The following is a 53,903-nucleotide window of genomic DNA, read 5'->3' as shown; positions in this document are numbered from 1 at the left end:
TATGACCTGGTCCAAGTACGAGATCTTCTCGGTCCTCTCCGGATTCGTCCTGATCGGCGCCGCGTTCATGCCGGGGATGTCCGTGAAGGACCGCATGCGGATGGGGGCCGCCGGCGTGCTGTTCGCCGGTTACGGTTTCTTCGTCGCCGCCCAGACGAGCGGCACCTGGGAGTTTCCGTGGATGATCTTCGTCATCCCGTTCATCGGGCTCGGCTACGCGGGCGTCAGGGCGTACGAGTGGTGGACGAAGGAGACGCGGGAGGAGAGCCGCCGCTGACCGTGAGCTGTTCCGGAGCCTGCACGGTCACCCCAGGTCGTGCGGGCTCCGGCCGAGCATCCGCGCGGCTCACCGGCGGCGGCTGACCGGTCAAAGCGCCGACAGGATCCGCTCGACGGCGTCCGCCCAGGTCCAGCGGGCGGCGAGGTGCCGCCGGAGGGCGGCGGCCCTCGCGAACGACGCCGGACGGTCGCGCAGCTCCGCGGCGATGCGGTGACCCCACACGGCGGCGTCCTTGGGCGTGTCGCGGACCGGCACCACGATGCTCCTGCTCTCGCGGGGTGCCAGCTCGGTCAGAAGCATGCCCAGGCCGCTGTGCTCGCTGACAAGGGCAGGGGTCCCCATGGTGATCGCCTCGTGACCGACCAGCCCGTACCCTTCGACGAGCGACGGCATGAGCAACAGGCTCGCCCGGCGCAGGTCCCGCCGGACCGCGTCGATGCCCGGATCGAACGCCTGGACCATCACGCGCGCCGTACGGTGGCCGATCCAGCCGACGACCTTCTTGCGCGTCTCGGCCTCGGTCTCGGCAGGGGTACCGCGCACGAGAAGCTCCCAGTCGCCGGCGTCCGGAGCGTATCGGCGGGCGTGCCCGACCGCCCTGGCGGCGAGCTCGACGCCCTTGAGACGGACGTCGCCCATCCGCCCCATGATCATGATCAGCGGTCGCCGGTCGCCTTTCGGCACCGCGCGTTCGTCCGGGCCGACCTGGTCGAAGCCGGGGTCGAGCGGGACGACCGGGGTGCCGCCGTCGTCCAGGTCGCGCACGATCCACTCGTACAGGCGCGGTCCGACCGGAACCGCCGCGGCCGCACCGGCGGCGAGTCCGAGTTCGACGGCCGTCCGCTCCGCGGCCCTGGTGCCCGCCTCGCTGTCGCCGTCGAGCTTGTGCCACTCGATCTCCTCGGGAGACATATGGACGAGATGGATGCGCGGGGCTCCTCCGAAGAGGTCCTCGGCGAGCGCCTTCGCAACGGGCCCGGTCACCCGGCCGTGGCCCACGACCAAGTCGGGCTTGACGCCGTCCGGCAGCACCGGCCTGCGGACCAGCGCCTCGCGCTCCGTCATGCCAGGCGCCCGCAGCGCGATGATCGGACGCACCCCAGCGTCCTCCATATCGCGGCGTTCGTCGTCGGTCAGGGCAGGGACCAGGCAGAACACGTCGACACTGGCGTCGGCCAGGGCCCGGCACAGGTAGCGGTTCAGGGCGCTGAGGCCACCGCGTGCCGGGAACCATTCGTCGGCGACGACCAGCACGGTACGGATACGGCGACCCGGCGTCCGAACAGGCTTCGGGAGGGCCGGCTGCGGTGAAAGGGGCGCCGAAGAACCAGATATCTGGGAATCAGTCGCCGGGGAGTCGTCGTATTCGAGGTTCTTCCAGCCATCCTCGATCCGTCCGGTGTTCGCGTCCTTCATTCACTCCCCCGCTCTGTTCGCGTGTGCGTGCCATCATCACCGGGCGGCACCCGCGTTCCCACCCGGGCTAGGAGCGCGCACACCGTGTCCGAGCAGGAGCCCGGCTGCGGACCTGCGGGTTGTCGGCCTCGACCGTGCCCGCGCGATTCCTCCTCAGGTTCCGACTGTGGCTCAGGTGAGCCACAGGGCGGTTGATTCCGTTCGCCCGATGCACCCCGGTCCTGCCTGCGACCTGCGAAAGTCCGGAAGAGGCGAGTCCGGGGCCGGACGGGCCGTTGCGGCTTCCGTCCGCGTTGTCCAAAGTCGTGCTTCTCCGACGGGGAATTGGGGGCACACATGGACGACAACTCACGGCACGTCCCGCCGCAGATGTCGGCGCATATCGAGTCGGGACAGGACAGGGACCTGGCCGACGTCGACATCGCGGGGAGGGACGACCGGTGAAGAGCATGCGCGTGCTCACAGCGGCCGCCGTTCTCCTGCCGGCGGCGCTGGTGGCGGGGTGCGCCGACACGGGACCGACCGACCTGGACGACCTGTGCTCGGCCTACAAGCACTTCCGGTCGGAGTACACGCGGCCGCATCCGTTCTCGAACAAGGGCATGTTCGATTCGCTGAAGGATCTGGGCGACGTCGCGTCCCGCTATACCGGTGACGACGCGGTGAAATCGGCGGGGCCGCGCCTGAAGAAGATGGGCGAGTCGGACGAGTTCAACATGCTCGAGGTCGAGATGGCCATGGCTCCGATCAGCGCGGAGTGCCACGAATCCTGAGCGCGAAGGGACGGTCAGGCAGGCCCCGCCGAACGCCGGGTCGACGCCGCGGTCCGGGGCAGAAGCTCAAGCCACCTGGGGCATCAGCACACTTGAAACGCTGGCTCTGTTGCCACCGGCTGTGTTAGTCAGAATGAAAGGATGGCAGAACCTCGGGAGGACACGTGGCCGGGCGAAGCGATCCATACCACTGCGGTGTCGCACCCGAGAGCTCGTCCGGCACAGGATGTGTGCTCCTGGTCCTGGTGATAAGCGGCGTGCTCGCCTACTTCATCGTCAACTCCGACCCGACCGAGGGACTGGACTACGCGTCTGGCGATGCACCCGAAGAAATGAAGCAGTCAATCTGCTTCAGTGACTCCGGTCCCTGTCCGCCGACCGGCTTCAAATGGAGCCTCCCCGCGTCAGGTGTCATCCAGACGCGGTTCGAGCGGGAGGACATCGACGACCGCACAGAGTTTCGAGGGGGGTTCCGCCTGGAGGCGGCGGAGTTCATCCAGGAAGAGGTTCGGGATTGCTCGGCCGCAGTGGACTGGTCGCTGCTGGCCGACAACAGGCCCATCGCGCACGGCACGATCACAGCGGGGAGCAAAGACCAAGAAGTCACCGGCGCTCCGCCACATGAGGCCCGGTTCATCCAGCTCACCGCGCAGCGCACCGACTCCTTGGCCTGTCACTCCACCTTCCAGTGGGTCTACGCGGGCCTCGACTGACCGCACGGCGGCGTGGCGGGCGCCGGCCCCGGAGGCGGTCAGCCCTCGTTGCGGACAAGGGCTTGGGCGACGATGACCCGGTCGCCGTTGAATGTGAGGGATGGGGCACCGTGCAACGCGTACCCGAGATCGAGTGCTTCGCTGACCCGCCAGCAGAAAGAATCGTCGTCGGGGCCGGTGAGAACGCGGTATCGGGGGAGTTGTTGATCCTCAGCCATGCGGCGATCCTATGTCGGGGTTCCTGGCGGCGACGCGACCCGTGACCGCCTGTAGTGGCGGGGCAATCCTCAAGGAGTCCGGCGTCTCAGCCGAGTTGGGACCCGGCGTCGGATTCGGGGGTCCTCAGCCCGCGCAGCAGAGCGAAGATCACCGTCTCGACGTCGCGCGAAGTGGCCGCGGCGTCGGAATCATCCGCCGCGATGAACAGGACGGCGTTGCAGTACAGCGAGAAAAGGATCTCCGTAGCGGCATCGAGCGAGAGTTCAAGGGCCGCGCCGGTCCGCATGAGGTCTTCAAGAGCCGTGCGCAGGAGCGGCAGTGAGGTCTCCTCGTCGATGGCGCGAACGCGGTTCCAGCCCAGGACTTCGACGGCCTGGCGGAGCAGGGCACGAGCCTGACGGTCGACGGCGTAGCCGCGCAGGAACGCGCGGGTCGCCTCCTCCACCTGGTCCCACGGGCTGTCGGAGTCCGCGACCGATCCGATCGCGGCCCGTATGACCGCCGTCTGAGTGGTCCTGAAAACCTCGGCGAAGATCTCGCGCTTGTCGCTGAAGTGGTGGTAGACAGCGCCCTTGCTGGTCTCGGACCGCCGCGCGATGTCGTCCACCGAGGTGGCTTCGAACCCCTCGGCGGCGAAGAGCTCCTTGGCCGCCTCCAGCACCGCCGCTCTCGTGAGGGCGGCGTATCTCTCTCGTCTTCCAGACTTGACATCGCTCACAGACCGTAAGCATAGTGAGAGACTCTTAGTCTTTTACAGACTCAGAGTCTGAGCTGAGGTGATGGACGGTGATCGAAGGCGACCCACGATCCGTCGGGGCCGACGCCGACGAGCGCGGACGGAGATTCGTGGAGGCGTTCGCCGAGAGCCGGCGAGCACCGGCCGACGCCGACGGGGTGACCGACCAGCCCGAGCCGTGGCTACAGCCGGACCACGCTTTCGCCCAACCGCTGTCCCGCGCCGTGGGCGTCGGGCCGGTCGCGTTCCGGGAGACCTTCGCCCGGCCGCTGTCCGCCGTCCTCTCCGAGGTGCGCGGGACCGTCGAGCCGTGGGCGCGAAGCGGCGACACGCTGTTCATCGCGCTGCGCCTAGAGGCCAGGCGGCGCGCCGGCGTCCGAGCGGCGCGGAGGCCGAGATGAGCGCTTTCGAGGACGCCCCATACCGGGAGTTGCGGCTCGACGACGTCACCATCGGCTACCGGGAACTGGGGCAGGGCCCTCCCATCGTGTTCATCCATGGTCTGCTGACCAACGGCACTCTGTGGCGCAATGTCGCGGACGGGCTTCATGGCTCGTACCGCTGCCTCGTCCCGGACTGGCCGCTCGGCGGGCATACCGCCCCGGTCGGTGCGAACGTCGATCTCAGCCCGCGGGGCGTTGCGCGGATCGTCGCCGCATTCATCGACGCGCTCGGGCTTCGCGACGTCACTCTGGTGGCCAACGACACCGGCGGGGCGATCGCGCAGATGATCGCCGTCGAACACCCCGCACGGCTCGGGCGGCTCGTCCTGACGCCGTGTGACGCGTTCGAGAACTTCCTGCCGCCGTGGTTCCGCCCGTTGCAGTACGCCGCGTGGATGCCGGGCACCGTGTACCTCGCCGTCCAGGCGCTCCGGCTACGGTCGGCGCGGCGCCTGCCGGTGGCCTTGGGACTGCTGGCCAAGCGGCCGATCCCGGATCACATCGTCGACGGCTGGTTGCGGCCGGCGCAGCACAGCCGCGCGATCCGGCGCGATACGGCGCGCTTCCTGCGCGCGGTCGACACGGCCGACACGCTGCGCGCGGCCGCGCGCCTGCGCTCCTTCGATCGGCCCGTGCTCCTCGCCTGGGCCACGGAGGACCGCGTGTTCCCCTTCGAGCACGCCCGGCGGCTGGCCGCGATCCTGCCGCATGCCACGCTCGCCCCGATCGACGACAGCTACGGCTTCGTCCCCGAAGACCAGCCCTGGCACCTGGCTGAACTCGTCGACGGCTTCGTCCGTGGGCTGACGGCCTCGGGTGTCACAGGCTCGTGATCTGGGCGGGCCGGCGCCGGTCGGTCAGCCGGTCGCCGAGAGAGCTGCGGCGGTACAGGACGTGCCGTCCGTCGCGAGCCCGGGTGACCAGGCCCGTGGCGTACAGCACCCGCAGGTGCTGGGACACCGCACTCGGGGTCACCCGGAGACGGCGGGCGATCTCCACCGTTGGGAGCGGCTCGGCGAGGAGATGGAGCAGCCCGGCTCTGGGTGCGCCGATGAGCGAGGCGAGAGCGGTCGCGTCAGCGGCCGGACTCGGCGCCCAGAGCGTCGCGACCGCACGGCTGGGGTAGGCGAGCATCGGTGGTTCGTCCGGGCTGACCGGAGGTGCGGGCTTGTGCGCGAACACCGACGGCACCAGCAGCAGCCCTCGGCCGGCCGCCGTGACGCGGTGCCTGCCGATCATCTTGTCGATGTGCAGCACTCCGTCGTGCCATCGCAGGTTCGGATGCATGTCGGCGAAGAGCAGGCGGGCGCCGCCGACGGCCAGTTGCCGCGCACGGTAGGTCATGTCGGCTTCCAGCACGAGTCGCATCTGCGGCCAGGCCGGCTCGATGGCGAGTTCCCAGTACCGGCGCAAGAGCTCACAGACCGTATCGCGGAGCCTGACGACGGGCTCGTCATCGGGATCGACGGCGTCCCGCAGAGCTTCGGGAAGCGGGTCCGGTGCGTGTGCGGCCAGCAGGTCGCGGCGAACCAGGCCGGGCGATGCACGGCGGGCGGCGGCCAGTTCATCGTCGAACGCCGGGGCGAAGCTCATGGGCCGCGGGGTCAGGAAGTCGGGAAGGGTGTGACGCCGTCCGACCAGGGACATCAGCAGGCCGGGGTCGAGCGCGCCGAGCCGCGGGAGAACGGACCTGCGCCATGGCAGGTGCAACGCGGACAGGCCAGGATCGCGCAGCACCCGCAAGCTGAGCACGGTCTCGTGCAGGGGCGAGACGGCGAACCGGGTGTCGGCGAGGTCCTCGACGCCCAGGACAAAGCTGATCATTAAGCCATATGCTACATCGATTGGCAGGGCATTTGCCGTGCCGTGGACTTCACCACATGACGCACACTGCCCATGGGCAACGTACGGCGGCCGCCACGGGCACGGCACGCAGAACCGGCGCCGCGGCCGGGCTCGTCTCCGGCCAGGTCGTCCACGTCGCCGGCGGACCGAACACGCCCGGTGACCTGGACACGCCCAAGCCCCACGTGGGCCGCGGGGTGATCCTGCTCCTGGCCCTCACGTGCGGGGTGGCCGTGGGCAACGTCTACTTTCCGCAGGCCATCAGCCCCTCGGTCGCCTCCGGCCTGCACATCACCCCCGACTCGGCGGCTCTGGTGGTGACCGCGACACAGTTCGGCTACGCGGCCGGGATCTTCCTGCTCGTGCCGCTCGGCGACCGGCTTCCGCACCGCCGCTTGATCGTCGCCCTGCTCGGCCTCACCGGGCTCGGGCTGCTCACCGCGAGCGCCGCGCCCGGGCTCATGCCGCTGGTCGGCGCGAATGCCCTCGTCGGTGTCACGACCGTGGTCGCCCCGATCATCGGTCCGATGGCGGCCGGCCTGGTGGCCGAAAACCGTCGCGGGGTGGTCAGCGGAACCCTGCTGAGCGGTTCGATCGGCGGCATGCTGCTCTCGCGCACCGTGGGCGGGACCCTCGGTGAGCAGCTGGGATGGAGGGCGCCGTATCTGACGGCCGCGGCACTCGCCCTGATCCTCGCCGTGTTCTTGGCCCGCGCGTTGCCGGCGACGTCCCCATCGTCGCGGCAGCGGTATCCGGCGCTGCTGGCCCAGCCGCTGAGCCTGCTGCGCTCCGAGCCGGAGCTCCGGCGCTCGTGCTTCTACCAGGGCACGATCTTCGCCGGATTCTCGGCGGCCTGGACGGGCGTCGCGCTCCTGCTGACCGGTCCCGCGTACGACCTGAGCACCCGAGCGGTCGGGGCGCTCGCCCTGGTCAACGCCGGGACCATGCTCTGCACGCCGGTCGCGGGACGCCAGGCGGACCGGCGGGGGCCCGACGCGGTCAACCTCGTCTGCATGCTCGGCGTCATCGCCTCGGCGGTCATTCTCGCGGCCGGCGGTCTGGGCGGGGCCCCGGGCATGGCGGCCCTGGTGCTGGGTTCGCTGCTGCTCGACGTCGCCATGCAGTCCGGGATGGTCGCCAACCAGGTGCGAAACTACGCCCTGCGTCCGGAGGCCCGGAGCAGGGTCAACACCGCCTACATGACCTGCGCCTACCTCGGCGGCAGCGCCGGCTCCTGGCTCGGGGCATGTGCCTACGGACGGGTCGGATGGTGGGGCGTGTGCGCGCTCGTGGCGTTGCTCGGCGCACTCGCCCTGGCCCGCCACCTGACGGCGCTGTACGGCCGAAGGGCTCGGCTGGGCGAGGACACGGTCATGAGCCGGTGTTGAGAACCGATCCATGGAGGGCGTCCGGACGTGGGCAGATCGTCGGTGCGGGGGCGCTCGTGCTGGGCACTGTCGCCGGTCCAGCGGCCGGGCAGACGTCGGCTGCCGTGGGGGCGCGTGCTCAGTGCAGGACGGTGAGCAGGCCCTCGACGCCGCGTTGGAACGCGGCGCCGACGCTCTCGACGCCATCGAGGTGGGCGCCGGTCATGGCGCCGTCGCGCATCATGACGAAGTGCCTTGCGGCGTGCTGTGGTTTGCCGCGGCGGGGTGAGTCCCCGAAGACCTGCGCGAACAGTTCCGTGAGCGTCGTCATGTACCAGGCTCGGTGATCGAGGACCACCTGCCGCACCGCGTCGTTGGGGTCGGGGTACTCGTTCGCGGCATTGAGGAAGGCACATCCGCGGAACTCTGGTCTGGCCAGGTCGTCGGCGACGGCGGTGCCGATCGTGCGCAGCGCGTCGGCCGGCGACGGCGCGGCTTCGATGGCGGCCTGCGTGTGGGAGCGGATGTGGGCGTCAACGCCGCGCAGGTAGGCGAGTACGAGATCTTCCTTCGAGGGGAAGTGCCGGTAGAACGTCGCTCGCGTGGCCGGGGCCTCGGCGAGGATCCGCTCGACCCCGACCGCACGGATCCCCTCGCGGTAGAACAGCGCGCTGGCCGTGGCCAACAGTCGTTCTCGGGCCTCGGACCGCCCCTGCCTCCCCGAGCCGTTGTTCTGGCCGTCGTGCGCGGGGCGGATCGGTGTCGCCATGAGTCGACCGTAGCAGAAAGAACGATCGGTCTTGCAATCAGCGACGACGTCTGCCAAGCTCGGCCCTACAAGAGAGAACGGTCTTTCTGTTTGACGATGCCATGCAGGGCCGAGACGCCACCAGCCGGTGGCAGCGCGACCTGCTGCTGCGTGGCAAGGGCGCCGTGAGCTCGGGCTCGTCGAGGAGATCGTCGCAAATGAAGGGAATCTGTCATGACCACCACCGCCCCGGCTGCGACCGGAGTCGCGGCGACACTTCGGCGGCTCTACTTTGTGCGTTTCGGGTTCGCCCTCGTCTGGGCGGCCCTGCTGTTCCCGACCGCGTCGAGCATCAACCTGCCGACCGCGGTACTGATCGTGCTGTACCCGGCGTTCGACGTGGCCGCCGCCGTCGTCGATGCCCGCTCCGCGCGGGTCGACGCGGCGGGCGGATCCGCGAACGGGTCCGCCCCAGGTCTCTACGTCAACATCGCGATCAGCACCCTCACCGCCGTCGGACTCGCCGCCGCCCTCACCTCCGGAATCCCGGCCGTCCTGCGAGTCTGGGGGGCGTGGGCCGTCGTGGCCGGCATCGTGCAGCTCGTCGTGGCCACCCGGCGGCGCCGATTGGGGGGTCAGTGGGCGATGATCGCCAGCGGCGCGATCTCCGTGCTGGCCGGCGCCTCGTTCTTCGTCATGGCGTCGAGCGCAGGAGCTTCTTTGGCCAATGTGGCCGGCTACGCCCTGCTCGGCGGCGTCTTCTTCCTCGTCTCCGCGCTGCGCCTCGGACGGAACGTCAGCCAGAGCACCAGTGGGCGGCAGGCCCCTTGAGCGCGGCCGCCGCCGCGCTCCTGTGCACACGTACGACAGAACGGGACCGGCTAGGCGATGGGACGGCGCCTGTGGGCGCGCTGGCGGCAGGTGGGACCGCAGTAGCGGGCTGGACGCCCAGTGGCACGGACACGCAGCCGTGCGCCGCATTCCGCGCAGTACCTCAGGACGGTGGTTTCGTGACGTGGAGAAGTGGTGTCACGGAATATGTGGTCTTCCGTGACAGTCCGGGGTCGCAATCCGTCCAGCAGAAGCCGCACCAGACCTGTACCGCGTGCCCGGTCCCGGTGTGCCGAACGCAGTGCAGCACCACCGACGGCCAGCGCGGACAGATCGTCGGACCGAACGTCGGCGCGTATCGCGCCGGCCTGCTTCGCGTCGCAGAGCAGGCGCTCCAGAGCCTCGCGGAACCGCTGCGCCGCGGCGGCCAGCACGGCGCGCGGCCAGCCTCGGTCGGCGGTGAGCGCATCGCAGACGTGCTGGCGGCCCGCCGACTTCTCGATCACTTCGAGCAGGAATCCGAACAAGGCCTCACCGGGTGCGGCGCGGGCGGCCCAACGGTCGGCGGCGGCCACCAACCCTTCGACGTGTCGGGCGAGAACCGCTTCGACCAGGATCTCCTTGCTCGGGAAATGCCGGTAGACGGTCCCTGCGCCGACCCCGGCGCGTTGCGCGATCCGGCCAAGTGACACCTCCAGCCCCTCTTCGGCGAACACCCGCGTCGCCGTGCGGAGCACGATCTCTCGGTTACGGCGGGCATCGGCGCGCCCGGCAGGCGCCGCATCCGGTGTCGCTGTCATGTCACGAAATCCTTGTCCGCGATGTTGAAACGGGTGGAACATTCCGGAACACGTCAGTATCCACGATCTCCGGAAAGGGCACCATGACCTCCGCGAAACCGGCCGACCCCGAGTCCCCGATCCTCGTCACCGGCGCCACCGGCAAACAGGGCGGCGCCACCGCGCGGCGGCTCCTTGCCGGAGGGCGGCAGGTCCGAGCTCTGGTGCGCGACCTGAAGGCACCCGCCGCGGCAGAGCTTGCCGCCGCAGGCGCCCAGCTCGTGCGCGGCGACTTCGACGATCCGGCGAGTCTGCCGCCCGCGCTCGACGGAGCCGCAGCCGTGTTCGGCATACCGCCCGTCGCCTTCGGACCGGCCGGACCCGAAACAGATCTCGAAGTGGCCCGCGGCCGGGTGCTGATCGACGCCGCGGCCAAAGCCGAGGTCGAGCAGATCGTGTTCAGCACCGTCGCCTCGGCATCGACCGCGTCACGGGGTTCGCGGGGGAAAGCACTGATCGAGGAATATCTGCGCGACCACATCGCGCTTCCCACCGTCCTGCGCCCGGTCCGGTTCATGACCAACTATCTCGGCGCCGGCGTGACCCGCATCGACGGCATCTCGCACGGCGTGCACCGGCACCTGTTCCCGCCGCACGAGCCAATGCAGATCATCGCGCTGGAAGACGTCGCCGAGTTCGCCGCGCTGGCGTTCGCCGACTCGGCCCGGTTCGCCGGACGAACCCTGGAACTGGCCGGCGACGAACCGACCCCGGTCGAGGCCGCCGCCGCGATCACCGAGGCCACCGGCATCACGATCAGGTACCGGCAGCTCACCGACGACGAGGCCGCCGCGCTCAGCCCGGAGATCGCCGAGACCAGAAAGCGCTGGCAGGCCGGTCACCGCTGGCACGCCGACATCGAGGCACTGCGCGTCATCCACCCTGGACTGCGCACCCTCACCGACTGGCTCACCGAATCCGGCGCCGCCGCCCTCCGCGCCCACCTCACCGACTCCTGACCCACACGCGTGCCTCTCCGGCATCAAGCTGCTGGACCGTCGCCGCGACAACCAGCGGTCCTACTCCGAGCCGCTAGAGGAGGACGAGTTCGGCCCGCGGTGGCAGGAGTCAACCTGGGATAGATCATTCGATCAAGGACCGTAGGTAGGCCATGAGGGCCATGCCGCGCGGGGAGAGGCGGTAACCGGTCTCCAGGCTTTCGGTGAGGCCGAGGGCTTTGAGGCGGCGGACGTCGGCCTTGAAAGGGAGTTTGTCGCGGTCCAGGTGTTCGGCCAGGTCCAGGGCGCGCAGGCCGGGGTGTTCTTCGATGAGGCGGAGTACCTCACGGGTCCAGGGGGCGCGGCGGCTGCGGGTGTCGATGGTGTCCAGGGCGGCTTTGAGGTCGGCCAGTTCCTGGTCGGTCAGGTCGGCGTTCCCGGCCAGCTCCGACCGGGGGTCGGGGCCGCCCAGATGGAGCATGACGCGGTGATATCCGCCTTCCTTGGTGCTCTTGGACAGGGCGGTGAGCAGCGCCGCGCGGCCTTTGAAGCCCGAACGCAGGGCGTCCTCCTCGGTGATCTCCTCGGGGGTGACGGCCGTGACCGAGTCGATGACGATGATCCCCGCCCAGGTGCGCTGGGTGCTCCCCGCGCGGACCCGGGGCTCGGCCCACACCCGGAACACCCGGTCGATCCGCCCGTCCGCGATCCCCTCAAGGACCTCCCGCCTGAACAGCATCGTTCCCTCCCAGGTGATATGCCTCTCCTCCTGCAATCTTCTTCGATCAGCGGCGCCTGAAGCAGATCGGCACCCCATGGCCGTCGCCCTCATGCCCGGGGAGCGGGCACCACTGCGTCACCTTGTGGCAAGGGGCTTGATGCTGGCAGGAGTCGTTGAGGGCCCATCTCGTCAACGGTTCGTTCGCTTTATAGCGCATGCAGGGTGCGGTACAGGAGAGCAGTGAGCAGTAACTGCTGCTTGGTTCTATGGTTGCCACGCCACCGCCTGAAACGAGCCTGGTCGAAGGACCGCTTCGGCTGGATAGCCGGCCGGTCAAGCTCCGACGAGCAACTGCGACGAGCGGTAGCAGGGTTCCGGCCTGGTGGTGCCTCAACTCACCGACACGCTCCGGGTGGCCGGACGCGGGGCCGCGGAGCCCCCCGAACGCCGCCGCCCATGGAGAACCTTGCACTCCAACTCGACGGACACCCGGCGGCCTCGTCGGACACCGTGAGTCTGTTCGACCGCGGCCGCAGGTCCTACAGCGTTAGCCGACCTTGAAGCCGAGAACGATCGATGAATTGGGCTCCGACAAGTATTGGGTGTAGATGCTGACTTCGCTGATCTTCGGCGGACCATTTGTCAGGACCGTGAAACTGCAGCCAGGGTTCTCGTCGCATTTGGTCTCGGAATCGTTAAGGGCCGCGGAGCGTACGTTAGGCTGTGTCCGTAGCCAGTTGATGACGGCGGTGACCATGCCGTCCACGTCGCATTCGTGGTTGGAGAAGGTGGCGTCAGCGCACAGTTCTGACTCCGCATAAGCTTTGTCGTCCTCATCGTAGGATCTTCTGAGAGTCACTAGTTTGCCCGGGATTGACGTCAGGCTTTCAACCGTTTTCCTGTTCGCCTCGTAGCGCGCGTCATCCTGCTTTTCCCGGGCCTTCTGCTGCCTGTCATCGACGAACGCCGCCCCGGCCGCCACGAGGATGAGTGTCAAGACGGTGGCCGCCGAGGCCAGGATGAGGCCGACGACTTTCCTTTTACGTGAGCGGGCCGGGCGCGGGAGCGGCACGGGCCGTTGGAGGGCGGTTGATGGCGCGGGTGGCCGACTCTGGGCGAGCGAGGTGAGCTGGACGTGCAGGTGATCGGCGGTCGGGCGTTGCGCCGGATCACGGAGCAGCAGCGCCCGCAGTACCGGTTCGAGGAAACCAGCGTGCACAGGCGGAGCGGGATCCTGAGTGGCGATGGCTACGAAAACTGCGCCGGCACTTGCACCCTCGAACGGGGGGCGCCCCTCCACCGCAGTGTAGAGCGTGGCACCCAGCGACCATAGGTCGGAGGCAGCCGTGGTCTCCTCGCCGCGTACCTGCTCCGGTGACATGAACGCGGGGGTGCCCAGGACCGCGCCCGTTGCGGTCAGGGTCGCATCGCCCTCGACGGCCGCGATGCCGAAGTCGGTCAGCACAACGCGGTCTTCCTCCAGCAGGACGTTCGCGGGCTTGATATCGCGGTGGGTGATGCCGGCCCGATGCGCCGCGTGGAGGGCCTCCAGCATCTGCAGCCCGATCTGCGCGACCCGGCCGGGTGGTAGCGGCCCCTCGGCCGCCAACAGGTCGCCCAAAGAACGCCCGCGCACCAGTTCCATGACGATCCAGGGGCGCCCGTCCTCATCGATGACGCGGTCGTGCACGGTCACGATCCCCGGATGCCTGAGCCGAGCGGCCGCGCGCGCCTCCCGGTGCAGCCGGGCCATCCAGGTCTGCCGGCCGGCGTCGTCCAGCTGCTCGGGCAGGCGCAGTTCCTTGACCGCCACATCACGGCCGAGCTGCTCGTCGTGGGCCCGCCAGACCATGCCCATGCCGCCCCGCCCCAACAGCTCCGTCAACCGGTACCGGCCCGCAAGCACCTGCCCGTCCGCGTCCGTCACCTGGCGCGGACCGTCCTGCCGCAGCGGCTCCAAAGGCGACACTCCTCACACAGACATTCATGTCTGATCGACATTTGAGATCATCTCAAAAGCCGACCACCCATGCCTCATCGGCCGGCAACGCATTCGCCTTGGCGACATCGACGCCGTCGGCGGGGTGACGTGACCGCGGGACGCGGTGGCCGACCACCTCGTCGACCGCGACGAACTCCGGCTGGTCGAGAAACCGCACCCCTGGCCGGAAGGGAAGGTGCGCCGGCAGGATTCGAAGCCGCGACCGTCGGGTTAGAAGCCCTACGTAAGCGCTGTCCCCTTGTCATTCCAGGTGCCGGACACTTGTACGTGCGGGTCGTGATGGGAGATCGAGACCCCGCCGGGTGCACATCGTGGGCGTTACCGCCGATCCGACCCGTGCCCGGACTACCCGAGCAGGCCCGCAGCCTGCTCACGGACTTTGGAGAGCGGGCTGATCGGTTCTGGTTCCTGCTCCGCGCCCGCGATGCCGGCTCAACGCGCGTCGAAGGGGTTCGAGCGGCGCCGACACGGGGTTGACGGTGCCGATGGGTCATCCTACGCTCCAGAAAGCGCTCTCTGGAAGCGCTTTCTGAAGAAGGGTGATGAAGGGCTCCGTCGGCCGTCGGTGCTTGCTCACCTGCGGCTTTAGAGGAAGCCATCGAAGGCCGCCGTCGTGGCGACGCGTTTCGGAGGTGTCCGTATGGTCTCGACCAGTCCATCCCACCTTCGGAGGGACCCGTTCGACGCCACTCCCGTGCCAGGTTCCGCCTCACCACGGCCACCACCGCCCTCGCACGCCTGGCCACCGTGGCCGGCCTGTCGGCGTCCTCCGCCAACGCCCGGCCGCCGGTGGTCTTGGACCACTGCGTCGACGCCGGTTCTTCGGACCCAGCGGCCTGGCGCCTGAACACCTCGGACAGCCCTTGCCGACGGCGAGGTCCCAACGCCTCTGTCCGGCAAGCCGATGGCCCTGCCGCTCGGCGGCGATCGAGGTGGTCGGCTCGATGCCGGACCGGCTCGGCACCCCGGATGAGGATCCGGACCAAATGACCTGCACCACAGACCGGTGATCGGGCAGCGAAGGAGCGAGGACATGGAGACAGGACGGCGCGCGTTTCTCGCGGGGACGCTGGGGGCGGCACTGGCAGGCTCGGTGCCGGGCTGGGCGGCGCCCGGATGGGCCGCGCAAGGACCGACGGCCGGGACGCTCCGTCTGGACTTCGGCGGCGCGACGCCAGTACCGGCGCCGGGTTACGCGCGGATGGGAACTGAGGCCTACACCGAGGCGCGGGGATACGGCTGGGTCTCGACGGCCGGACTCAGCATCCGTGACCGGGGCGGTGATGCTCCGCAGCGCGACTTCGTGTTCGGCACCGCTGCACGCGCGTTCCGGATCGGAAGCCTGGCGCCGGGCCGCTACCGCCTGCGCGTCCTGTCCGGCGACCTGACGTTCGCCGACCATTTCACCCGGCTGCAGGTGCCAGGGGTGGACGGCGGCGAGCCGCTGCCGGTGTTGCATCCGAGCCACGCGCAGTTCGCCGAGCTCACCGCGACGCTCGTCGTACCGGAGGGCGGCACGAGGATCGACGTCACCGTGGACTCGCCCGCGAACAACTGGGTCGTCAATGCGCTGGTCCTCGAGCCGGCGGCGGATCCGGAGCCGGTCCGGGTCACCTTCACCGATGCCCCGATCTCGAGCACCTGGGGGCCGATCCTGGTCTCGCCGGACCCGACGGCGCTGCTACTCGACGGCCACCGGTCGCGGTCCGCGGGCGAGCGGATCCGGCCCACCGGTCTCCGACGGGGCGACTACCTGCGGCTGATCGCGAGCGAGGTGGATTTCTGGAAGACCAAGCAGGACGCCGACGGCGCGATCATCGATCCCTACCGGAACCGTGAGTTCCAGTACAGCACGCCCGCCTTCGCCCACGCCGCCGCGACTCTGGTCGCGCACGCCGGACGGAAGGACCTCCTGAAAGCAGCCGCGCTCGCGCTGGACTGGTCGGCCTGGGAACTCGCCGAGCGCACTGCCGCGGATTCCCACGAGGACTTCTACGCGCCGATGCTCGCCCATGCGATCCGGCTGCTGGAGCCGCATGTACCCGCGGCGCGCTCGGCGTCCTGGAAGCACGACATCGGCCGGTTCGAGCCGTTCCTCACCTACCGTTCGGCCGTCGGGAGCAATAACTGGAACATCGTCGCCGCGAGTGGCGAGGCGCTTTTCCAGAAGATGGGTCTGCGGGTGGCGTCCGATCGCTACCCCGAGGCGAGTTTCGCCGCGCAGGGCGCGCACTTCGACACCTCCTACGGGCTCTATCTGGAAGGCCCGATGCCCTACGACCACTTCCCCCGCCTCTGGCTCGGAGACCTCATCGGACGGGGCTACACCGGGCCGTACCGGGCCGAGCTGACCGAGGCCCTGCGTCGCGCGGCCATCAGCAGCCTGTTCATGCAGTCGCCGACCGGCGAGCTGCCCGCCGGTGGCCGGTCGGCACACCACCAGTGGAACGAGGCGGAGCAGTGCGTGACCTACGAGGTCTTCGCGGCACGCGCGCTCGCCACCGGCGACAGAGAGCTCGCGGCGTACTTCAAGCGGGGTGCGCACCTCGCGTTGCGTTCTATGTTCCGCTGGGTGCGTCCGAGCGGGGAGATGCAGGTCGTCAAGAACTGGATGGACCCGGCGCAGAGTTTCGGATACGAGTCCTACTCCAGCCACTCCCAGTACAACCTGCTGCCGATGTCGATGCTCGCCATCGCCTACGAACACGCCGCCACGACCGAGGACGTCAGGGAGCGGCCCGCCCCCGCGGACACCGGTGGCTACGTGCTGCACATCGAGCCGCTGCACAAGGTCTTCGCGAACGCCGGTGGCAGCTTTGTGGAGATCGACACCGCCGGCGACCACCACTACGACGCGACCGGGTTCATCCGGGCGCACTTCTCAGGTCACTCACCGCAGCTCGGGTCGAGCGACTCGTTGCTGGCCTCGCCGAGTTATCGAGTGCCGGACGGCCCCAAACCGCCGACGACCGGGATGGGCGTGGCGTGGGAGGTCGGACCCGGCCGGTGGCGCCACTTCGGCGAGCTCGAACCGAGCCTGACCCAGGACGTCGTCGTACTTCCGACACGGCTGCGCGGCGACGACGTCAGGTTCACGGTCCGCTACAACGGCGACTTCGGTGGTGGCGTCACCACGGTCGAGGAGCGCTTCGCCGTCATGCCGCGGGAAACCCGGGTCACCACGATCCTCCGCGGCTACGGCGGTCCGGTGCGGCGCGTGGTCCCAGTGCTCTCCCACGACGGACGCACCCCCGGCACGATCCAAGTCCAAGGGGACGAGGTGCGCGTCTGGCAGCAGGGCGAGCACGGCACCTCCAAGCTCACCTACGACATGCCCGGCGCCACGTCGGTGCTGGTCGGCAGCGAAGAATACGGCAACCACAACGGTCTGATGCGACTCGCCGTCGGCGAGTACGCCGAAGGCGCGGGCGCCGCAGGCGTCACCCTCGTCATCGCCCCGCAGGGCGACGGGCGGATCTAGTGCCTCGTTCCGGGTCGAGTTGCCGGTCGTTCGGACGGCCGTCGGCGGCGGATTCGCCGTGGCGGCTTCACCAGGCGGAAGGCGGCGGCCACCATGTCCGCCGTTGTCCGGCCCCCTTTCTAGGTCGGATCGTGGCTGGTGGAGTTGTCGGTGGCGCGGCTGCCGTGGGTGGTGGTGTGGGCCACCGCCCGGATGGAGCATTGGCGGTGGACGGGGGGCCGCGGGTGGCGGTGTGGACGCCTGCGCAGACCGCCGAATTCCTGCATGCGATCCGAGAGCACTGGCTGTATGCGGGGCTGTTCAGGTGGTTGAGCAGGCGTCGTAGTCGGTTGCGCACGGTGATGTCTGCGTTCAGCTGGTGAGTCTGGCGAAGCTGTCGAGCATCGCGGTGAGGCCGAGGTCGAAGTGGTCGTCGGGACACGCGTCGTCGGCGCTTTTGGCGAGAAGGTTGTAATCCGGTGCGTCCGGTGGCGGCTTTCTGCTGCGCCGCTCGCCGCCGAGCCGGAGCACGGCGAGGGTGAGTGCGTGGCCCATGGTGAATTCCCGCAGGCAGCGCAGGATCTGCAGGGCGGTTCCCGGGGTGAATCCGGACTTGGCCATGAGCTCGATCATGCGGTTGCCGGTGTCGATGGCCGCTGGTGAGCGGACCGGGCGGGTGGCGAAGATGGTGACCGCGTGCGGGTGTGCGAGCAGTGTGTCCCGCATGCGGCGGGCGTACTGCTCGGCCAGCTCGCGCCAGGACCCATGCCAGGGCAGGGTGTCTACGTCGAGCTCGCCGAACAGCGTCTCGGCGATGCCGTCGAAGAGTGCCTCCTGGTCGGTGAAGTACCGGTAGACGGCCATCGGGTCCACACCGAGTTCGGCGCCGAGTTTGCGCATGGAGAACTTGTCCCGGCCGATGTCGTCCACGAGGGCTAGGGCCATGGCGGCGATGTACTCGCGACTCAGCGTCGGTTTCATCGGCGCCGCCGGCCGCGGTCGGCGGGCTTGATCGTCGTTTGTCATGGGTGGAGTTGGTCCAGAATCTCGGTCAACCGGTGGGCGAATGCCTGCGGGTGTTGCTGGTATGCCGTATGTCCTCCGGGAAATTCCACGCAGGATATGCCGAGTGTTTCACTGAGGACGTGAGCAGGCCGGTGGTAGAGGCGGCCGACGCTGTCCTGGCCGGTGGCCAACCGCCACGGCACCCGCACCGAGCGGAGTGCCGCCAGGTCCGGTTCGTAGTCGTAACAGAATGCGGGCAGCTCACGGCGGAAGAGGATGCCGGTGTTGCCGAGCAGGCGTTGCATCCCGCCCGGCTCGCGTCCGGTCATCCGCCGCGACATCCGGCCGACGGCCAGCATGACCCGCATCATCGACGCCAGCACGACCCGTCCTGGGCGAGTCTGGAGTGACCGGGGCGGCGTGGGCATGGTCATGGCCGCGAAGGCGGCGAATGCCGGCAACGGCCCTTCCGTGTCCGCGATCCGGCGTAGCTCGTCCAACTGCCGCTGTTCGGCGCCGCCGGGAAGGATCTGCACCAGCGGGGGCTCGTGGACGACGGCGCCGAGCAGGCGGCCCTCATGCGCGGCGAGCAGTTCCAGGGTGATGATCGCGCTGGAACTGTTGCCGAAGACGAAAGCCCGATCGATCCCATAGTGGTCCAGCACGGCGACGACGTCGGCCGCCTGCTCCGCGACGCCGACGGAGCCGGACTCGTCGTCGAGCGGGCTGCGCGAGTTCCCCCGCCGGTCGAACGTGATCACGGTGAACCGCTTTGCCAGCAGCCGGACGACATCGCCGTACATCGCCGTGTCGCCGCCGCCCCCGGGAATGAGCACCAGTGCGGGTCCCTGCCCCGTCCTTTCCGTGTGCAGCCTGGCGCCGGGACTCCGGACCAGATCCGCGGCTGCTGCAGATGTCACGCCATGCCCTCCGTGCCGCTCATACAAATGTGGTCTACGGTGTAGCTGTAATCTACACTGTAGACATGCGATCTGGAGGACTCGTCGTGTCGATGCCAGTTTCGATGCCGTTGCCTGCGCGTACTCGGTTCTCGATGCTTGCCGGCCCACCCGCGCCCTGCCGCAGATAGACAGAATCATCGGTGAGGCACGAGGCCAAGGCGTCGGGCGGGAAGAGCGTCGCCCAGAAATCGCCCAACCAGGTCTGAGGCCTCGCTCGTCAACAACTCAAGTAAGACCTCTGACCTGCGCTTACGCGTGGTGGGCGCTTTCCTGGCGCGCGATGGCCGATCAGTGCCTCACCCGAATCCCGCCTGTCGCGGCGTAGTTGTACAGGCTCCAGGCATGTCCGATTCGCCGTCCATGGCAGGTCCTCGCCCCTCGAAGCGGGGCGGTGGACGTCCGTCCCGTGCACCAGGCTCAGTGCCCCAGGCCCCTGCCGCGATGACCACGACCTGTCCCCAGGTCGAGGCGTATCACCACGGCACCGAACCGCCGGCCAAGAGCACGGAACAAGTCGTGGACCCGGTGTGGGGCATGTCCGTGACGCTGGGCGACCGACCCCCCACTGATAGACAGCCGTGCCCGAGAGGAGCCGGCGCTGACTAGCATCCGGCGCGGCGCTGGGTACAGCGCTGGTACGCGACGCGCTGCTGCTCCAGCTCGGCGGCCCGCTACGGCGTCGCCCCCGGGCGCTGGAGATCGGCTGTGGGCCGGGATCGGGCTGCCCACCGCGACAACCCCCACGAGGCCGCCCAGCGGGTGACACCCGAGTTACCCGCGCAACCCAGAGTAGATCGCGTGCTACGGCGTGAGCCCATCACAGGCTGGCCGCGCCGTATGGACGTCCTACGATCCTGCCGGTCCCGGCTGCGGGCTGTTGTTCGATGCTCAGCCGGGGCAGGGTTCTCTGATGGCGCGGAACGTACGGCGCCCTTCAACTACGGTGCCCAGACTGCGTGTCTGCCGTAGTGTTCAGTCGATTCCGTTGGGAATCCTTGCGACGGCGGAGGGCGACTCGGCCGAGGATGACGGCTTTCATCAGGGCTGCGACGATGGCGATGCCGATGGCTCCGTTCGTCCAGCGTTGATCAGCGAGCAGTGCTCCACCCAGGCTGAGGTGCAGCGCGATGACCAGGACGATGGCGGCCGCCAGCAGGGCGGTGGTGAAGTGTCGTCGGAGTGGTTCTTGACGGGGCGGCGCGCTGGTCTGGCTGGACGTGAGCGGCGGGGGTGTTTCCTGGTGCCAGGTCACGGTCAGTTGGTCGCGGCGGCCGATGCGTTCCAGGCGGGCGGCGATGCCGTTCTGGATCTGCTGGAGGCGTTCCTGGTCGGTGGCCTCCGCGCGAAGGATCAGCTCGGTGGCGGTGGCGCGGAGTGTGCAGCGTCCCCAGCCGAAGTCGATCATCGCGTCGGTGTCGGACCATTCCGCGTTCTGGACTTTCGGCGGGGTGCCCGGACGGTGGGGCTTGTGGAAGGTCCGCAGGCTCATCTGATGGCTGTGTTTGCCTAGTTGGGTCAGGTATCGGCCGGCCCGCTGGGTCTGGACGTGGGCCTGCGCGCTCAGCACGGTCATCGCTGGTCCTTGGGGTGGGTGGCCGGCGTGCGGGTGAGGGAGACCAGCCAGGCTGCGATGCCATCGGGATGCTGATCGGACGCGCAGACGGTCGGCTGAAGAGCGTCGATCTGCCAGCCGGTGAAGGACGCCGTGATCTGTCCGCGGCTGAGCTGGTGGGGCACGCCCACCCTGCCGCGCTGGCGGTCGCTGAAGCACAGCACGAACAGGCGTCCGCCGGGTGGCAGGACGCAGGTCAGGCCGTTGAGGTAGGCGGCGCGGTCGGCTCCGTTCAGGGAGTGGAAGACCAGCGAGTCCAGGACGGTGTCGAAGGTCTCGTCCAGTTCGTCCAGGTGCCGTAGGTCGTGGTGGAGGAACCGGGCGGTGAGCCTGCGTTGCCGGGCCTTGTCGCGTGCGGTGTCCAGCGCGTTGGCGGCCAGGTCGATGCCTGTGGCGTCCAGACCGAGCGCGGCGGCCATCAGGGTGTGCTCGCCGGGCCCGCAGCCGACGTCCAGGACCCGGCCGCCGATGGCGCCGGTCTCGGCAAGGGCGAGGAAGGCGGGCTGTGGCCGGCCGATGTCCCAGGGCGGTGAGCCGTCGTAGAGGTCTTCCAGCCGGCCGGGGGCCGGGTGTCCAGATGGGTTGGGCATGGATTCTTCCCTTCAGTGTGAGTCCCTGCGAATTTATCGATACAAAGTGTATATGATGATAGACGAGTGTCTACATGATGGCGAGGTGTATTCTTGCGAGGTGCCGAAGCTGTGGGACGAGTCGATCGAATCGCACCGGCGGGCCGTCCGGGATGCGACAGTGCAGGCCACAGCTGCGCTGGTCGCCGAGCAGGGACTGGCGTCGGTCACGATGTCGCAGATCGCCAAGCGAGCGGGCATTGGCCGCGCGACGCTGTACAAGTACTTCCCGGACGTCGAGTCGATCCTGCTGGCCTGGCACGAACGCCACATCACCGAGCACCTGCATCGGCTCACCCAGGTCGCGGAACAGACCGACGGTGCCATGGGCCGGCTGGAGGCCGTCCTTGAGGCGTTCGCCCGGCTCACCCATCACCGCCACGACGGTGACCTGGCCGCGCTCCTGCATCGCGGCGAGCATGCAGTCCAAGCCCATCGGCAGTTGCACGCCTTCGTCCAAGAACTGGTGACCGGTGCCGCGGCAACCGGTGCCTTGCGCGACGACGTGCCCGCCGATGAGTTGACGATCTACTGTCTGCAGGCCCTCGGCGCGGCCGGCAGGCTGCCGACGCCGGCCGCAGTGGAAAGACTCGTCCAGGTCACCCTCGCGGGGATGCGCCCCGTGGCAAGACTGCAGTAACAACGGGCTATTAGACCGGCGTTGATGTAGTCGTTTCGATGGCCGCCCCCTGGGAGCTGCACCTCTGCGGGGGCGTGGCCTCCCGGCCCGGACGGAAGCGATGTGCAGTCGAGTGATTACTCACCGTGATATATAGTTGATGTTGTGATCTCTTAGCGTGTCTTCAGGGGGTGGGGACGATCACTCCCGGCCGCCATGGGAGGCATGCTCGCTGTCAGTACCTTGGCGTACTCGCTCTTTTGTCCGCTTGATGACGTTGCCGCTGGTCACGAGGGCCTCACACACGTGGTGCACGAAGCGCACATTGGCGTGGATGGCGGCGGAACGGCTCCTGGATTCAAGCAGCCCACGACGCCTGCTCCGAGTCATTCGGGCTGGCTGCACGCCGCCGTGCGAGGCGAGGACGCGCCCCAAGCTGCAGCGCAGCAAGTGGCTGGGCCCGCGGTGCAGATTCGCCGCAGGAGCCCGGCGTTCTTGCGCTCGAAGCGTCCGATGCGCTCGTGTGCAGTGTCGGCACCGGCGGTCACAGCGCGGGCATCTCCCGTGTCCTATGTCGGTTGTTCCCCGAGCTGCGGCTGGCCGTGTGGGCGTGTGGGCGTGCAGGCGCCTGGCCACCGAGCGATGCGCGACGGGCGGCTGGGGCGTGGGCGCCGTCACGCTGTGCGCATCTTGGCTCGCCCGTACCCAGCCGCGGCATGCCCGGATCGTCGCCATCTTCCCGGACGGGCCGCAGCGCTACTTCGACACGGTCTACAACGACTCGTACTGCGCCGAGTACGGGCTGCTCGACGTAGTGCCGGCCGGGGAACCGGATGAAATCGTCCATCCGGCCGCGAGGGAAGTCCTGCGCTGGACGCGGTGCACGACGATCGTCGTCCCCTTGAGCGAAGACCCGCCAGCAGGGCCTGCTCCCCGTCGGCGGCAGTCTGGCCGACCGGGTCGGGTACAAGCCGGTGATCCTCGCAGGGCTCGCCCTGCGGACAGTCGGGTTCGCCTTGCTCGGGATGGCGTCCAGCCTGCCGTGGCTCATCGGGGCGTCGGCGCTCACCGGCTTGGCCGGCGCATCGTTCAACCCGGCCGTCCGTACCTATCTGGCGCAGGAAGCCGGGGACCGGAAGGTCGAGGCGTTCGCGGTGTTCAACGTCTTCTACCAGCTGGGGATCCTCATCGGACCGCTGACCGGGTTGCTGCTCGGCGGCGTGACTTTCCGAGTGACCTGCTTGGTCGCGGCAGCCGTCTTCGCCGTCCTGGGCTGCGCACAGGCACGCTGCCTGCCGGCTCGGCGTGGCAGCTGCTCGGATGCCGAGGGCGGGTTGTTCCAGGACTGGCGGCTCGCCTTCAGCGATCGAGCCTTCCTGCTCTTCTCCGTAGCGATGACCGGTTCGTACGTCCTGAACTTCCAGGCCTACCTGGGGCTGCCCATCGAAATGAGGCGCCTTACCGGAGGTGAACTCGGGGTCACGCTCATGTTCGCACTCTCGGGCATCGTGGCGCCCGCCGACGCGATGCCGTTTTCGGGGGCCGGCGATTCCCTGTACGCGGCTACAGCTTCCCGCTGTGACGTCCGGTCAATAGGCGTCGGTGAGCAGAAGTTCCTGGTCGATCACAATGGCGGCGCGTGCGCCTTCAGCGGCGGTGATCACGATCTGGCTGAAGGGGGCGGGCATGCCCGCGGTACGGCACAGGTCGCCTGCGGCGTAAACGCCGGGCACGGTGGTCTGTCCCAGCTCGTGGACCTGGAGGGCGCCGTCCTCGAAGAGGGCACATCCCAACTGGGCGTGCATGTCGCCACTCAGGTGCTGCTTTGGAGTGACGAAAGCGGCGCAGTAGGCGAGTTTCCGGCCGGATGCCTGCTGCACTGCGAGGCCCTGGCCGTCCAGTCGGTCGATCTTCGTGACGGGGTCCTCGTCGACGCTGATGCGCGCCTCGCGCAGTGCCGCCCAGACCTGCTCGGACTCGTCCAGCTCTCCTCTTGGGCAGATCGTGACCTCGCAGCCCAGGTGGGCCAGTTCGATCGCCAGATGTGTGGCGTGGTCGTCACCTCCCAGCACGACCACGGTCTGGTCGCGCACCTCCCAGCCATGGCAGTACGGGCAGTGGTAGACGCCGTGTCCCCAGAGTCCGGCCACACCCGGGATCGGGGGAAGCTCGTCGGTCACACCGGTGGCCAAGAGCAGCCGCCGAGCCGATGCGGAGGTGCCGTCGGAGAGTTCTACCTCGAAACCGGCATCGGCGGCGCGAGCCTGAAGGACGGCGCCTTCGTGGAGTCGGACGCTCGGATACTCCGCCAGGTCGTCGCGGGCGATGCGCCGGAGTTCAGCAGGAGGGATCCCGTCCCGCGAAAGCAGCCCGTGAGCCGCGCCGGATGCGCTGTTGCGCGGCTCGCCGGCGTCGACAAGGAGCGTGTCCCGGCGGACCCGTCCCAGCACCAGTGCCGCGTTCATTCCGGTGGAGCCGCCACCGATGATGATCACTTCGCGCATGGTGTCTCCCTCCCTGTAAGTAAACTACACATTTGTAGTAGATACTACATTTGCATAGTAGGTGGTGGTCGCCGGGGCTGACTGACGGGGGCGGTCGGAGGCCTGTGAAGGTATCGTTGGATACGACAGGCGTGTAGTAGGTCGTGGGAGGGACGCCGGTGGTGCTTGGAAGTCTCGAATCCCAGATCATGGGCGTCCTGTGGAACGCGGGGAAGCCGCTGACCGTCCGTGAGACGCTGGAGGCGCTCAACCAGGACCGGAAACCGCCGCTGGCCTACACGACGGTGCTCACCGTCATGAGCAGGCTCGCCGAGAAAGGGGCGTTGACCCGGACGTCCAAGGGACGCGGCCATGCGTACGTCCCGGCAGCCGACGACGAGGCGGCCCTGGCCGTCCAGGGAGTCCTGCGGACCTACGGTGACGCCGCCGTCAGCTACTTCCTTGACCGAGCGGCCACCGATCCGGCGCTCCGGGGGCGGCTCCAGGCGCTGTTGGGGGAGGATTCGTGATCGGCCGCTCAGTGGACACGGGCAGCCGTTCCTTCTGGGCGCTGGTGGGAATCTCGCTGGTCCTTCGCGCAGTGGTCGCCTATGGGGTCTGCTGCCTGGCCATGGTGGTGTGGACGGTGATCCGGGACGACGGCCCCACCGCGTTGTGGACCTCACGCTCCGACCTGATCCCCGGTGTGCTGATCCTCGTGTTGACCGTCGCCGGCTTGCTTGCGGGTACCTGGTCGCTTGGGCGATCGCTGTGGCACACATGCCTCTTCGGGCGTGATCTCAGCCGGCACCGGACGGTCGTCCCGGCCGAACTCCAGTCGCTGGCCGGGCGGCTCGGGATCGGTGCCCAGATCCGCGTGGTCGCCGCATCCCGTCCGTTCGCTTTCACTTACGGGATCGCGCAGCCCCGCGTCCTGGTCAGCACCGGGCTCCTCAAGGCCCTGACCGAGCGCGAACTGGCCGCCGTCCTTACACACGAGCGCGCCCACGTCCGCGGTCGCGACCCGCTCAAGACCCTCTTCGCCGGCGCGATCCCCGCTCGGCATTTCTACGTGCCCGGGCTGGTTCGGCTGCGTCACCGCTTTACCGCGGGGCGCGAGTTGGCGGCGGACCGCGCGGCCATCGCCGCACACGGCACCGCCGCCCTCGCCAGTTCCCTGCTCAAGGTCTCCGAAGGGCCCGCGTGGGCGAGGTCGGTGCCTGCGGCGGCGATGGCGAGCGATGCGCTGCTCGCGATGCGGATCACCCAGCTGGAGACCGCTGCTGAGCCGCAACAGCCGCGCGCCGGCACCCTGGCCCGAATCGGCACGGCCACGTCCGTCCTGGCGTTCGTGGCGGCGTGCGCTTGGTCGGCCGTGGTCGTCGCGCAGGCCATGCCCGGCTGCATGCCGTGACCGGCTGGGGGCCGCGAGGACCGGGCCTCCTGCAGGTGGGTACTGGTAGGGGGCATCGTCGCCAGGCGTGATCTCCTACTGCCTGTAGGGGAGTCGGTCCGGGGAGGGGCGGATGCATCCGTTCATTGCGGTGCTTGCCCTGGTGGGACTGCTGGCGGCCGTGATCGCAGCCGTCTATGCGTTGTCGTTCGCCTTCGCGCCGCGGGGCAGCGGGCAGACGCCGCCGCCCGGCGTGAGAACGGGCCGTGGACTCCCGAAGCCGGTGATGGCGAGGTTCATGAGGGGATGGGCGGCCACGGCGGTCACATGTCCGGAGAGGGACCTGGTCATATGGCGTCACCCGAGCCGGACGACCATGGCGCCCACGGCTCGATGGTGCACGAAGCCGGCCACCATGGCGGCTCGCAGAGCGAGGACGACCCACACGCTGGGCACATGGCCCATGGAATGGGCCACGGCGGTCACGAGCACCACATGGCGCTCCGATGGGGTTGCCCATGGCCGACCGGGCGGACGACAGGGACGGTCTGAAGCTCGACGTCCTGCACGTCCCGCTCGAACCGGCACTCGCATCCTGGCCCGCCGACCTCGTAGTTCATCTGACGCTGCAAGGCGATGTGGTCCAGGCCGCGGAAGTCGGGGTGATGGATCAGCTCACCGTCCCGGCGGAGGTGGCTGGAGGATGACACGACGCCCGTCTGGGCCGTGGTGGCGCTTCTGCTGGTCTTGGCCGGATTGACTTACTCCGCCGCGGCGATGGACGCCGCCTTCCGCTGGCGTTCGCCCAAGGGCTACGTCCTCGCGGGCTTCGGCAAGGACGCCCCGGTGGTCGCAGCGTTCGTCACCACCGTCCCGAAGATCGGAGCCTTCGCCGCCCTCTATCGCTTCGCCGCCGAAGCGCTCCCGCCGAGCGTCGACGCGTGGCCTCTCCTCATCGCGGTCATCGTCGCCGCCATCATGACCTTGGGCAACCTTGCCGCCTTCGCGCAGAGCAACGTCCGGCGGCTGCTCGCGTACTCCACCATCAGCCAGGCCGGTTACCTGCTCCTTCCGGGCGCGGTGGCGGGACGGACCGACCTCGCCGAGCCCGCGCTGCTCTTCTATCTGGCGGCCTACGCCGTCACCGACCTCGGTGCCTTCGCGGTGGTCATCGCCGCCGGACACGACGACCTCGACTCCTGCCGGGCCATGGCAGGTCGCTCCCGGCTCCTGGCAATCTCCCTGCTCGGCACTCCGCCCACCGCGGTCTTCGTCGGCAAACTGCTCATGTTCGGCGCGGCCCTGGACGGCGACAACGCATGGCCGGCAGTGGTCGCCGCTGTCATGATCCGCGAGCAGGCTTCTCTTTCGCAAGCACACAACATCGCCGGCGGCGAGCCAGGGGTCGGCCGACTCGGCCCGGGGGCCGCGGTCACTCACCAGCGTCAGAGGCCGCCGAGGGGCGCCTGGTCAGCGCCAGTGCCGTTCCTAGCAGCGAGAGGCCGAGTCCGTAGAGGATCACACTAGTGAAGACCTCGCCTGTGGTGATGCCGTGACCGCCGGCGGGATGGTAGAGCTCGCGGGACTCGGTGACGGTGGCCGAACGGTCCGAGTGCACTGGCAACCACGTTTCGATGCTGCGGCCTCCCGTGGTCGAGAACTCGCCATAGACGAACCACAGTCCGTCGGGCGGCAGGCGGAGGGTTCCCTGGAAACGGCAATCTCCTGCGGCGATGAGTCGTCCGGCGATCTGCCGGCCGGCTCGGCGTGCCATCACCTTCACCGGCGACATTTCGGCGCAGCGTCTTGCGGGGACCGCGGTCAAACGCGTCATGCCTGTGCCGTCGGTGGCGGCACTGAGCCGTACGGGCGCGAAAGGCTCACCTTGCCCGGGATCGTGGGCGCGGGCTTGCGGGGCAGGGGATACGAGAACGAGCACGCCGATGAGCGTCGCGGCAGCCGTACCGCGCGTACGTGAGGTGAGCCGATGCGCGGCGAGTTGCAACACCCACACCAACAGGACGGGGAAGGCCACGAAGCCGACGCTCTTTGGGGACGGGCTCACGATCCCGAGGGCGGCGGACGCCCAAGCGGCCGCAGCCACACCCGCGGCCCCGGCGGCGTACCTTTCGCGGCTGGTACGCCATGGCAGTTCCATCGCCGCGAGCCCGACGATCGCAAGGGGGACGTCGGGAGCGCTGCGCCCCATCAGCGTGAGTGCGCCGGTGATGACGAGCCTTGCCAGCGCGTAGGTGACGACCATCCCCAAGATGGCATGCCGGTGCGGGACGAGGCGGCGGACGATCGTGGCGGCAAGCATGGCCGCGGCCAGGAGTACGGGAAGGAAGAGAACTTCGCTGAACTGAGGAACGTTGGTCTCGTACTCCATCACCGACATCGTGAGGCTCCCGAGCACCAGGGCGGACAACGCGGCCTCGACCCGTCCGGTACGGGTCGGCCGGACACCGGCGAGAACGCCGATGGCCATCGTCGTCGAGGCGAACACCACCAGCATGTGCGGCGGGCTCCACAGCACCGCGTCCCGGCCGTAGGCGGCGTGCCATGCGGCGTCTGCCGGGGCGGCCGCCAGGGTGAATCCGCCGCCGAGCGCCGCCAGCAGCAGCGGAGGCCGTCGCAGTACGCCGATCGCCGAACGCAGGCGCACCAGGCTGAACGAACCCCAGGTGAGGACCACAAGCCCGGCGACGGCGACCGCACCGTAGAGCACAACGTGAGGTGGGATCAGGGCACTGTCGCGACCGAAGTCGGTATGCCAGGCGTCGTCCCAGTAGGTCGCGAAGAGTGAGGCTCCTCCGGCAGCGGCGATCAGGGCGCCAGGCCCCGGATTGAGACGACTCGATGCACGAACTGAGACACTCATGTCTCAATCTTGAGTTGCACTCGGCTCATCGTCAAGAGTGGCGATCGAACGACCACTATTTTCAGTAGGAGTAATTGAGGGCTGACTGCCATGTTCGAGCGCGTGCTCCGGGCGATAAAAGGCCTGAGCTTGACGCTTGCGGCGCGTCCGTGCTCTGGGACCAGGTATCAGACCGGGAAGTGGCAGTGTCGTTCGAGGAGCGCGGTGACCGCCGGGTTCGCGGCCAGGGCCAGGGGCAGGGTCACGAACATTGCGATGCCCACGCTGCCGGTGAGGCGCTCGATGCGGGTCAGTGGATTGTGGGGAGCCAGCAGGCGCCGGACCCGCAGCAGCGCCGTCCCCCCGCCCGCGCCGAGAGCCATGGTCGGGGCCCGGCCCTCCGCGACGGTCACCAGTGCGGCTGCGAGTGTGACGCGATCGTGTTCGCGGGCAGCCACGTCGTCGGCCCGCATTTCCAGCAGCCGAGGAATCTCGGTCTTCGCCGCACGGAGCAGCGGCACGGCGGGGAACGCTCGTCCGACCGCGATGGCGATGTTGATCGCGAGGTCGTGACGGCCTGCGAGATGGGCACGTTCGTGTGCGAGTACCGCGGAGACCTGCTCGTCTTCGAGGCGATCGAGTACGCCGGTACTGACGACGACATAGTGCGGTCGTCCAGGCAGGCAGTAGGCGAGCGGCTGGTCGTACTCGACGACCAGAGCCTCAAGGTCACGGCGCCGGCGGGCCACCATGGTGAGCGTCCTGGCGTGCCTTCGGCGCCGGACCGCGATCGTGACGAACGTGGTGAGGACGTGCGCGGAAATCCAAAGCAGGATCCCACCGGCCACGAGAAGGCCCGCATAGCCCGCAACCGGCTGGGGGGCGCCCTCGTAGTGCACCCGGAGCATGATCCGGCACGCCGCGAGCAGGTCCGACAGGCCATGCGGGGCTCGCACTATCGGAACGGCCAGCATCAACTCCGCGAGGACCATGCCGCCGATGACGGAGGCGACTGCCGCCTGCCAGGCGAGGACGCCCAGCCAAGGTGCCCGTTCGGCCCAGTGACGAGCACGCAGAAGCCGCGGCCCGAGGGTGCTCAGCAACACCGAGTAGACCAGCAGGGCAACGGCCGCACTCATCCGGCATCCTGCGGCCGCACGACCTTGAGTGCCACCTGGAGTGCCTCCCTCTCGTCGGGCGAGAGGTCGGAAAGGAAGTGCACGAGGGCCGCTGCCTGGTTGTTGCTGGTCGCCAGAGCCTCACGCATCAGCTTGGCCGTGTATCCCTCGCGGGAAGCGACGGCCTCGTAGACGTAGGCGCGTCCCACCCGCTCGCGGCGCAGCCACCCCTTCTTGTGGAGATTGTCCATCACGGTCATGACCGTGGTGTAGGCGATGGTGCGCTCCTCCTGGAGGTCTTCCAGAACCTCGCGGACGTTGGCCGCACGGCCGCGGGACCACATCCTGTCCATGATCGCGGCTTCCAGGTCGCCGAGGCGCTGTCCGGCCATGATCCACCCGTCTTCCGCGATACCACGAACTGAGCGACTCACATACTACAGTCGATAGTAATGAAGGTTCGGCGAGCCACCAGGAGTCAGCCCGGCTCGACGACACCCCACACCACGCCGACGCCGGGCAGCAGCTGCCGGTGGCCCAGGCTCCGGTACCCCGCGTCTTCGAAGGCTTGGAGCCAGAACTCCCCGGTTGCCGGCATCTCGCGCCAGGCGTGCATGGTGGTCCGGAAGAACCGTCCCGAGCTGTGGTCGATTCGGCCCCTGGCGTGGTGATCCGTCCCGCGCGAGCGCAGTGGGCGGCGACCGGCCGGGGCTGGGCGGTCCGGCATCATGTCACCGATGACCAGGCGGCCGCCGGGCCGGAGCCAGCGGTGGATTCTGGACACGATGGCCCGCTTGTCGACGTCCAGGCAGTGGTGGAGTGCGAAGCCGGAAATGACCAGGTCACAGCTTTGCCACGGCATGACGAGTTCGGCGATCGGGACTGCTTCGGTCCTGATGTTGGAGCGACCCAGTTCAGCGGCCCGGGCCTCAAGCCGGACACGAAGAATCCTGGACGGCTCTATCGCGATCACCTCGGCCACCTCGGTGGAGAGGAGAACCGAGAGAACACCGGCGCCTGCGCCCAGGTCGATGCAGCGATCCTGGCGGCGCGGGGCTGCCCGGAGCTGGATCTCAGAGCTCAGCGCGGCGGCCGCTGGAGGAGGGAGGAGGTGATGCCACTGCCCCTCCGCCCCATTGATGATCTGTTCAGCTTCCATGGCCTTCGTCCAACCTCCACTTATCTACTATCTGCCCTCGTAGGTTCGGACTGAAGCCGTAGCTCACGACGCGTTCTGGCTGGCTCCCAAGCAGAAGCGACAAGGTGATGCCGATGACGGCCGCAGCGACGAGCCGCCCGCTGAGCGAGCATGAGGTCTCCGACTCAGTCCGCATAGAGGAGCTGCTGGTCGATGGTGATGGCGGTGGTCACACCGTCGGCGGCGGCAAGGGGGAGGTGGCCACTCGACAATGAGGCCGTGGTCCGGCGGGCCATGTCACCCGCCGCGAAGACTCCGGGCTGTGTGGTCTGCCCGAGGTCGTTCACCTGCACAGAACCATCACCACGGAAGCCGCAGCCGAGTTGAGCTGGTAGATCGCTTCGCTGACGAGTCGGCGGCCGGACGAATACCACGCTGCGCGGCAAGACGGCGCCGTCCGAGAAGACGATTCGCTGGATCGAACCATGCGCCCCCTCCAGCCGGGAGATCCGCTCGTTGATGACTGGGATACGCCAAGCGGCCAAAAGGCGTGCCTGATCTGAGGTGGGCGGGTGGTCTCGGTTCGTGCAGAGCACGACATCATCACTGAAACGCCGCAGGTGGAGGGCCAGCGAAACGCCCAATCCACCCGTCTCCAACGCGGCGATCGGCAGGTTCTGCCGCTCCCAGCCATGCTGGTACGGGCAGTGCACGACGCCACGCCCCCAACGGTCGGCGAGCCCTGGAATGGACGGCAGCACGTCCTCAACGCCGGTCGCGAGAAGCAGACGCCGTCCCATCTCCTGAGTTCCGTCGGCGAAGGTGACCGCGAACCGCCCCGACATGCTCTTGGCCTGAGCCGCATGACGTTGCTTGATCTGCACGGAGACGTAGCCGGTGAGCTCGCTGAACGCCCGGCGCCGCAGCTCCTCCGACGGCGTTCCCTCATGGGGCAGCAGGCCGTGGATCCTCGGGCTCGACGCTCCACGGCCGCGACCACCGGCGACCAGTAGCACTTGCCGGCGGGCCCTGCCCAGCGTCAGCGCGGCATTGAGCCCCGCCGGTCCGGCGCCCACAACGATGACGTCGAACATCAGCCCTCCCGGTCGCCATTATCTACTAATGATATTAGTAGATAATGGCGGAGCGGGGATGCGGTGGAAGGGCCGGCGGGCTCGTCGGCCCCCCACGACCTGTGCGCCGCGCAGCGCACGATCCGGCTGTCCCGCCGCACGCCCCACGAGTGCGCCGCGGCTTCGTGCCTGCAGGATCCTGCGAAGTGGTGGATGCTCGGTTTTCCGGCAGGCCTGACGCCCGCGGGAAGGTCGGCGTGGAGACGGAGCGGCGTCACGGTCGAAGCCGTGACGGCGCGAGGACGCCCCACCTTCTCTCTCCCGGAACCTACTATCTAGTCTAGTAATTTAGCTCTGGAGGGAGTCCACGGTGCCGAGCACCTCGCTCCTTGCGTCCGATGACGGGGGGCTCGCATGATCGATCGACGTACCGTCCTGCGCGCCGGACTCCTTGCGGCCGGCGGCGCGGCCCTTGCCGCCTGCGGTGAGGAGAAGCGCAAGCCCGGCTTCATCTCCCCGGACGATGTGCAAGTCCGCAAACTGGAGGCTGCTCGCCGCGGCACCGGCGGTGCCGTTCGAGACTTCCAGCTGACCCCTGCCGAAGGTCAGGTCGACCTGGGCGGGCGTACAGTGCGCACGTGGACGTACGGGCAGCGGCTCCCCGGCTCGGAGCTCCGCGTTAAGGCAGGGGAGGTCGTTCGTGCCCGCGTGTCGAACCAGCTGTCAGCAGGGACGACCGTGCACTGGCACGGCGTGGCGCTGCACAATGACGCCGACGGCGTCCCAGGCGTCACTCAGCCGGAGATCAAGCCAGGGACGGAGTATGTGTACGAGTTCGTGGCTCCTCACCCGGGCACGTACTGGTTCCATCCCCATGCCGGCACCCAACTCGACCGTGGCCTATATGCGCCCTTGATCGTCGAGGATCCCAAGGAACCTCTGTCGTATGACGCCGAGTGGGTCGTGGCCCTCGACGACTGGCTGGACGGTGTGACCGGGAGCCCAGACCGGGTTCTCGTCGAGCTGCGCCGCGGAATGGGCGGCATGGGTGCGGAGGGCGGCCAGTCGAGCGTGCCCGGCATGGACATGGGAAGCCGGCATGAAACCCCGTCGCCAGGCCCGTCCGGGATGGGCGGTCACATGCTGATGGGTGCCGAGAACAGGCTGCTCGGTGGTGACGCCGGAGACGTCCGCTACCCGTACTTCCTGGTCAACGGCAGGCTGGCCAAGAATCCCGAGACCTTCCGTGCCAAGCCGGGGGAGCGTGTCCGGATCCGGTTCATCAACGCGGGAGGCGACACCGCCTTCCGGGTGGCGCTCGGCGAGCACCGGATGACCGTGACTCACACTGACGGCCTTCCCGTGCGCCCGGTCGAGACGGACGCGCTACTGCTCGGCATGGGGGAGCGGTACGACGTCGTCGTGGCGGTCAAATCAGGTGTCTTCCCACTGACCGCGGTGGCCGAGGGCAAGAACGCCGTGGCCCGTGCCCTGCTCCGGACCAGCGGGGCCGCCAGCGCCCCGGCGGCGAACGTCCGGCCCCGGGAACTGCAGCGGAAGATCATTGGATACGGTGATCTGCGTCCGGCCGACGCCGTGCGGCTCAAGGACCGGCGCCCCGATCGGACGGTCCGGCTGGAGCTGACCGGCGGGATGATGAAGTACGACTGGGCCATCAACGGGCGCAAGTACGACCCGGAGAACCTGTACCCGGTGAAGTCGGGGGAGCGAGTGCGGTTGGCGTTCGTCAATCGGACGTCGATGTGGCACCCGATGCACCTGCACGGCCACACGTTCGCCCTGGTGCCGACCGGGGTCCGCAAGGACACCGCGATCGTGCTGCCGAACAGCACTCTCAACGTCGACTTCGACGCCGACAACCCGGGTCGCTGGATGATCCACTGTCACAACGTCTACCACGCCGAGTCCGGGATGATGACCTTGCTCGGCTACGCGGTCTGACCGGAGCCGCCACAGCCGTGTGGGGCAGGATGCGGTTGCCAAGCGGATGGCGCCCTTCCGTTACAGGGGAAGCCGGGCTCTGAGGGCGACGAGAACCGTGAGCCCGGAGTAGAACCGGTTTGGCGGGTGGCGTACCCCGTGGCTCTCAGCTGACCGGGAGAGACACGGATGCGCGCTCTTTGAGACGCATGTGTCGCATCTATCATGCGGGCATGAGTCACGGTCAGTCCGAAGTGGACCCTCGTCTGGTCGACGCCACGGAAACCGCCGTCGCCCGATGGGGGCTCGCCGAGACGACACTGGACCGGATCGCCGAGGCCGCCGGAATGTCGAGGGCGACGTTCTACCGGCGCAAGGTGACCCGTGATCAGCTCCTCGCGGCGCTGACGGCTCGGGCCGCAGAGACGTACCGGAAAGCGATGTGGCCGGCCCTGACGAGTTCGGGGTCCGGTGCCGAGCGTCTGCGGAGCGCGCTGACCGCGATCTGCGAGGCGGCCGACCGGCATCTCGATCTTCTGGCCGGGATGTTTCTGGCGCACGGCGAGGTCTTCCATCGGCCAGGCCCGGACGCCTTGGTGGTAGACGTCTTCGCGGAGCCTTTGGAGCGGCTTCTCCGTGACGGTGCGGCAGACGGCTCGCTTCGCGAAGTCCCGGCCACGGTGACCGCGACGGTTCTCTTCAATACCGTCGGCTGGGGCTACATCCACCTGCGGGCCGGTCACCAGTGGGATGCGGACACGGCACGGAAGGCCGTCCTCGATCTTGTCCTCGGCGGCCTCGTCCCCTTTGAATCCTGAACACCGGCGCGTCCCCACCTTCCCCACTGCGAGTGGTTTGCAGCTACAAATATGCTGCGCCTACTATGCGTTGTTGCCGGATGGCGACGTCCGAGTGTGGCGGCGGGAGGCGGCGTGGTACCCGAACCGAGTGCGGGACGCGCGGTTCGGCGACGCCGATGGGCGGGCCCCGCTCTCGGCCGCGCCGAGTGGACGCGGATCGCCGGGATGGCGGCGTTCATCGCCCTGCTGCACATCGCAGGCTGGTACACGCTCATCGTCCTCATCGCACCGCGGCATTACGAACTGGGCGGAGGTGGCGCGTACACCATCGGCCTGGGGGCCACCGCTTACACGCTGGGCATGCGCCACGCCTTCGATGCCGACCACATCGCCGCCATCGACAACACCACTCGCAAGCTCATGGCGGATGGAAGACGCCCGCTGTCGGTCGGTTTCTGGTTCTCACTGGGGCATTCGAGCATCGTTTTCGTCCTGTGCTTGCTGCTCGGCTTCGGCATGCGGACCTTGGCGGGCCAGGTCGAGGACGAGTCGTCCACCCTGCAGAACGTCACGGGGCTGATCGGCACGCTCGTCTCCGGCGTGTTTCTCATGATCATCGGGTTGATCAATCTCGTCGTGCTGGTGGGCATCATCAGGGTCTTCCGGGGCATGCGCCGCGGTGAGTACGACGAGGCCGAACTCGAAGACCATCTCAACAAGCGCGGGTTCGCCAACCGGCTTCTCAGCGGCATGACCAAGGCGGTGCGGCGGCCGTGGCACATGTATCCGATCGGGCTGCTGTTCGGCTTGGGGTTCGACACGGCCACGGAGGTGTCCCTCCTGGTTCTCGCCGGGGGAGCGGCCGCGTTCAGCCTGCCCTGGTACGCGATCCTGACGCTGCCGGTGCTGTTCGCCGCGGGGATGTCCCTGCTGGACGCCATCGATGGCTGCTTCATGAACTTCGCCTACGACTGGGCGTTCGCCGAGCCGGTCCGGAAGGTCTACTACAACATCACGATCACCGCCCTTTCGGTTGCCGTGGCCGTGATCATCGGCGCGATCGAGTTGGCCGGCCTGCTGGTCGACGAGCTCGGGATGAGCCGGGGGCCCCTGGCATCCATCGCCGGCCTCGACCTGAACTACGTCGGATACGGCATCGTCGCCATGTTCGTGGTGACGTGGGTCGTCGCCCTCGCCGTGTGGCGCTTCGGGAAGATCGAGGAGCGATGGAAGACAGGAGAGCGGTCGCTGGACTCCGCATGACCTGGCGATGTCAGTGCGCGTGGGGACCCCCGGTCACCTGCGGCTCCCCCGGCGGGACGAGGAACAGGGCGGCGGTGGCCGCCACTGCGGCGATGATCGCGAAACGGTGTAGGCGTCGGTAAAGCCGTCGATGGAGGGATTCATGGAGATCCCAGATGCGGCGACGCTGGAGCCGATCGCGACGCCGATGGCCGCGCCCAGTTCATGGAAGGTGTTGACGACGCCGGAGGCGAGCCCGGCCTCGGCGTGGTCCACATGGGCGAGCGCCGAGGTCGTCGCGGCGACGAAGACGGGGCCGACGCCGGCGGCGGCGATCGTGATCCCCGGCAGCCGATGGCCAGCGCGGCGGGCAGGAAGAGCAGCCCGGTGTTCAGAGCGCTGATCTCGCGCGCGTGCTGAAGATACAGCGAGCCGAGGAAGAACAGTGCGATCAGTAGGCCTGAGGCGACGAGCATCAGGAAAGCACCTGCGGCGACCGGGCGGATGCGCTTCTAAGACGTTGGTGAGTGGCGCGGGGTCAGTACCGTGAGCACCGCCGCCACGATCCCGAGCGCGGGGACGTCGCCGACGAGATGGACCCGCTGGCTGGAATCCATCAAGGCGTGGACTGCCATGACGCCGGCGTGCGTCATGCTGGACCACACGGTGAACCAGATCAGGGACAGGTGCTTGAACGGAGCCCGGGAGGCTCTGATCAAGAAGATCCCGAGGACGGCGTAGACCGCCGCGATCATCTGCTCGTATTCGGGCTGCCCCGGTTGCCATCGAAAACCGGCCTGCCAGAGGTTGACCAGGGGATAGACCCCGGCCACGAGGATGCTCCCGACCACGATGAGGGCGATGCGAAGGCGCTGCTCGCGGGTCATGTCCGGACCTTCCAGTTCAGGGCCGCTCTCTGGGCGGTGTCGCCTCAACTCGACCTGCGGGAGCGGGGGGCGACGCCCGCACACACTGGTCGCCGCTCCCGGCCATGGGGCTAGGGCTCGGACACGGGTTGGATGCCGGCGACGAGGTTGAACGAGCCGGTCAGCATGTTGAGGGTGACCAGGCCGATGATCTCGGCGATCACGCGGTCGCCCCATCCCTGGTCGCGGAGGGCGGTCACGTCTTCGGTGGTGAGGGTGGACGGTTCAGTCAGCACGCGGAGGGCGAAGGCGATCAGTTCGGCTTCGCGGGTGTCGGTCGCGGTGCCCTGGCGGGCCAGGGTGATGTCGGCGTCGGTCAGGCCCGCGGCTCGTCCGGCCTCGGTGTGGGCGGCTTTGCAGGTGCCGCAGCCGATCCACTCCTGGAGCGCGAGGGAGATCTTCTCGCTGAGTGGGCGGGCGATCTTGATCCGTTTCATGGCCCGGGAGAGGTCGAGGTAGCCCTGAAGGAGGGCGGGTGAGTGGGCCATGGTGCTGACCATCTCGCCGGCGGAGCCGTGGCGGGCGACGATGTCGGCGAGGAGGTCCCGGGACCTGCCGGGCGCCTTGTCGGGTGTGAGCGCGGCCAGGTTGCGCATGTGCTTCTCCGATCGTGAAGTTCGGGGGGCCGCTGGTTGCGGCCCCCCGAATGTGCCGGTCAGTGGCCTGGAACCTTCTCGTGTTCCGCCTGGAGGGAGGGGGCGGGTGCGGGGTCCCGTCGCGGTGTGCGCAGGGTGACGGCGGCCAGTGCGGCGCCTGCGAGCGCGATGAGGCCCGCGCCGATGAAGGCGGCGGAGAACCCGTCGGTGAGCGCGGGCAGGTCGCCGAGCCGCCGGGCGCCGGAGGAGGCGGCGATGGCGGTCATCGCGGCCAGGCCCAGTGCCGAGCCGACCTGGTAGCTGGTGTTGACGATGCCGGACGCCAGGCCGCCTTCCTCCGGGCGGGCGGCCGACAGGGCGGTGCCCAGGGAGGGGATGAAGGCCAGCGACATGCCGAGCGCGGCGACCAGCGAGGCGGGCAGGACGTCCACCCAGTAGTTTCCGTCCGGGCGGATCAGTGACAGCCAGCCCATCCCGGCGGCCAGCACCAGCAGCCCGGTGACGATGGTGGTCTTGCCGCCGAGGCGGCCGATGGCCCGCGGCGCCAGCACGATCATCCCGAGCATGATCAGCGCGGTCATCGGGACCAGCGCGGCGCCCGAGGGGAAGGCGCTGTAGCCGAGGACCTGCTGCAGGTAGAGGTTCAGGAAGAACCACATCGGGATCCAGGCCGCGCCGAGCAGGAGTTGGGCGAGGTTGGCGGCGCCCAGGTTCGGCGCACGGAAGATCGACAGCGGCATCAGCGGTGCGCGGCGGGACGCCTGCACGGCCAGGAACAGACCGAGCAGCACGAGTCCGGCGGCCAGGACCGCCCAGGTCGCGGCCGCGTCCCAACCGACCTCGGGTGCGCGGACGACGGCGAAGACGATCACCCCGAGCCCGGCGGTGACGGTCAGCGCGCCGATCACGTCGATCGAGCCGCGGGCGCCGCCCCGGCCGCCGGGCATCAACACAGGCGCGGCGGCCAGCGCGAGCACGGCGATGGGGATGTTGATGTAGAACACCCACGGCCATGACACGTACTCGGTTATGACGCCGCCGAGGAACACCCCCGCGGTGCCGCCGGCGGGGGCGGCCGCGCCGTACAGGGACAGCGCCTTGGTCAGCTCGCGCGGTTCGGAGCCGAACAGCATCATCAGCAGGGTGAGCGCGGCGGGCGCGATGAGCGCGGCGCCGACGCCCTGCAGGGCGCGGCCGGTCAGCTCGACGGCGACGGTTCCGGCGGTGATGGTGCCGGCAGCGCCGGCCACCGCGGATCCGGTGAGCAGGACGACCCATCCGGCCGAGAACAGCCGGCGGGCGCCGAACAGGTCCGACAGCCGGCCGCCGAGCAGCAGCAGACCGCCGAACGCGACGACGTAGGCGTTGAACACCCAGGACAGGTTCTCCTGGGAGAAGCCCAGGTCGTCCTGGATGCGCGGCAGCGCCACCCCGATGATCGAGGTGTCCATGATCACCATGAACTGGGCGGTGGCGATGAGTGCCAGCGCCCACCACCGGCGGGCGGCGGGCGGTGCGGAAGATGCGGACATGATCCCTCCTCTATTACCCCTAGGGGGTATCCTTCGAGCTCGGATTACCCTAGGGGGGTATGCTTCAAACCGCAAGCCCCCGACACGGGATGGACCTGATGACCTGTCGCACCATCAGTCCAGCCCGGCGAGTTGGTTCGGCGCCATCACGCGCGGTGGATCAGGGTCGACTCAAGCGCGGTCAGTGTCTGCCGCGCCGAAATAGATACGGGGTAGGGGTAGTTGGCTGCGACCGTCGAAGTCTTTGCCCGGTACCGCGAACGTGAGCCGGGCCTCGACGACGCTCCAGGCGCGGTTCGGGGCAGGCACCGCCACCTTGGCCCTGATGGTGGCGGTCTTCAACATCAGCTCATCGGCGACCCAGCCGCTTCTCGGCGCCCTTGCGGACCGGGTCGGTGCGCGCCGAATCGCCGCCGGCGGTGTCGCCCTGGCAGCGATCGCGCTGAGCCTGGTCGGTGCAGCACACGGTGTCGTGGCAGTGCTGGGTTTGCTGGCCTTGGGCGGGATCGGCTCCGCGGCGCTGCATCCGGTCTCCACGAGCATCGTGGGCGGACCGTCCGCCAAGAATCCCGGACTCGCCGTCGGGCTGTTCACCGCGGGCGGGATGGCCGGCTTCGCCGCGGGGCCGATACTGATCCTCTACCTGGTCGCCCGCCACGGCACCGGTGTCCTGCCGTGGCTGATGCTGCCCGGAATCGTCCTCGCCCTGGGCGTACTGACCTTGCTGCCTGACTGGCAGCCGCATGGCACGGCTCGGCCGGCTCTTCGATCGCCGGGCCCTCACGGGCCCGGTCGCGTCGCTCACGACTGCGGCCACCCTCATCAGCTTGGCCTTCATCACCTTTACCGGTGCCGTTCCGCTCTGGCTCGTCACCGACCGGGGACTGGCCACCGACCATGCGCTGCTCGGCCAGACACTCGCCGCCTTCTCCCTGGCCGCCGGTCTCGGTGCTGTACTCGGCGGCCTGCTGGGTGCACGCTTCGGATTCGCTCGCGTCACCAACGCCTCCCTCACCCTCGGCGTCCTTCCGTTGCTGAGCGTGCTCGTCCTGCCCACTGGGCCGGGTGTGATGATCGCGGCGGCTCCCGACGCGCCTGCGGCCACCGCGGGCATCGTGATCGGCATCGGTAACGCCTTGGCCGGCCTGCTCTACCTTCCCGTCGGTGCGCTGCAAGGCGTCCTCGGACTCGCTCCCGCCATGGCGCTGACCTTCGCTCTGCTCATCCCGGCCGCAGGCATCGCCCACCACAGCCTGCGACGTATTGGGTGACGCGGCCGCTGGATCTCCTATTGCATCGACGTCCTCACCCAGATCTCCGCCGTCCAGGCAGCCTTGGACAAGGTCGCCCTGGGGCTTCTGCACGACCACGTCCGGCACTGCATGAGCGACGGCAGGACGGAGGGCAGGGAAAGGAGGCCAGGGCGGAGATGATGGCGGCCGTTGGCCGGCTTCTGCGCAGCGGCTGAGCGCCGCCCTCTGGCGTCCCGAACTCGCTGGGGCGCACCCGTCGGAATGCCTACTAACAATGATAGTAATTGACGATGGCGGGAGGTGGTGTGGTGCGGAGTTGGACCCGGCGGCAGTGGGGCGTCGCCCTTCTCGGTGCCATGGGCACGGTCCTGGTCATCGGAGTTCCTACCGGGATCGTGCCCACCGAGTCCTACACACGGATGACCCCGGCGCTCGCCTCGCTTCTTCTCCTGGCAGAAGCGCTTCGCGGTCGCCTTCGAGCCTCCGGAAATGCCGCATCTCGCCGCGAGGAGCGGATTCGATCGCTTCGTCTAAGAACTGACGCCGGTCCCTGCGGTTCGTCGCCACGCCCGGTCGGTCAGCGCCGTGCAGTGACGAGCCAGGCGGCGGACTCGAGGAACACACCGTCGGGGGTCTGGAAGGGGCGGACGGCCTCTTCGAGTTCGCCCAGGGCCCGGGCGAGTGTGGCCTCGTCCATGGCGGCGATGATCGGCGTCGCCGCCGGATGGTAACGGAAGTAGTCCACGACGTCTTGGACGTCGGAGCCGATGCGCAGCGGTTCGCGGATCGGCTGGATCTCGATGTCGCAGAGGCCGGCCTGGGACAGCAGTTCACGGGTCCCGTCCGGGTCTGCCAGTGAGAACGGACCAGGGGCTCCCGGCGCACCGATGTCCGGCAAGGTCCCGAACGAGGCGAGAACGCGGAACGGGACCATGAAGTGCTCGTTCTGGAAGACCTCCTGCCAGCAGAGAAACGCCAGCGTGCCACCGGGGCGAAGCGCTTCGGAGATGTTCCGGAAGGCCGCCCGCGCGTCGTCGAAGAACATCACGCCGAACCGGCTGAGCGTGACGTCGAAGTGGCCGTGAGTGAAAGGGGTGGTCGCGGCGTCGGCCTGCTCGAATCGCAGATTGACCAGGCCTTCCGCCTGTGCCTGTTCGCGAGCCTGGTCGAGCATCGGTGCCGAGATGTCCACGCCCAGGACCTCGCCCTCGGGTGTGCTGCGCGCGGCGATGCGGCTGGTCTCGCCGCATCCGCAGCCGATGTCGAGGACCTTGTCGGCCCTGGAGATCTGTGCCGCGTCGATGAGCCGAGGGGTCAGCGAGGCCAGCATCCGGTCGTGGCGATCCTCGTGCTGAACCCAGTGCCGTCCGGTCGATCCGTCCCATCCGTTCTCGTTTCCCATGCCCGAGGAGTCCGAAGGCGTGGCGGTCATGTGGTCCCCCTTCACGTGCCTGCGCTGAGGTCCAGCGTTACTACATAAACATAGTACTACTTAATCGTAGTAGTAGCTTCTCTCGCGACGGCTCGTGAACCGCATGCGTGCCGCGTGCGTACAGTCCAGCCGGGAGGGCGCCTCCGACTCCACGCTCCTACTATGTTCCTTAGTAGAGCTTGAGTCGATCCAGTGGCTCCCATACCCGGAGGAGGTGGCAGTGCACAGCACCCGCCAATCCGCCCCCAAGGACAGGGCGAGGCCGCGCGGAGCACGGCTCGTCCTGGCCATCACGACCCGGCCGCGGCGTGCCCTGATCCTCTTCGCCCTGGCCGTTGTCCTGATCATCTTCGTCGGTCATGCGGGCGCCCGGGCATTTGCCGGCGCCAAGGTGCCGCGTGGGACGCGCGTTCTGGGCATCGAGATCAGCGGGCTCAAGGAGAGCGCGGCCATCGAGCGCCTCAATGCCAGGATCGGCGCCCGGGCAAGACAGCCTCTGGTGATCAGCGCCAAAGGGCGCAGGGTGACGCTGCAACCGGCCGAGGCAGGTCTCTCCCTCGATGCGCGCGCGACGGTCGAGTCGGCGATACGAGGCAGGTTCGGGCTCACGTCCGTCTTCGGCACCCTCTACGGGGGACGCGACATCGCTCCGCGCATCCGGCTGGACGGACCGAGGCTTGCCGCTGCCATCGAGCGGGCCAACACCCAGATCGGCACCCCGGCGCGCGAAGGGAAGGTTCGTTTCCACGGCACCACACCGGAGGTCGTTCTTCCGCGCCCGGGGGAGGGGCTCGACGCGCGGCAGGCGGCGGCACCCGTTCGGTCCGCTTACCTGAAGGCCCTCCAAGGAAAGTCGGCGCCGCTCGATTTGCCGACAGGCCGGCTGCGGCCGACGACAAATGAAGAGGCCGTCCGCCAAGCTGCGGCGGGGTCGGCGCGAATCGCCGTGTCCGGGCCGGTAACGCTCCAGACCGGGGGCGAGAAGCTCACCGTCGAGCCAAAGGCTTTCGCCCCGTACCTGACTTTTGAATCCGATGGTGGCGGATCCATGCGTCCTCAGGTGGACGCCTCCAAGCTTGCGCGCGCTCTGGATTCCCGGTTGACGAAGGTCGAACAACGCGCACGCGATGCCACCTTCAAGATCAAGAAGGGTGAACCGCAGCTCGTGCCCGCGGCCACAGGACGTGAGGTCGCGCCGCAGGCTCTTGGCGATGCGGTCGTCGCGGCGGCCTTGCGAACGGCAGGGCGTGAGGCGAATGTTCCGCTGATCACCGCTGAACCGAGGGTGACCACAGAGGAGGCTCGCCGCTTGGGCGTCCGCGAAAAGATCAGCGGTTTCACGACCCGTCACGCGTGCTGTGCCCCGCGGGTGACGAACATCCACACCGTCGCGGACATCCTTGACGGCTACATCGTCCGGCCGGGGGAGACGTTCTCCCTCAACGGCATCGTGGGCGAGCGCGACGAGGCGCGCGGCTTCGTGCCGGCCCCGATGATCCTTGAGGGTCGGTACGCCGACGACGTGGGCGGCGGGATCTCCCAGTTCGCGACCACGATGTTCAACGCCGTCTTCTTCGGCGGTCTGCAAGACGTGCAGCACACGCCGCACAGCTTCTACATCTCGCGTTACCCCGCTGGCCGCGAGTCGACCGTGTCCTTCCCCCAGCCGGACTTCCGCTGGCGCAACGACTCTCCGTACGGCGTCATGGTCGACACCTCCTACACCGGTACGTCTCTCACGGTGAACTTCTGGAGCACCAAGCGGTACGAGATCGAGTCGAAGAGTTCCGAACGGTATGCCGCTCGCGGATTCGAGACCAAGACCGACTCCGGGAAGAAGTGCATTCCGATGCCGGGTGCCGAGGGCTTCCAGATCGATGTCTGGCGGATTTTCAAGCAGGACGGGAAGGTCGTGCGCCGGCAGAAGTTCCACACGACCTACCTCCCTGAGCCCCGGGTCACCTGCGAATAGCGCAGAGGAGGGCGGCGCCAAGTGCAAGGAGGACGGCGGCTGGTGATGAGCATGCCGGGCAGCACGCCGGACGCGTAGGCGTCGCCGCTCGACACCCCGGACAGGAGAAGCACCCCGGCGGTACTGCCCGATCATCGAGGGAGGCGGGGAACCGCCTGGTCCGGGGCAGACCCGGTCCGGGGAGCGAGGAATGTAGCGGTGATCATGGTCACGAGCCATTCCGTCACGCCGTCCTGCTCGGCGAACGGCTCCGTTCCGCGGACTGTGAGGTCGTTCAGCGCGCCGGTCATCTGTAGGGCCAGCACACCGACCATCGCGCGGTAGCGGAAGGCCACCTCGTCCTCCGGCAGATGGGGCAGGGCGTGCGCCAAGGCCGCCAGATACCGGCCCTCGACCGGATCGACCTGTTCGGCGAACAGTCTGCGGATGGTGCCGTCCGGCTCGAACATGACCCTTCCGATGAACCGGGCGACGAGGGGCCCCCGTTCACCGTGCTGCCGCGCCAGCTCGGTGCTCGGGACGACGAACGCACGGACCAGTGATGCGACGTCCGAATCCCGCCCGGCTCCTGCCAGTTCCTTCAGCAGGTCAAGCCGCGTCTGATTGACCTGGCTCATGGCGCGGTCCGCCACGGCTCGCAGCAGACCCTCCTTTGATCCGAAGTGGTAGCGGACCGCAGCGACGTTCGCGTCCGCAGCCGCGGTCACGGCGCGAACGGAGGTCGCGGCGAAGCCCTGTCCGCCGAACAGATCTTCGGCGGCGTCCAGGATGCGGCTCTTGGTGGTGTCCCTGCTGCTGCTCACCCGTCCAGTTTAAACGATCGTTTGACTTAACCTGTACAAGGGTGTTTAGGTTAAAACGATCGTTTGAATCTGATGAAGGAGATGGTGAGGGTGACCTCCGCCAAGGCCGCGACGCCCCGAACGTCCGCTAGGACGCCTCACGACCGCAGACTGGTCGTCCTGGCGGTGATGTGCGTGGCGCTCACCGCGGTCGTCGGCATGCTCGTCTCCCTTGCCGTGGCACTGCCCGGGCTGGGCCGCGACCTGGGCGCCACCGAGGCACAACTGCAGTGGGTGATGAACGCCTACGGCATCGCGTTCTCCGGCCTGCTGCTTCCGGCCGGAGCAGTGGGCGATCGCTACGGCCGCAAGGGCGCGTTGCTGCTGGGGCTGCTCGTCTTCGCGGGCGCCTCGGTCGCGGTCGTGTGGGTGGACGGCACCGGCACCGTCATCGCCCTGCGAGCGGTGGCCGGGGCGGGCGCGGCACTCATCATGCCGATGACCCTGTCGATCATCACGCACGCCTTTCCAGCCGAGGAACGCGGTCGAGCCGTCGGCATCTGGTCCGGAGTCTTCGGCGGGGCCGGACTGATCGGCATCCTGGTCGCCGGCGCGTTGCTCGAGCCCTTCTCCTGGCGCTCGCTTTTCGTGTTCAACGCGGTCCTGGCCATCCTCGCGCTGGTGACCGCGGCGTTGCTCACGACGACCTCGCGAGACCCGAACGCCGCTCCGCTCGACGTGCCGGGCGCCGCCTTCTCCGTCGTCGGCGTGACCGCGCTGGTCTTCGCGATCGTGGAGGGACCCGAGCGCGGCTGGTCGGACGCCGTGGTCGTCGCCGGGTTCGTGGTGGCCGCCGTCGGCATCGTACTGTTCGCCTGGTGGGAGTCGCGGACCACGCATCCCATGCTCGACCTGCGGATCTTCAGGTTCGGCGGCGTGTCCGGCGGCTCGCTGGTCATCGTCGTCGAGTCGCTGGTGACGTTCGGGGTCTTCTTCCTGCTGCTCCAATATTTGCAGGAGATCCTCGGCTACTCCGCGTTCAAGGCCGGTCTGGGCCTGTTGCCACTGGCCATCGCGATGATCATCATCTCGCCGACCGCGCCCCGGCTCGGGCACCGGTACGGACTCGCCCCCGTCATCGGCCTCGGCATGGCACTCATCGCCGCCGGCCTGGCCGTCCTGTCACTGATCGACACGGACTCGGGATTCTGGCCGGTCGCCTTCGGCGGATCCCTCATCGGCGCGGGCGTCGCTTATGCGGCCACTCCCGCGACCGACGCGATCATGGCCGCGCTGCCCACCGCGAAGCAGGGAGTCGCCTCCGCCCTCAACGACGTCACCCGTGAACTCGGTGCCGTCCTCGGCATCGCGATCCTCGGCAGCATCTTCAACAGCGGCTACCGCGCGGACGTCGGGGACGGGACCGTCGCGTTGCCCGGACCCGCGCAGGACGCGGCGCGGGACTCCCTCAGCGGAGCCTTGCTGGTCGCCGAGAAGATCGGTGGCGAACGAGGCGGCCGGCTGGTCGCGACGGCCCGAGAGGCCTTCGCCTCCGGGATGAGCACCGCTCTTCTGATCGGCGTCTTGATCGTCGTACTCGGTGGTCTTGCGTCCCTGGTCCTTCTCAGGCGCGGCGCGAATCATGCGGACCGGAACGAGCAGGATCACGATCATGCGCCGCGGCTGCCCTAGTCAGGGGTGGTGGGTCGCGCGGGACTCGAACCCACAAATTCTGGCTGCCGCATAGTTCCACGTCATGCGCGGTGCCCACCATGGAGGATCCGCGGTCCCGTACCGCCATGCTGCCGCCGCGGCCGGGGATCATCACGGCGGACCCGCGCGTCGACGAGAACGTCCACGTCCACACCGACGATCCGGCGTGGGCGTCCGGGGCGGTGAGCAGACTGGCCCCGATTCTGCTCCAGGCACCGGCCGGGCGTGGCGGATCTCCGGGACCGCCACCCTGACCTGTGAGTGGATCGGGCCCCACAGAGCGATCGGGGTGACGGCGGTCTTGGCCGACGCCTCCCACCAGATGTTCTCGTACGAGACCCCTTCGATGACCCCGAACCAGGTGAGTCCCATCATCACCGTCACGAACGTCGTGACCAGACCGCCGATCGTGGCGGGGATGACCACCAGCCTTGGTGGGACGCGCCTGCCGCCGACGATCGGAGGGGAAACTCTCGCCCCACCGGCTGACCAGGGCGAGCGCTGCCAGCGCGGCGGCTTCGCTTAGGATGCTGAGCCCGAAGACGTACGGAATGGCCGCCCGGCCAGGCATGTCCGTGTCGTGGATCTGCCCCGATCGCACCCACACAGAGGCTCTCACTGCGCTGGTTGTGGTGCGCCACAGGTCCGTGCGGTGACCGGGCGAACATACATCTCTAGGCGGGGGGCACCAGGGAGGTATGGGCGCCCGGCGCTTGTGGGTGGACCGCCTGATCGAGCAGCCACTGAGCAGCAGGCTGGTGGCGGTCCCGCTCGCACTGATCGTGGTGATCACCGTGGTTGACCTGCAACTCCCGACGACCGTCCATCTGGGCCCGTTCTTGGTCGTTGCGCCCGCCCTCACCGCCTCCATGGCCGGGACCCGGACCACCGCCGCTGTGGCGGCCCTGACCGTGGCGGCGCAGGTGCTCATCGCGGTGTTTCATGGCGGGCTGACCACAGCCAATCACGTGGCACAGATCATCGCGCTGACCATGCTCAGCGCTTTGGTGGTCTTCTTGCAGTTCATGCTTGAACGGCGTAGCCGGGCGCTGAGCCGGGTGCGGTCGGTGGCCGAGGTGGCACAGCGGGTTCTGCTGCGGCCGCCGCCCCGCCGGATCGGGCCGTTGCGCGTGGCCTGGCTGTATCTGGCAGCCGAGGACGAGACCCAGATCGGGGGCGACCTGTTCGCGGTCGCCCGGGCCGCCCGTCCCGCCACCCGGGTGGTCATCGGCGACGTCCGCGGCAAGGGCCTGGCCTCCATCGGCGAGGCCTCCATGGTCCTGGGAGCCTTCCGCGAGGGCGCTCACCGGTACGCCGCCCTGCCCGACCTCACAGCCGCCCTCGAAGACAGCGTCTGCCGGAACCTGGAGGAGGCCGCCACCGAGCACGACCTCGGTGAGCACTTCATCACCGCCCTCGTCCTCGACATCCCCGACCAGGACCCGCACGCCGTGATGATCAACTGCGGCCACCCGCCGCCACTGCTGGTGCACGATCACCAGGTCACGACCCTGCACCCGCGCCGCCCCACACCCCCGCTCGGCATGTGCGAACTACCCGTCCCCGCCCGCCGCACCGACCCGTTCACCTTCGAGACCGGTGACATGCTCGTGCTCTACACCGACGGCGTCATCGAAGCCCGCTCACCGGCCGGACACTTCTACCCGCTCGCCGAACGAGTCGCCTCCTTCCCCGCGACCAGCCCCGACGCCCTGCTGCACCACATCCACAACGACCTGCTCACCCATATCGGCGACCAGCCCGCCGACGACACCGCCCTCCTGATCATCAAACGCAGCCCCACCCATCATCCCCAACTGCCGCACATCACAGCCCACACCCTCAACGACCAGCCCCTGACCCGCCGGGGCCGCGCCCCGGCCGGCTAAGCCCCAGCCGATCCCGGTCGCCACAGCGAGCGAAGAAGATGCCTGACGGCGCCCAGTGGTTCCCCTCGGGGCTTCCACCCTGTTTGTAGGCACCGATTGCTAGCGGCAGCGGTCACCGTGGTTGATCGTGTTTCGTACTCGGCAGGGCTGAGATGGCCCAGAGCCGAGTGCCGGCGGTGGGTGTTGCGGAAGGCCAGCCGGCGCCGCCGCCGCGGGCGCGCACCGCGGCGGGTCGTCACCGACGACGCCTTTCCTGGGGCCATAGCGGAATGGAATCGAAGAAGATCCGAGTGGGCATCATCGGAGCGAGCCCGGACCGGGGCTGGGCGGCTCGGGCACACGTGCCGGCCTTGGCGGCACTGCCGGAGTATGAGATCACCGCGGTCGGCACCAGCCGTCCCGAGAGCGCCCGTGCGGCGGCGCGCCGGTTCGGTGCCGCGCGGGCGTTCACCGACGCCCGGCAACTCGCCGAGCATCCCGAGGTGGACCTGGTCGTCATCACCGTCAAGGTTCCCGCGCATGCCGAACTGGTCGAGGCCGCATTGGCAGCCGGCAAGCACGTGTACTGCGAGTGGCCGCTGGCCCGTACCGCCGAAGAGGCCGAGACTCTCGCGACGTCAGCCCGCAGTGCGGGTGTCCACCACGCGATCGGGCTGCAGGCGCGCCATGCCCCTGCGATCGCCTATGCCCGCGACCTGGTCGCGGGTGGCCATCTCGGACGTGTGACCTCGGCCACCGTGTACGCCGCCCGGGGCAAGGGGGCCGGGGGCCGAATCCCCGCCTGGGCCGCCTACACCCTCGACCGCGAAACCGGCGCCGGCACACTCGAGGTCGCGGCCGGGCACACGCTCGATGCGCTGCAGCACCTACTGGGCAGCATCGGTGACCTCTCGCCACCTTGTCCATACAGCATGCCGTCTCCACCATCGCCGAAACCGGCGAGGTGGTCGAGGCAACAAGCCCCGCCCACGTCCTGCTCAACGCGACCCTCGTCAGCGGCGCCGTCGTGTCCGCTCACATCCACGACGCCAAGGGGACCGATGCCCGGACCCGGCTGGAAATCTCCGGTACCGAGGCAGACCTCGCCGTCGTCTCCACCGCAGCAGGCGGCCCGGCGGGCATCCAGATCGGTGAACTGCGCCTGCTCGGGACAGACGCCTCGGATGCCACTTGGCGGGAACTGCCCATCCCCACCCGATACCGCTGGGCCGCCGGGATTGATCCGGCCGCCGAGGGCTTCAACGTGGCTCAGATGTATGCCCGACTGGCCCTCGATCTGCGCACGGGCTCACGCGGTGTCCCAGACTTCGACGCCGGTCTGCGGTTGCACCGTCTTCTTGACGCCATCAGGGTCTCCGCGGATACGGGCACCCGCCAGTCCTTGGGCTGAACAGGCCGGACTGATAGGGGCAGACGCCCTTCTGATGCGGGCCCTACTACGACCTCCGGAACGTGCAATTCGACAAGTCGACGGCGCTCAGGCCGGTCGTGGCCGACCTCAGCGGTGCTCTCTCGCCTCTGGTGAACCTGCTGGCCACGACGGCCGCCGAGATCGCCGGCGAGGAGCGCGACATCGCCTCGGTCGACCCCTACGAGGTGAGGCTCCTGTGGGAGAGCCTCACCGAACTCCACCAGGTCGTGCAGAGCCACTCCTTCAGGAGGTTCACGAGGTCTGGAGATTTCGGCCTCTGAGAGGCGCTCCGACGTCCGCATCCAGGGGGCGCGGCCAACCACCGCGCCCCTACCTAGAAGACTCCACCGGCCCAACAGTGCGTGATCTCGGCGGAGAGCCTAGACCCCGAGGCTTCACACGCACCATGAGCGGATTCCGCGAGGGCGCGTGGGGCTCGCCGTCAGGTGGTGTACCCGCCGTCCACGGCGATAGAGGTGCCGGTGATGTAGCGGCCGCCGGGGCCGGCCAGGTAGGCCACCGCGGCGGCGATGTCCTCGGCCTCGCCGTACCGTCCGAGGGCGGTGAGGGATCGCTGGAAGTCCGCGGTCTCGCCATCGGCCGGGTTCATGTCGGTGTCGATAGGGCCCGGGTCCACGATGGTGGCGGTGATCCCGAGCGGCCCCAGTTCCCGGGCCAGTCCCTTGGTCAGCCCGATGAGCGCGGATTTGGCCATCGCCTGCAGGACGAAGTTCGAGCCGGGAACGCGTCCGTTGAAGCACGACCCGACGCTGATGATCCGCCCGCCGTCGCCCATGTGCCGGGCGGCCGTCTGGGCGGCCAGGAACACCGACCGGACGTCCACGGCGAGCACCCGGTCCAGTTCCGAGACCGACACTTCCGCCACCGGGCCGTAGGTCAGAAAGCCCGCGTTGTTGACCAGAATGTCGATGCGGCCCAGCTCTCTCACCGTCTGATCCACTGCATGCGCTGCCGCCTCTGGATGTGCCAGGTCGGCTTGGACGACCGCCACCCTGCCACCGTCCGCCTCGATCTGCTTGGCGACCTCGCGCGCTTGGTCCGCGCCCTGGACGTAGGTCAGCGCAATCGCCGCCCCCTGCTTGGCCAGCCGGCTTGATACCGCCGCGCCGATCCCGCGGCTGCCGCCGGTCACCAGCGCCACCTTGCCGGTCAGATCACTCATCGATGCCTCCTCGCAGACGGGTCGCTCAGCCGGCATGGTAAAAGTTGTCATCAGTGTCAGGTTCAAGTCATCGTCACCCGAGGTGAGGAATGCGGATCGGCGAACTGGCCCGGCGCAGCGGGGTGAGTGAGCGTTCCCTGCGCTACTACGAAACGCAAGGACTGCTGCGCGCGGAGCGGACACCCGGCGGCCACCGTGAGTACGGCGAGTGGGCGGTCGACCGCGTCATACGCATCCAGACGCTCTATGCCGCGGGCCTGAACAGCCGGAAGATCGCACAACTGCTGCCCTGCATGAAAGACGCCGACGGTCGCCCGAACGAGATCGCCACCCCGCAACTGGTCGACGAACTCACCGCGGAGCGCGCACGCATCGAGCGCATGATCGCCGATCTGCTTCGCTCCCGCGACGTCCTGGACGAAGTGATCGAAACGGCGTCCGAGAATGCGGCCACCGGCCCGGCTCCCCTCACGCGTCGAAGCATTGCCCGTTGAGGAAGCCGCTTCCCACGCGCTGGAGGACATCCCCAACGACTCCGCGGCCGCAGTTCGCCCCACGACAGCCCCTGGTGTGAGGCCGAGCCGGTCTTCCTTCGTGCTGCCGCCGCAGTGACTGTCGATTGCCCATGCCCGCAAATCCATGCTTCACTGCAAGTGATGAGTCGATTGCAGCTTGTGTTGAGTGAGAGTTGATCCTCATCACCCGTGGTGTGGACGAGTGGGTCTGCGAGCAGGCCGCTGCGGACGCCGGGACCTCGCCTGCGCGAACGCCGGAGCAGAACCGCAGACGCCGCTCTGGCCGGCTCCGGCATACCGAAAGGGCCTGTGCGGCCCGAGTGGCCCATTCCGCCACGGTGCGCGGAGGGGCCGTCAGAATGGAGGAAGGGATGCTGGCCGAGGCGAGCTGGTTGTTACAACTGATCGATGGCGGCCGGGTCCTTCGCCGCCGGCGCGGCCCGGCGCCGCCGGCGGAGGCGATCATCTCCAGGAGTGAGCAGCGAGAGCTGGCCGGGAAGATGCGGGCCTTGCCCGGCCTGCACGCCGGCCGGTTACCCGCCCGGACGCTGGAGCGGATCTCGATGCTCGCCGGCGCGGGCCAGTGGGAGAAGGCAGTGGATCAGCTGATCACCAGCTTGAGCTCGCACCGCGAAACCCTGTCCAGTACCGAACATGATGATCTACACGCGCTGGCCAAGACGCTGGGCCTGCCCACCGGGCGCCTCGACGCCCTGCCCGTCCGCCTCAGTGAAGTGCCGACGGCAGTGCCTCCTGCACCAACAACCCCCGTTGGTGAAGGGCCGTCGTTGTTGCCCTTCAAGTCCCGCTGTGGGAACTGTTCCGGCAGGTGGTGCCTCCTGTTCCGACGCCGTCGCAGGGCCAGGGGCTTCAGTGCAGGGACCGGAAGGTGCCGGCGACGGTCAGGCGGATGCTGCGCGAGCACGACACCACCGGAATCGGACCGGCGACCGTGACCTGGTGTTGGCAGGCGGCGGACTTGAAATCGCTACACCCCGATCTGTCACTCTGAGTGATCACAGCAGAGGCGCCGGGGTCGAATACAGACCACTTGATCAACGACTCCTGCCGGCCTCAAGCCGCGACCACGGGCTGATCCGGCTCACCGGCGGCCGCGGAACCAGCGCTTCTCCGGCGTCCCCGCTCATGGTGATTCCACCTCTACGAGGTGGGCCACGACCGTCTCCGTGAGCGCCGCGAGGGCCTCCACCTGGGCGGGGGTCAGCAGGTCGATGAGGTGGCGGCGCACGGACTCCACGTGGTGCGGGGCGGCCTCCTCGATCGTCCGGAGGCCCTCGTCGGTGAGGACGATGACCGCGGCACGTCCGTCGGCCGGGCTGGTGTCGCGGGTGACGAGACCGCGCCGCTGCATCCGGGTCACATGGTGCGACAGCCGGCTCGGCGACCAGCGCATGTGCCCGGCGAGTTCGGTCAGCCGCATGCGGGCGCCGGGCGCCTCGGAAAGGTTCGACAGCACGTCGTAGTCGGCCTCCGACAGGCCCGAGTCGGCCGCCAGGTCCCGGGCGATCTGCTGGTCGAGCAGCAGGGACAGGCGCCGATAACCACGCCAGGCGCGGTCTTCGGCGGGGGTGAGCCAGCGCGGTTCGTCCATGCCGCCATCCTATTTGACATGTCACATATCGCGTGATTATTTTCTTGACATGTCAAACAGATGGCGTCGACTCGGCGGCCTGTACGCCGGCCTTGTGTTCTTCGGCGTCAGTATCGGGCTGATGGTCCGCGCCGGACTGGGGCTCGACCCATGGGACGTCCTCCACCAGGGCCTGGCCGGACGGACCGGCCTTCCGCTCGGCTGGATCGTCAACCTCACGGCCGCGCTGGTGCTGCTGCTCTGGTTCCCGCTGCGTCAGCGGCCCGGGCTCGGGACGGTCAGCAACGTGATCGTCGTGGGTCTTGCCGCCGACGCGACGCTGACGGTCGTCGCAGAACCGCATCAACTCGGCTGGCGGGTCGCGTTCCTCGTGGCCGGCATCGTCGGCAACGGCGCGGCGACGGGTCTGTACATCGGCGCAGGCCTCGGTCCCGGGCCGCGGGACGGGCTCATGACCGGCCTCGCCGCACGCGGCCACTCGACCCGGGTCATGCGCACCGCGATCGAGGTCACCGTGCTGGCACTCGGCTGGCTGCTCGGCGGGACCGTCGGGATCGGGACCCTCTTGTACGCGCTGAGCATCGGCCCCCTCGCCCAGTTCTTCATATCCAAACTGGAGGTACGACCATGCGCTACGGCCTGAACATCTCCACCTCGGCCGCCCCCGGCGCCGATCCGGTCGGCGATGCCCGCAAGGCCGAGGAACTCGGCTTCGACTTCGTGTCCGCCTCGGATCACCCCTGCACCGCACACCCGAGCATGGAGACCTGGACGATGCTCTCGTGGATCGCCGCGGCGACGTCCAGGATCGGCATCGCCACCCGCGTCCTGGGCGTGCCCTACCGCAATCCCGCCATGGTCGCGAAGATGGCCGAGACCTT

General features: G+C 68.7%; 59 protein-coding genes and 3 pseudogenes (1 of these 62 running past the window's edge). 32 read left to right on the top strand and 30 right to left on the bottom strand.

All coding sequences use genetic code 11. The annotated features are described in order from the left end of the window. Position 1 precedes the first annotated feature (1 nt). The gene (locus tag ACQPZP_RS33525; protein WP_433473697.1) at positions 2–277 is read left to right on the top strand and encodes a hypothetical protein; all 276 of its coding nucleotides are present in this window, start codon (positions 2–4) and stop codon (positions 275–277) included. A gap of 90 nt (positions 278–367) precedes the next feature. Here the strand turns inward: ACQPZP_RS33525 and ACQPZP_RS33520 are convergent, their stop codons facing one another. Continuing rightward, on the bottom strand, positions 368–1,534 hold the full coding sequence (locus ACQPZP_RS33520) for a glycosyltransferase family 4 protein (protein ID WP_433473696.1): 1,167 nt from the start codon (positions 1,532–1,534) through the stop codon (positions 368–370). 611 nt (positions 1,535–2,145) lie between these two features. On the opposite strand from ACQPZP_RS33520, the gene ACQPZP_RS33515 reads away from it, so the two are divergent. Together ACQPZP_RS33515 and ACQPZP_RS33510 are read left to right on the top strand one after the other, a co-directional pair. Next, on the top strand, positions 2,146–2,469 hold the full coding sequence (locus ACQPZP_RS33515; protein WP_433473695.1) for a hypothetical protein: 324 nt from the start codon (positions 2,146–2,148) through the stop codon (positions 2,467–2,469). A gap of 230 nt (positions 2,470–2,699) precedes the next feature. After that, positions 2,700–3,182, top strand: a complete 483-nt coding sequence (locus ACQPZP_RS33510; protein WP_433473694.1) for a hypothetical protein — start codon at positions 2,700–2,702, stop codon at positions 3,180–3,182. 38 nt (positions 3,183–3,220) lie between these two features. On the opposite strand, the gene ACQPZP_RS33505 is transcribed toward ACQPZP_RS33510, so the two are convergent. Beyond that, entirely contained in the window at positions 3,221–3,400 is a 180-nt protein-coding gene (locus ACQPZP_RS33505; protein ID WP_433473693.1) for a DUF1737 domain-containing protein, read from the bottom strand. Between the two features lie 86 nt (positions 3,401–3,486). Next, a complete protein-coding gene (locus ACQPZP_RS33500) occupies positions 3,487–4,119 on the bottom strand; it encodes a TetR/AcrR family transcriptional regulator (protein WP_433473692.1) in 633 nt (210 codons plus the stop codon). 68 nt (positions 4,120–4,187) lie between these two features. On the opposite strand from ACQPZP_RS33500, the gene ACQPZP_RS33495 reads away from it, so the two are divergent. Both ACQPZP_RS33495 and ACQPZP_RS33490 read left to right on the top strand, forming a co-directional pair. Further along, positions 4,188–4,538: a hypothetical protein gene (locus ACQPZP_RS33495; RefSeq protein WP_433473691.1), complete on the top strand. Its 351-nt coding sequence runs from the start codon at positions 4,188–4,190 to the stop codon at positions 4,536–4,538. Continuing rightward, positions 4,535–5,413: an alpha/beta fold hydrolase gene (locus ACQPZP_RS33490; protein ID WP_433473690.1), complete on the top strand. Its 879-nt coding sequence runs from the start codon at positions 4,535–4,537 to the stop codon at positions 5,411–5,413. Before ACQPZP_RS33495 ends, ACQPZP_RS33490 begins: the two co-directional genes overlap by 4 nt. On the opposite strand, the gene ACQPZP_RS33485 is transcribed toward ACQPZP_RS33490, so the two are convergent. Continuing rightward, positions 5,400–6,404 (bottom strand): helix-turn-helix domain-containing protein, encoded by a 1,005-nt coding sequence (locus tag ACQPZP_RS33485; protein ID WP_433473689.1) that lies wholly within the window; start codon positions 6,402–6,404, stop codon positions 5,400–5,402. The genes ACQPZP_RS33490 and ACQPZP_RS33485 overlap by 14 nt on opposite strands. Positions 6,405–6,460: 56 nt before the next feature. Between ACQPZP_RS33485 and ACQPZP_RS33480 the strand changes: the two genes are divergently transcribed. Beyond that, complete coding sequence (locus tag ACQPZP_RS33480; protein ID WP_433473688.1) at positions 6,461–7,813, top strand: MFS transporter; 1,353 nt, start codon at positions 6,461–6,463, stop codon at positions 7,811–7,813. A gap of 118 nt (positions 7,814–7,931) precedes the next feature. On the opposite strand, the gene ACQPZP_RS33475 is transcribed toward ACQPZP_RS33480, so the two are convergent. After that, entirely contained in the window at positions 7,932–8,561 is a 630-nt protein-coding gene (locus tag ACQPZP_RS33475; RefSeq protein ID WP_433473687.1) for a TetR/AcrR family transcriptional regulator, read from the bottom strand. 213 nt (positions 8,562–8,774) lie between these two features. Here ACQPZP_RS33475 and ACQPZP_RS33470 point away from each other — a divergent pair, with 213 nt between their 5' ends. Beyond that, entirely contained in the window at positions 8,775–9,371 is a 597-nt protein-coding gene (locus tag ACQPZP_RS33470) for a DUF308 domain-containing protein (protein WP_433473686.1), read from the top strand. Between the two features lie 50 nt (positions 9,372–9,421). Here ACQPZP_RS33470 and ACQPZP_RS33465 read toward each other — a convergent pair whose 3' ends face one another. Continuing rightward, a complete protein-coding gene (locus ACQPZP_RS33465; protein ID WP_433473685.1) occupies positions 9,422–10,171 on the bottom strand; it encodes a TetR/AcrR family transcriptional regulator in 750 nt (249 codons plus the stop codon). Positions 10,172–10,254: 83 nt separating this feature from the next. Here ACQPZP_RS33465 and ACQPZP_RS33460 point away from each other — a divergent pair, with 83 nt between their 5' ends. After that, positions 10,255–11,169 (top strand): NmrA family NAD(P)-binding protein, encoded by a 915-nt coding sequence (locus tag ACQPZP_RS33460; protein ID WP_433473684.1) that lies wholly within the window; start codon positions 10,255–10,257, stop codon positions 11,167–11,169. A 124-nt stretch (positions 11,170–11,293) separates the two neighbouring features. On the opposite strand, the gene ACQPZP_RS33455 is transcribed toward ACQPZP_RS33460, so the two are convergent. The 3 genes from ACQPZP_RS33455 to ACQPZP_RS33445 all read right to left on the bottom strand — a co-directional run bounded on the left by ACQPZP_RS33455 (position 11,294) and on the right by ACQPZP_RS33445 (position 14,028). Beyond that, entirely contained in the window at positions 11,294–11,887 is a 594-nt protein-coding gene (locus ACQPZP_RS33455) for a hypothetical protein (protein ID WP_433473683.1), read from the bottom strand. Positions 11,888–12,416: 529 nt separating this feature from the next. After that, positions 12,417–13,829, bottom strand: a complete 1,413-nt coding sequence (locus tag ACQPZP_RS33450) for a protein kinase domain-containing protein (RefSeq protein ID WP_433473682.1) — start codon at positions 13,827–13,829, stop codon at positions 12,417–12,419. A 52-nt stretch (positions 13,830–13,881) separates the two neighbouring features. Further along, positions 13,882–14,028, bottom strand: coding sequence for a hypothetical protein (locus tag ACQPZP_RS33445; protein ID WP_433473681.1), 147 nt, complete (start codon positions 14,026–14,028; stop codon positions 13,882–13,884). 876 nt (positions 14,029–14,904) lie between these two features. Here ACQPZP_RS33445 and ACQPZP_RS33440 point away from each other — a divergent pair. Next, positions 14,905–17,352 carry a hypothetical protein gene (locus ACQPZP_RS33440; protein WP_433473680.1) on the top strand — a complete coding sequence of 816 codons (2,448 nt, stop codon included), beginning with the start codon at positions 14,905–14,907 and terminating at the stop codon, positions 17,350–17,352. Between the two features lie 351 nt (positions 17,353–17,703). Here the strand turns inward: ACQPZP_RS33440 and ACQPZP_RS33435 are convergent, their stop codons facing one another. The 4 genes from ACQPZP_RS33435 to ACQPZP_RS33420 form a co-directional block, all read right to left on the bottom strand. Next, complete coding sequence (locus tag ACQPZP_RS33435; RefSeq protein WP_433473679.1) at positions 17,704–18,312, bottom strand: TetR/AcrR family transcriptional regulator C-terminal domain-containing protein; 609 nt, start codon at positions 18,310–18,312, stop codon at positions 17,704–17,706. Positions 18,313–18,353: 41 nt separating this feature from the next. Then, positions 18,354–19,256, bottom strand: a complete 903-nt coding sequence (locus tag ACQPZP_RS33430) for an alpha/beta fold hydrolase (protein ID WP_433473678.1) — start codon at positions 19,254–19,256, stop codon at positions 18,354–18,356. Positions 19,257–20,232: 976 nt separating this feature from the next. Further along, positions 20,233–20,871: a DUF2218 domain-containing protein gene (locus ACQPZP_RS33425; protein WP_433473677.1), complete on the bottom strand. Its 639-nt coding sequence runs from the start codon at positions 20,869–20,871 to the stop codon at positions 20,233–20,235. Then, positions 20,868–21,500: a class I SAM-dependent methyltransferase gene (locus ACQPZP_RS33420; RefSeq protein ID WP_433473676.1), complete on the bottom strand. Its 633-nt coding sequence runs from the start codon at positions 21,498–21,500 to the stop codon at positions 20,868–20,870. The genes ACQPZP_RS33425 and ACQPZP_RS33420 overlap by 4 nt, the downstream gene beginning before the upstream one ends. A 100-nt stretch (positions 21,501–21,600) precedes the next feature. Between ACQPZP_RS33420 and ACQPZP_RS33415 the strand changes: the two genes are divergently transcribed. Together ACQPZP_RS33415 and ACQPZP_RS33410 are read left to right on the top strand one after the other, a co-directional pair. Next, positions 21,601–22,179: a TetR/AcrR family transcriptional regulator gene (locus ACQPZP_RS33415; RefSeq protein ID WP_433473675.1), complete on the top strand. Its 579-nt coding sequence runs from the start codon at positions 21,601–21,603 to the stop codon at positions 22,177–22,179. Between the two features lie 905 nt (positions 22,180–23,084). After that, positions 23,085–23,666: pseudogene (locus ACQPZP_RS33410) on the top strand (MFS transporter); the annotation flags it as partial. 81 nt (positions 23,667–23,747) lie between these two features. On the opposite strand, the gene ACQPZP_RS33405 reads toward ACQPZP_RS33410, so the two are convergent. Beyond that, positions 23,748–24,662, bottom strand: coding sequence for an NAD(P)/FAD-dependent oxidoreductase (locus ACQPZP_RS33405; RefSeq protein WP_433473674.1), 915 nt, complete (start codon positions 24,660–24,662; stop codon positions 23,748–23,750). Between the two features lie 158 nt (positions 24,663–24,820). Here ACQPZP_RS33405 and ACQPZP_RS33400 point away from each other — a divergent pair, with 158 nt between their 5' ends. Together ACQPZP_RS33400 and ACQPZP_RS33395 are read left to right on the top strand one after the other, a co-directional pair. Continuing rightward, positions 24,821–25,171, top strand: a complete 351-nt coding sequence (locus ACQPZP_RS33400; protein ID WP_433473673.1) for a BlaI/MecI/CopY family transcriptional regulator — start codon at positions 24,821–24,823, stop codon at positions 25,169–25,171. Continuing rightward, on the top strand, positions 25,168–26,055 hold the full coding sequence (locus ACQPZP_RS33395) for a M56 family metallopeptidase (protein ID WP_433473672.1): 888 nt from the start codon (positions 25,168–25,170) through the stop codon (positions 26,053–26,055). Before ACQPZP_RS33400 ends, ACQPZP_RS33395 begins: the two co-directional genes overlap by 4 nt. Positions 26,056–26,229: 174 nt before the next feature. On the opposite strand, the gene ACQPZP_RS33390 is transcribed toward ACQPZP_RS33395, so the two are convergent. Both ACQPZP_RS33390 and ACQPZP_RS33385 read right to left on the bottom strand, forming a co-directional pair. Continuing rightward, entirely contained in the window at positions 26,230–26,385 is a 156-nt protein-coding gene (locus tag ACQPZP_RS33390; RefSeq protein WP_433473671.1) for a hypothetical protein, read from the bottom strand. 6 nt (positions 26,386–26,391) lie between these two features. After that, positions 26,392–26,529, bottom strand: a complete 138-nt coding sequence (locus ACQPZP_RS33385; protein ID WP_433473670.1) for a hypothetical protein — start codon at positions 26,527–26,529, stop codon at positions 26,392–26,394. Positions 26,530–26,552: 23 nt separating this feature from the next. On the opposite strand from ACQPZP_RS33385, the gene ACQPZP_RS33380 reads away from it, so the two are divergent. Then, positions 26,553–26,741, top strand: coding sequence for a hypothetical protein (locus tag ACQPZP_RS33380; protein WP_433473669.1), 189 nt, complete (start codon positions 26,553–26,555; stop codon positions 26,739–26,741). 40 nt (positions 26,742–26,781) lie between these two features. Further along, the gene (locus ACQPZP_RS33375; protein WP_433473668.1) at positions 26,782–27,561 is read left to right on the top strand and encodes a proton-conducting transporter transmembrane domain-containing protein; all 780 of its coding nucleotides are present in this window, start codon (positions 26,782–26,784) and stop codon (positions 27,559–27,561) included. On the opposite strand, the gene ACQPZP_RS33370 is transcribed toward ACQPZP_RS33375, so the two are convergent. From ACQPZP_RS33370 to ACQPZP_RS33350, 5 genes are all read right to left on the bottom strand, one after another. Continuing rightward, on the bottom strand, positions 27,467–28,915 hold the full coding sequence (locus ACQPZP_RS33370; RefSeq protein ID WP_433473667.1) for a hypothetical protein: 1,449 nt from the start codon (positions 28,913–28,915) through the stop codon (positions 27,467–27,469). The genes ACQPZP_RS33375 and ACQPZP_RS33370 overlap by 95 nt on opposite strands. Before the next feature lie 167 nt (positions 28,916–29,082). After that, positions 29,083–30,033, bottom strand: coding sequence for a M56 family metallopeptidase (locus tag ACQPZP_RS33365; protein WP_433473666.1), 951 nt, complete (start codon positions 30,031–30,033; stop codon positions 29,083–29,085). Beyond that, positions 30,030–30,404 (bottom strand): BlaI/MecI/CopY family transcriptional regulator, encoded by a 375-nt coding sequence (locus ACQPZP_RS33360; RefSeq protein ID WP_433473665.1) that lies wholly within the window; start codon positions 30,402–30,404, stop codon positions 30,030–30,032. Before ACQPZP_RS33360 ends, ACQPZP_RS33365 begins: the two co-directional genes overlap by 4 nt. Before the next feature lie 86 nt (positions 30,405–30,490). Then, positions 30,491–31,171 (bottom strand): class I SAM-dependent methyltransferase, encoded by a 681-nt coding sequence (locus ACQPZP_RS33355; RefSeq protein ID WP_433473664.1) that lies wholly within the window; start codon positions 31,169–31,171, stop codon positions 30,491–30,493. Between the two features lie 164 nt (positions 31,172–31,335). Further along, positions 31,336–32,244, bottom strand: a complete 909-nt coding sequence (locus ACQPZP_RS33350; RefSeq protein WP_433473663.1) for an NAD(P)/FAD-dependent oxidoreductase — start codon at positions 32,242–32,244, stop codon at positions 31,336–31,338. A gap of 393 nt (positions 32,245–32,637) precedes the next feature. On the opposite strand from ACQPZP_RS33350, the gene ACQPZP_RS33345 reads away from it, so the two are divergent. From ACQPZP_RS33345 to ACQPZP_RS33335, 3 genes are all read left to right on the top strand, one after another. After that, positions 32,638–34,185 (top strand): multicopper oxidase family protein, encoded by a 1,548-nt coding sequence (locus ACQPZP_RS33345; RefSeq protein ID WP_433473662.1) that lies wholly within the window; start codon positions 32,638–32,640, stop codon positions 34,183–34,185. A gap of 188 nt (positions 34,186–34,373) precedes the next feature. Continuing rightward, a complete protein-coding gene (locus tag ACQPZP_RS33340) occupies positions 34,374–34,982 on the top strand; it encodes a TetR/AcrR family transcriptional regulator (protein WP_433473661.1) in 609 nt (202 codons plus the stop codon). 114 nt (positions 34,983–35,096) lie between these two features. Beyond that, the gene (locus tag ACQPZP_RS33335; protein ID WP_433473660.1) at positions 35,097–36,227 is read left to right on the top strand and encodes a HoxN/HupN/NixA family nickel/cobalt transporter; all 1,131 of its coding nucleotides are present in this window, start codon (positions 35,097–35,099) and stop codon (positions 36,225–36,227) included. Between the two features lie 33 nt (positions 36,228–36,260). Here the strand turns inward: ACQPZP_RS33335 and ACQPZP_RS33330 are convergent, their stop codons facing one another. The 5 genes from ACQPZP_RS33330 to ACQPZP_RS33310 all read right to left on the bottom strand — a co-directional run bounded on the left by ACQPZP_RS33330 (position 36,261) and on the right by ACQPZP_RS33310 (position 39,605). Further along, on the bottom strand, positions 36,261–36,482 hold the full coding sequence (locus tag ACQPZP_RS33330; RefSeq protein ID WP_433473659.1) for a hypothetical protein: 222 nt from the start codon (positions 36,480–36,482) through the stop codon (positions 36,261–36,263). 236 nt (positions 36,483–36,718) lie between these two features. Further along, positions 36,719–37,093 carry a DUF6632 domain-containing protein gene (locus ACQPZP_RS33325; RefSeq protein WP_433473658.1) on the bottom strand — a complete coding sequence of 125 codons (375 nt, stop codon included), beginning with the start codon at positions 37,091–37,093 and terminating at the stop codon, positions 36,719–36,721. Positions 37,094–37,203: 110 nt separating this feature from the next. Continuing rightward, positions 37,204–37,728 (bottom strand): carboxymuconolactone decarboxylase family protein, encoded by a 525-nt coding sequence (locus ACQPZP_RS33320; protein ID WP_433473657.1) that lies wholly within the window; start codon positions 37,726–37,728, stop codon positions 37,204–37,206. A 59-nt stretch (positions 37,729–37,787) separates the two neighbouring features. Further along, positions 37,788–39,260 carry an MFS transporter gene (locus ACQPZP_RS33315; protein WP_433473656.1) on the bottom strand — a complete coding sequence of 491 codons (1,473 nt, stop codon included), beginning with the start codon at positions 39,258–39,260 and terminating at the stop codon, positions 37,788–37,790. 171 nt (positions 39,261–39,431) lie between these two features. Further along, positions 39,432–39,605 carry a hypothetical protein gene (locus ACQPZP_RS33310; RefSeq protein WP_433479781.1) on the bottom strand — a complete coding sequence of 58 codons (174 nt, stop codon included), beginning with the start codon at positions 39,603–39,605 and terminating at the stop codon, positions 39,432–39,434. On the opposite strand from ACQPZP_RS33310, the pseudogene ACQPZP_RS33305 reads away from it, so the two are divergent. From ACQPZP_RS33305 to ACQPZP_RS33295, 3 genes and pseudogenes are all read left to right on the top strand, one after another. Next, positions 39,586–39,933: pseudogene (locus ACQPZP_RS33305) on the top strand (MFS transporter); the annotation flags it as partial. The gene ACQPZP_RS33310 and the pseudogene ACQPZP_RS33305 overlap by 20 nt on opposite strands. A 154-nt stretch (positions 39,934–40,087) precedes the next feature. Continuing rightward, entirely contained in the window at positions 40,088–40,531 is a 444-nt protein-coding gene (locus tag ACQPZP_RS33300; protein ID WP_433479780.1) for a hypothetical protein, read from the top strand. Positions 40,532–40,594: 63 nt separating this feature from the next. Beyond that, positions 40,595–40,693 carry a hypothetical protein gene (locus ACQPZP_RS33295; protein WP_433473655.1) on the top strand — a complete coding sequence of 33 codons (99 nt, stop codon included), beginning with the start codon at positions 40,595–40,597 and terminating at the stop codon, positions 40,691–40,693. Positions 40,694–41,090: 397 nt separating this feature from the next. Here the strand turns inward: ACQPZP_RS33295 and ACQPZP_RS33290 are convergent, their stop codons facing one another. Next, entirely contained in the window at positions 41,091–41,945 is an 855-nt protein-coding gene (locus ACQPZP_RS33290; protein ID WP_433473654.1) for a class I SAM-dependent methyltransferase, read from the bottom strand. Between the two features lie 220 nt (positions 41,946–42,165). On the opposite strand from ACQPZP_RS33290, the gene ACQPZP_RS33285 reads away from it, so the two are divergent. Continuing rightward, the gene (locus ACQPZP_RS33285; protein ID WP_433473653.1) at positions 42,166–43,917 is read left to right on the top strand and encodes a VanW family protein; all 1,752 of its coding nucleotides are present in this window, start codon (positions 42,166–42,168) and stop codon (positions 43,915–43,917) included. A 131-nt stretch (positions 43,918–44,048) separates the two neighbouring features. Here the strand turns inward: ACQPZP_RS33285 and ACQPZP_RS33280 are convergent, their stop codons facing one another. Beyond that, positions 44,049–44,720: a TetR/AcrR family transcriptional regulator gene (locus tag ACQPZP_RS33280; protein WP_433473652.1), complete on the bottom strand. Its 672-nt coding sequence runs from the start codon at positions 44,718–44,720 to the stop codon at positions 44,049–44,051. Between the two features lie 90 nt (positions 44,721–44,810). Between ACQPZP_RS33280 and ACQPZP_RS33275 the strand changes: the two genes are divergently transcribed. The 6 genes and pseudogenes from ACQPZP_RS33275 (at position 44,811) to ACQPZP_RS33250 (ending at position 49,993) form a co-directional block, all read left to right on the top strand. Then, positions 44,811–46,391 carry an MFS transporter gene (locus ACQPZP_RS33275; protein ID WP_433473651.1) on the top strand — a complete coding sequence of 527 codons (1,581 nt, stop codon included), beginning with the start codon at positions 44,811–44,813 and terminating at the stop codon, positions 46,389–46,391. Between the two features lie 80 nt (positions 46,392–46,471). After that, entirely contained in the window at positions 46,472–46,666 is a 195-nt protein-coding gene (locus ACQPZP_RS33270; protein ID WP_433473650.1) for a hypothetical protein, read from the top strand. Positions 46,667–47,110: 444 nt separating this feature from the next. Continuing rightward, the gene (locus tag ACQPZP_RS33265) at positions 47,111–48,301 is read left to right on the top strand and encodes a PP2C family protein-serine/threonine phosphatase (RefSeq protein ID WP_433473649.1); all 1,191 of its coding nucleotides are present in this window, start codon (positions 47,111–47,113) and stop codon (positions 48,299–48,301) included. A gap of 152 nt (positions 48,302–48,453) precedes the next feature. After that, positions 48,454–49,167 (top strand): annotated as a pseudogene (locus tag ACQPZP_RS33260) (Gfo/Idh/MocA family protein); the annotation flags it as partial. A gap of 32 nt (positions 49,168–49,199) precedes the next feature. After that, positions 49,200–49,691 carry a hypothetical protein gene (locus ACQPZP_RS33255; protein WP_433473648.1) on the top strand — a complete coding sequence of 164 codons (492 nt, stop codon included), beginning with the start codon at positions 49,200–49,202 and terminating at the stop codon, positions 49,689–49,691. Positions 49,692–49,753: 62 nt separating this feature from the next. Continuing rightward, positions 49,754–49,993, top strand: coding sequence for a hypothetical protein (locus tag ACQPZP_RS33250; RefSeq protein WP_433473647.1), 240 nt, complete (start codon positions 49,754–49,756; stop codon positions 49,991–49,993). A gap of 161 nt (positions 49,994–50,154) precedes the next feature. On the opposite strand, the gene ACQPZP_RS33245 is transcribed toward ACQPZP_RS33250, so the two are convergent. Beyond that, the gene (locus tag ACQPZP_RS33245; RefSeq protein WP_433473646.1) at positions 50,155–50,895 is read right to left on the bottom strand and encodes an SDR family NAD(P)-dependent oxidoreductase; all 741 of its coding nucleotides are present in this window, start codon (positions 50,893–50,895) and stop codon (positions 50,155–50,157) included. Positions 50,896–50,984: 89 nt separating this feature from the next. On the opposite strand from ACQPZP_RS33245, the gene ACQPZP_RS33240 reads away from it, so the two are divergent. Both ACQPZP_RS33240 and ACQPZP_RS33235 read left to right on the top strand, forming a co-directional pair. Further along, positions 50,985–51,389, top strand: coding sequence for a MerR family transcriptional regulator (locus tag ACQPZP_RS33240; RefSeq protein WP_433473645.1), 405 nt, complete (start codon positions 50,985–50,987; stop codon positions 51,387–51,389). A gap of 392 nt (positions 51,390–51,781) precedes the next feature. Then, on the top strand, positions 51,782–52,366 hold the full coding sequence (locus tag ACQPZP_RS33235) for a hypothetical protein (protein WP_433473644.1): 585 nt from the start codon (positions 51,782–51,784) through the stop codon (positions 52,364–52,366). 188 nt (positions 52,367–52,554) lie between these two features. Here ACQPZP_RS33235 and ACQPZP_RS33230 read toward each other — a convergent pair whose 3' ends face one another. Beyond that, positions 52,555–53,022: a MarR family winged helix-turn-helix transcriptional regulator gene (locus ACQPZP_RS33230; protein ID WP_433473643.1), complete on the bottom strand. Its 468-nt coding sequence runs from the start codon at positions 53,020–53,022 to the stop codon at positions 52,555–52,557. Between the two features lie 49 nt (positions 53,023–53,071). On the opposite strand from ACQPZP_RS33230, the gene ACQPZP_RS33225 reads away from it, so the two are divergent. Further along, complete coding sequence (locus ACQPZP_RS33225) at positions 53,072–53,665, top strand: YczE/YyaS/YitT family protein (protein WP_433473642.1); 594 nt, start codon at positions 53,072–53,074, stop codon at positions 53,663–53,665. Further along, positions 53,650–53,903, top strand: partial view of an LLM class flavin-dependent oxidoreductase gene (locus tag ACQPZP_RS33220; RefSeq protein WP_433473641.1) — the beginning only. The gene runs 625 nt beyond the window's last position; 254 of the gene's 879 nt are visible here — the first part of the coding sequence; its start codon is at positions 53,650–53,652; its stop codon lies beyond the right edge, outside the window. Before ACQPZP_RS33225 ends, ACQPZP_RS33220 begins: the two co-directional genes overlap by 16 nt.

The organism is Spirillospora sp. CA-142024 (assembly GCF_050942325.1).
Lineage (GTDB): Bacteria > Actinomycetota > Actinomycetes > Streptosporangiales > Streptosporangiaceae > Spirillospora.
The sequence above is the reverse complement of the archived record's forward strand: the minus strand, read 5'-3'. Positions and strand labels throughout refer to the sequence as shown.

Excerpts from the sequence above, each read along its gene's own strand:
- ACQPZP_RS33525 (WP_433473697.1), top strand. The coding sequence starts at position 2 with ATGACCTGGTCCAAGTACGAGATCTTCTCGGTCCTCTCCGGATTCGTC.
- ACQPZP_RS33515 (WP_433473695.1), top strand. The coding sequence starts at position 2,146 with ATGCGCGTGCTCACAGCGGCCGCCGTTCTCCTGCCGGCGGCGCTGGTG.
- ACQPZP_RS33505 (WP_433473693.1), bottom strand. The coding sequence starts at position 3,400 with ATGGCTGAGGATCAACAACTCCCCCGATACCGCGTTCTCACCGGCCCC.
- ACQPZP_RS33490 (WP_433473690.1), top strand. The coding sequence starts at position 4,535 with ATGAGCGCTTTCGAGGACGCCCCATACCGGGAGTTGCGGCTCGACGAC.
- ACQPZP_RS33485 (WP_433473689.1), bottom strand. The coding sequence starts at position 6,404 with ATGATCAGCTTTGTCCTGGGCGTCGAGGACCTCGCCGACACCCGGTTC.
- ACQPZP_RS33480 (WP_433473688.1), top strand. The coding sequence starts at position 6,461 with ATGACGCACACTGCCCATGGGCAACGTACGGCGGCCGCCACGGGCACG.
- ACQPZP_RS33475 (WP_433473687.1), bottom strand. The coding sequence starts at position 8,561 with ATGGCGACACCGATCCGCCCCGCGCACGACGGCCAGAACAACGGCTCG.
- ACQPZP_RS33470 (WP_433473686.1), top strand. The coding sequence starts at position 8,775 with ATGACCACCACCGCCCCGGCTGCGACCGGAGTCGCGGCGACACTTCGG.
- ACQPZP_RS33465 (WP_433473685.1), bottom strand. The coding sequence starts at position 10,171 with ATGACAGCGACACCGGATGCGGCGCCTGCCGGGCGCGCCGATGCCCGC.
- ACQPZP_RS33460 (WP_433473684.1), top strand. The coding sequence starts at position 10,255 with ATGACCTCCGCGAAACCGGCCGACCCCGAGTCCCCGATCCTCGTCACC.
- ACQPZP_RS33455 (WP_433473683.1), bottom strand. The coding sequence starts at position 11,887 with ATGCTGTTCAGGCGGGAGGTCCTTGAGGGGATCGCGGACGGGCGGATC.
- ACQPZP_RS33440 (WP_433473680.1), top strand. The coding sequence starts at position 14,905 with ATGGAGACAGGACGGCGCGCGTTTCTCGCGGGGACGCTGGGGGCGGCA.
- ACQPZP_RS33435 (WP_433473679.1), bottom strand. The coding sequence starts at position 18,312 with ATGAAACCGACGCTGAGTCGCGAGTACATCGCCGCCATGGCCCTAGCC.
- ACQPZP_RS33425 (WP_433473677.1), bottom strand. The coding sequence starts at position 20,871 with ATGACCGTGCTGAGCGCGCAGGCCCACGTCCAGACCCAGCGGGCCGGC.
- ACQPZP_RS33420 (WP_433473676.1), bottom strand. The coding sequence starts at position 21,500 with ATGCCCAACCCATCTGGACACCCGGCCCCCGGCCGGCTGGAAGACCTC.
- ACQPZP_RS33405 (WP_433473674.1), bottom strand. The coding sequence starts at position 24,662 with ATGCGCGAAGTGATCATCATCGGTGGCGGCTCCACCGGAATGAACGCG.
- ACQPZP_RS33390 (WP_433473671.1), bottom strand. The coding sequence starts at position 26,385 with ATGACCAGGTCCCTCTCCGGACATGTGACCGCCGTGGCCGCCCATCCC.
- ACQPZP_RS33380 (WP_433473669.1), top strand. The coding sequence starts at position 26,553 with ATGGCCGACCGGGCGGACGACAGGGACGGTCTGAAGCTCGACGTCCTG.
- ACQPZP_RS33370 (WP_433473667.1), bottom strand. The coding sequence starts at position 28,915 with ATGAGTGTCTCAGTTCGTGCATCGAGTCGTCTCAATCCGGGGCCTGGC.
- ACQPZP_RS33365 (WP_433473666.1), bottom strand. The coding sequence starts at position 30,033 with ATGAGTGCGGCCGTTGCCCTGCTGGTCTACTCGGTGTTGCTGAGCACC.
- ACQPZP_RS33360 (WP_433473665.1), bottom strand. The coding sequence starts at position 30,404 with ATGGCCGGACAGCGCCTCGGCGACCTGGAAGCCGCGATCATGGACAGG.
- ACQPZP_RS33355 (WP_433473664.1), bottom strand. The coding sequence starts at position 31,171 with ATGGAAGCTGAACAGATCATCAATGGGGCGGAGGGGCAGTGGCATCAC.
- ACQPZP_RS33350 (WP_433473663.1), bottom strand. The coding sequence starts at position 32,244 with ATGTTCGACGTCATCGTTGTGGGCGCCGGACCGGCGGGGCTCAATGCC.
- ACQPZP_RS33345 (WP_433473662.1), top strand. The coding sequence starts at position 32,638 with ATGATCGATCGACGTACCGTCCTGCGCGCCGGACTCCTTGCGGCCGGC.
- ACQPZP_RS33340 (WP_433473661.1), top strand. The coding sequence starts at position 34,374 with ATGTGTCGCATCTATCATGCGGGCATGAGTCACGGTCAGTCCGAAGTG.
- ACQPZP_RS33325 (WP_433473658.1), bottom strand. The coding sequence starts at position 37,093 with ATGACCCGCGAGCAGCGCCTTCGCATCGCCCTCATCGTGGTCGGGAGC.
- ACQPZP_RS33320 (WP_433473657.1), bottom strand. The coding sequence starts at position 37,728 with ATGCGCAACCTGGCCGCGCTCACACCCGACAAGGCGCCCGGCAGGTCC.
- ACQPZP_RS33315 (WP_433473656.1), bottom strand. The coding sequence starts at position 39,260 with ATGTCCGCATCTTCCGCACCGCCCGCCGCCCGCCGGTGGTGGGCGCTG.
- ACQPZP_RS33310 (WP_433479781.1), bottom strand. The coding sequence starts at position 39,605 with ATGTTGAAGACCGCCACCATCAGGGCCAAGGTGGCGGTGCCTGCCCCG.
- ACQPZP_RS33290 (WP_433473654.1), bottom strand. The coding sequence starts at position 41,945 with ATGACCGCCACGCCTTCGGACTCCTCGGGCATGGGAAACGAGAACGGA.
- ACQPZP_RS33270 (WP_433473650.1), top strand. The coding sequence starts at position 46,472 with ATGGAGGATCCGCGGTCCCGTACCGCCATGCTGCCGCCGCGGCCGGGG.
- ACQPZP_RS33265 (WP_433473649.1), top strand. The coding sequence starts at position 47,111 with ATGGGCGCCCGGCGCTTGTGGGTGGACCGCCTGATCGAGCAGCCACTG.
- ACQPZP_RS33245 (WP_433473646.1), bottom strand. The coding sequence starts at position 50,895 with ATGAGTGATCTGACCGGCAAGGTGGCGCTGGTGACCGGCGGCAGCCGC.
- ACQPZP_RS33240 (WP_433473645.1), top strand. The coding sequence starts at position 50,985 with ATGCGGATCGGCGAACTGGCCCGGCGCAGCGGGGTGAGTGAGCGTTCC.
- ACQPZP_RS33235 (WP_433473644.1), top strand. The coding sequence starts at position 51,782 with ATGCTGGCCGAGGCGAGCTGGTTGTTACAACTGATCGATGGCGGCCGG.
- ACQPZP_RS33230 (WP_433473643.1), bottom strand. The coding sequence starts at position 53,022 with ATGGACGAACCGCGCTGGCTCACCCCCGCCGAAGACCGCGCCTGGCGT.
- ACQPZP_RS33225 (WP_433473642.1), top strand. The coding sequence starts at position 53,072 with ATGTCAAACAGATGGCGTCGACTCGGCGGCCTGTACGCCGGCCTTGTG.